General features: G+C 43.3%; 48 protein-coding genes, 1 pseudogene and 1 other annotated feature. Of the genes and pseudogenes, 38 read left to right on the forward strand and 11 right to left on the reverse strand.

Features of this window, described 5'->3' with window-relative positions; genetic code table 11:
* Positions 1–292 precede the first annotated feature (292 nt).
* The gene (locus HC026_RS07555; RefSeq protein WP_168925387.1) at positions 293–1,963 is read left to right on the forward strand and encodes a glycoside hydrolase family 13 protein; all 1,671 of its coding nucleotides are present in this window, start codon (positions 293–295) and stop codon (positions 1,961–1,963) included.
* 53 nt (positions 1,964–2,016) lie between these two features.
* On the opposite strand, the gene HC026_RS07560 is transcribed toward HC026_RS07555, so the two are convergent.
* Both HC026_RS07560 and HC026_RS07565 read right to left on the reverse strand, forming a co-directional pair.
* Positions 2,017–3,606: an MFS transporter gene (locus tag HC026_RS07560; RefSeq protein WP_408640989.1), complete on the reverse strand. Its 1,590-nt coding sequence runs from the start codon at positions 3,604–3,606 to the stop codon at positions 2,017–2,019.
* Positions 3,569–4,144, reverse strand: a complete 576-nt coding sequence (locus HC026_RS07565; RefSeq protein WP_168925389.1) for a PadR family transcriptional regulator — start codon at positions 4,142–4,144, stop codon at positions 3,569–3,571. The genes HC026_RS07560 and HC026_RS07565 overlap by 38 nt, the downstream gene beginning before the upstream one ends.
* A 289-nt stretch (positions 4,145–4,433) precedes the next feature.
* Here HC026_RS07565 and HC026_RS07570 point away from each other — a divergent pair, with 289 nt between their 5' ends.
* The 3 genes from HC026_RS07570 to HC026_RS07580 all read left to right on the forward strand — a co-directional run bounded on the left by HC026_RS07570 (position 4,434) and on the right by HC026_RS07580 (position 7,153).
* Positions 4,434–5,060, forward strand: a complete 627-nt coding sequence (locus HC026_RS07570; protein WP_168925390.1) for an NADPH-dependent FMN reductase — start codon at positions 4,434–4,436, stop codon at positions 5,058–5,060.
* Positions 5,060–6,532 (forward strand): NAD(P)H-dependent oxidoreductase, encoded by a 1,473-nt coding sequence (locus HC026_RS07575; RefSeq protein WP_168925391.1) that lies wholly within the window; start codon positions 5,060–5,062, stop codon positions 6,530–6,532. The genes HC026_RS07570 and HC026_RS07575 overlap by 1 nt, the downstream gene beginning before the upstream one ends.
* A 150-nt stretch (positions 6,533–6,682) precedes the next feature.
* On the forward strand, positions 6,683–7,153 hold the full coding sequence (locus tag HC026_RS07580; RefSeq protein WP_168925392.1) for a glutathione peroxidase: 471 nt from the start codon (positions 6,683–6,685) through the stop codon (positions 7,151–7,153).
* A 61-nt stretch (positions 7,154–7,214) separates the two neighbouring features.
* On the opposite strand, the gene HC026_RS07585 is transcribed toward HC026_RS07580, so the two are convergent.
* The 4 genes from HC026_RS07585 to HC026_RS07600 all read right to left on the reverse strand — a co-directional run bounded on the left by HC026_RS07585 (position 7,215) and on the right by HC026_RS07600 (position 9,835).
* Positions 7,215–8,015 carry an alpha/beta hydrolase gene (locus HC026_RS07585; RefSeq protein WP_168925393.1) on the reverse strand — a complete coding sequence of 267 codons (801 nt, stop codon included), beginning with the start codon at positions 8,013–8,015 and terminating at the stop codon, positions 7,215–7,217.
* 83 nt (positions 8,016–8,098) lie between these two features.
* A complete protein-coding gene (locus tag HC026_RS07590) occupies positions 8,099–8,587 on the reverse strand; it encodes a hypothetical protein (protein WP_168925394.1) in 489 nt (162 codons plus the stop codon).
* A 109-nt stretch (positions 8,588–8,696) separates the two neighbouring features.
* Positions 8,697–9,272 carry an LOG family protein gene (locus tag HC026_RS07595; RefSeq protein ID WP_168925395.1) on the reverse strand — a complete coding sequence of 192 codons (576 nt, stop codon included), beginning with the start codon at positions 9,270–9,272 and terminating at the stop codon, positions 8,697–8,699.
* 68 nt (positions 9,273–9,340) lie between these two features.
* Complete coding sequence (locus HC026_RS07600; protein WP_168925396.1) at positions 9,341–9,835, reverse strand: methylated-DNA--[protein]-cysteine S-methyltransferase; 495 nt, start codon at positions 9,833–9,835, stop codon at positions 9,341–9,343.
* A 167-nt stretch (positions 9,836–10,002) separates the two neighbouring features.
* Between HC026_RS07600 and HC026_RS07605 the strand changes: the two genes are divergently transcribed.
* The 11 genes from HC026_RS07605 to HC026_RS07655 all read left to right on the forward strand — a co-directional run bounded on the left by HC026_RS07605 (position 10,003) and on the right by HC026_RS07655 (position 24,161).
* Positions 10,003–11,145, forward strand: coding sequence for an exonuclease SbcCD subunit D (locus HC026_RS07605; RefSeq protein WP_168925397.1), 1,143 nt, complete (start codon positions 10,003–10,005; stop codon positions 11,143–11,145).
* On the forward strand, positions 11,142–14,240 hold the full coding sequence (locus HC026_RS07610; RefSeq protein ID WP_168925398.1) for an AAA family ATPase: 3,099 nt from the start codon (positions 11,142–11,144) through the stop codon (positions 14,238–14,240). Before HC026_RS07605 ends, HC026_RS07610 begins: the two co-directional genes overlap by 4 nt.
* Before the next feature lie 101 nt (positions 14,241–14,341).
* Positions 14,342–15,133 carry a type I methionyl aminopeptidase gene (map, locus tag HC026_RS07615; protein ID WP_168925399.1) on the forward strand — a complete coding sequence of 264 codons (792 nt, stop codon included), beginning with the start codon at positions 14,342–14,344 and terminating at the stop codon, positions 15,131–15,133.
* Positions 15,134–15,220: 87 nt separating this feature from the next.
* On the forward strand, positions 15,221–17,209 hold the full coding sequence (locus tag HC026_RS07620) for a cation:proton antiporter (RefSeq protein ID WP_168925400.1): 1,989 nt from the start codon (positions 15,221–15,223) through the stop codon (positions 17,207–17,209).
* A gap of 195 nt (positions 17,210–17,404) precedes the next feature.
* The gene (locus HC026_RS07625; protein WP_168925401.1) at positions 17,405–17,797 is read left to right on the forward strand and encodes a hypothetical protein; all 393 of its coding nucleotides are present in this window, start codon (positions 17,405–17,407) and stop codon (positions 17,795–17,797) included.
* A 422-nt stretch (positions 17,798–18,219) separates the two neighbouring features.
* Entirely contained in the window at positions 18,220–19,530 is a 1,311-nt protein-coding gene (locus HC026_RS07630; protein WP_168925445.1) for an NEAT domain-containing protein, read from the forward strand.
* A 101-nt stretch (positions 19,531–19,631) separates the two neighbouring features.
* Positions 19,632–20,465: an NEAT domain-containing protein gene (locus tag HC026_RS07635; RefSeq protein ID WP_211089448.1), complete on the forward strand. Its 834-nt coding sequence runs from the start codon at positions 19,632–19,634 to the stop codon at positions 20,463–20,465.
* A gap of 12 nt (positions 20,466–20,477) precedes the next feature.
* A complete protein-coding gene (isdE, locus tag HC026_RS07640; RefSeq protein ID WP_168925402.1) occupies positions 20,478–21,365 on the forward strand; it encodes a heme ABC transporter substrate-binding protein IsdE in 888 nt (295 codons plus the stop codon).
* Between the two features lies 1 nt (position 21,366).
* On the forward strand, positions 21,367–22,329 hold the full coding sequence (locus HC026_RS07645) for a FecCD family ABC transporter permease (RefSeq protein ID WP_168925403.1): 963 nt from the start codon (positions 21,367–21,369) through the stop codon (positions 22,327–22,329).
* Complete coding sequence (locus HC026_RS07650; RefSeq protein WP_168925404.1) at positions 22,310–23,071, forward strand: ABC transporter ATP-binding protein; 762 nt, start codon at positions 22,310–22,312, stop codon at positions 23,069–23,071. The genes HC026_RS07645 and HC026_RS07650 overlap by 20 nt, the downstream gene beginning before the upstream one ends.
* 136 nt (positions 23,072–23,207) lie before the next feature.
* Positions 23,208–24,161 carry a DMT family transporter gene (locus tag HC026_RS07655; RefSeq protein WP_168925405.1) on the forward strand — a complete coding sequence of 318 codons (954 nt, stop codon included), beginning with the start codon at positions 23,208–23,210 and terminating at the stop codon, positions 24,159–24,161.
* A gap of 42 nt (positions 24,162–24,203) precedes the next feature.
* Here HC026_RS07655 and HC026_RS07660 read toward each other — a convergent pair whose 3' ends face one another.
* Positions 24,204–25,631: an APC family permease gene (locus HC026_RS07660; RefSeq protein ID WP_168925406.1), complete on the reverse strand. Its 1,428-nt coding sequence runs from the start codon at positions 25,629–25,631 to the stop codon at positions 24,204–24,206.
* A gap of 464 nt (positions 25,632–26,095) precedes the next feature.
* On the opposite strand from HC026_RS07660, the gene argS reads away from it, so the two are divergent.
* The 7 genes from argS to HC026_RS07695 all read left to right on the forward strand — a co-directional run bounded on the left by argS (position 26,096) and on the right by HC026_RS07695 (position 36,373).
* Positions 26,096–27,787, forward strand: a complete 1,692-nt coding sequence (gene argS / locus HC026_RS07665) for an arginine--tRNA ligase (protein WP_168925407.1) — start codon at positions 26,096–26,098, stop codon at positions 27,785–27,787.
* Between the two features lie 314 nt (positions 27,788–28,101).
* Positions 28,102–28,569 (forward strand): arginine repressor, encoded by a 468-nt coding sequence (gene argR / locus HC026_RS07670; protein ID WP_168925408.1) that lies wholly within the window; start codon positions 28,102–28,104, stop codon positions 28,567–28,569.
* A gap of 141 nt (positions 28,570–28,710) precedes the next feature.
* Positions 28,711–30,831 (forward strand): transglycosylase domain-containing protein, encoded by a 2,121-nt coding sequence (locus tag HC026_RS07675; protein ID WP_168925409.1) that lies wholly within the window; start codon positions 28,711–28,713, stop codon positions 30,829–30,831.
* 243 nt (positions 30,832–31,074) lie between these two features.
* The gene (locus HC026_RS07680) at positions 31,075–31,416 is read left to right on the forward strand and encodes a YlbF family regulator (protein ID WP_168925410.1); all 342 of its coding nucleotides are present in this window, start codon (positions 31,075–31,077) and stop codon (positions 31,414–31,416) included.
* 77 nt (positions 31,417–31,493) lie between these two features.
* On the forward strand, positions 31,494–32,723 hold the full coding sequence (locus HC026_RS07685) for a metallophosphoesterase family protein (protein ID WP_168925411.1): 1,230 nt from the start codon (positions 31,494–31,496) through the stop codon (positions 32,721–32,723).
* Entirely contained in the window at positions 32,704–35,358 is a 2,655-nt protein-coding gene (locus tag HC026_RS07690) for an ATP-binding protein (RefSeq protein WP_168925412.1), read from the forward strand. Before HC026_RS07685 ends, HC026_RS07690 begins: the two co-directional genes overlap by 20 nt.
* A gap of 37 nt (positions 35,359–35,395) precedes the next feature.
* Positions 35,396–36,373, forward strand: coding sequence for a 3'-5' exoribonuclease YhaM family protein (locus HC026_RS07695; RefSeq protein ID WP_168925413.1), 978 nt, complete (start codon positions 35,396–35,398; stop codon positions 36,371–36,373).
* Between the two features lie 59 nt (positions 36,374–36,432).
* Here the strand turns inward: HC026_RS07695 and HC026_RS07700 are convergent, their stop codons facing one another.
* From HC026_RS07700 to HC026_RS07710, 3 genes are all read right to left on the reverse strand, one after another.
* Positions 36,433–37,326 carry a peptidylprolyl isomerase PrsA gene (locus tag HC026_RS07700; protein WP_168925414.1) on the reverse strand — a complete coding sequence of 298 codons (894 nt, stop codon included), beginning with the start codon at positions 37,324–37,326 and terminating at the stop codon, positions 36,433–36,435.
* A 121-nt stretch (positions 37,327–37,447) separates the two neighbouring features.
* A complete protein-coding gene (locus tag HC026_RS07705; RefSeq protein ID WP_168925415.1) occupies positions 37,448–37,774 on the reverse strand; it encodes a hypothetical protein in 327 nt (108 codons plus the stop codon).
* Between the two features lie 14 nt (positions 37,775–37,788).
* Complete coding sequence (locus HC026_RS07710; RefSeq protein WP_168925416.1) at positions 37,789–38,226, reverse strand: HIT family protein; 438 nt, start codon at positions 38,224–38,226, stop codon at positions 37,789–37,791.
* 129 nt (positions 38,227–38,355) lie between these two features.
* Here HC026_RS07710 and HC026_RS07715 point away from each other — a divergent pair, with 129 nt between their 5' ends.
* From HC026_RS07715 to trmB, 3 genes are all read left to right on the forward strand, one after another.
* Entirely contained in the window at positions 38,356–39,093 is a 738-nt protein-coding gene (locus tag HC026_RS07715) for an ABC transporter ATP-binding protein (RefSeq protein ID WP_168925417.1), read from the forward strand.
* Positions 39,086–40,297 carry an ABC transporter permease gene (locus HC026_RS07720; RefSeq protein WP_168925418.1) on the forward strand — a complete coding sequence of 404 codons (1,212 nt, stop codon included), beginning with the start codon at positions 39,086–39,088 and terminating at the stop codon, positions 40,295–40,297. The genes HC026_RS07715 and HC026_RS07720 overlap by 8 nt, the downstream gene beginning before the upstream one ends.
* 107 nt (positions 40,298–40,404) lie before the next feature.
* Positions 40,405–41,040, forward strand: a complete 636-nt coding sequence (gene trmB / locus HC026_RS07725; protein WP_168925419.1) for a tRNA (guanosine(46)-N7)-methyltransferase TrmB — start codon at positions 40,405–40,407, stop codon at positions 41,038–41,040.
* 85 nt (positions 41,041–41,125) lie between these two features.
* Here trmB and HC026_RS07730 read toward each other — a convergent pair whose 3' ends face one another.
* A complete protein-coding gene (locus tag HC026_RS07730) occupies positions 41,126–41,452 on the reverse strand; it encodes a hypothetical protein (protein ID WP_168925420.1) in 327 nt (108 codons plus the stop codon).
* A 130-nt stretch (positions 41,453–41,582) separates the two neighbouring features.
* Between HC026_RS07730 and HC026_RS07735 the strand changes: the two genes are divergently transcribed.
* The 13 genes and pseudogenes from HC026_RS07735 (at position 41,583) to infC (ending at position 57,670) form a co-directional block, all read left to right on the forward strand.
* On the forward strand, positions 41,583–41,900 hold the full coding sequence (locus tag HC026_RS07735) for a thioredoxin family protein (protein WP_168925421.1): 318 nt from the start codon (positions 41,583–41,585) through the stop codon (positions 41,898–41,900).
* A gap of 26 nt (positions 41,901–41,926) precedes the next feature.
* Positions 41,927–42,562 (forward strand): YtpR family tRNA-binding protein, encoded by a 636-nt coding sequence (gene ytpR, locus HC026_RS07740; RefSeq protein WP_168925422.1) that lies wholly within the window; start codon positions 41,927–41,929, stop codon positions 42,560–42,562.
* A gap of 100 nt (positions 42,563–42,662) precedes the next feature.
* Positions 42,663–45,104 (forward strand): DNA translocase FtsK, encoded by a 2,442-nt coding sequence (locus tag HC026_RS07745; RefSeq protein ID WP_168925423.1) that lies wholly within the window; start codon positions 42,663–42,665, stop codon positions 45,102–45,104.
* Between the two features lie 150 nt (positions 45,105–45,254).
* Entirely contained in the window at positions 45,255–46,586 is a 1,332-nt protein-coding gene (murC, locus tag HC026_RS07750; protein ID WP_168925424.1) for a UDP-N-acetylmuramate--L-alanine ligase, read from the forward strand.
* A 119-nt stretch (positions 46,587–46,705) separates the two neighbouring features.
* Positions 46,706–47,410: a Bax inhibitor-1/YccA family protein gene (locus HC026_RS07755; protein WP_168925425.1), complete on the forward strand. Its 705-nt coding sequence runs from the start codon at positions 46,706–46,708 to the stop codon at positions 47,408–47,410.
* 176 nt (positions 47,411–47,586) lie between these two features.
* On the forward strand, positions 47,587–50,247 hold the full coding sequence (polA, locus tag HC026_RS07760) for a DNA polymerase I (RefSeq protein WP_168925426.1): 2,661 nt from the start codon (positions 47,587–47,589) through the stop codon (positions 50,245–50,247).
* A gap of 21 nt (positions 50,248–50,268) precedes the next feature.
* Positions 50,269–51,078, forward strand: a pseudogene (gene mutM, locus HC026_RS12820) (DNA-formamidopyrimidine glycosylase); the annotation flags it as partial.
* A gap of 36 nt (positions 51,079–51,114) precedes the next feature.
* Complete coding sequence (gene coaE / locus HC026_RS12825) at positions 51,115–51,744, forward strand: dephospho-CoA kinase (protein ID WP_168925447.1); 630 nt, start codon at positions 51,115–51,117, stop codon at positions 51,742–51,744.
* 30 nt (positions 51,745–51,774) lie between these two features.
* Positions 51,775–52,263, forward strand: a complete 489-nt coding sequence (gene nrdR / locus HC026_RS07775; RefSeq protein ID WP_168925427.1) for a transcriptional regulator NrdR — start codon at positions 51,775–51,777, stop codon at positions 52,261–52,263.
* Between the two features lie 14 nt (positions 52,264–52,277).
* Entirely contained in the window at positions 52,278–53,639 is a 1,362-nt protein-coding gene (locus tag HC026_RS07780; protein ID WP_168925428.1) for a replication initiation and membrane attachment family protein, read from the forward strand.
* Between the two features lies 1 nt (position 53,640).
* Positions 53,641–54,567 carry a primosomal protein DnaI gene (dnaI, locus tag HC026_RS07785; protein WP_168925429.1) on the forward strand — a complete coding sequence of 309 codons (927 nt, stop codon included), beginning with the start codon at positions 53,641–53,643 and terminating at the stop codon, positions 54,565–54,567.
* Positions 54,568–54,925: 358 nt separating this feature from the next.
* A complete protein-coding gene (thrS, locus tag HC026_RS07790) occupies positions 54,926–56,863 on the forward strand; it encodes a threonine--tRNA ligase (RefSeq protein ID WP_168925430.1) in 1,938 nt (645 codons plus the stop codon).
* Positions 56,864–56,977: 114 nt separating this feature from the next.
* Positions 56,978–57,108 (forward strand) — a sequence feature (ribosomal protein L20 leader region).
* A 58-nt stretch (positions 57,109–57,166) separates the two neighbouring features.
* Entirely contained in the window at positions 57,167–57,670 is a 504-nt protein-coding gene (infC, locus tag HC026_RS07795; RefSeq protein WP_168925448.1) for a translation initiation factor IF-3, read from the forward strand.
* Position 57,671 lies beyond the last annotated feature (1 nt).

A 57,671-nucleotide genomic window follows, 5' to 3' on the forward strand; every position in this document is an offset into this window, starting at 1 on the left:
TTTCTCTTTTCTTTGGTCGGAACGGTGAACACGAAATAGTGTGGTGTCCTATTTGCGTATTCAAATATAAATAATGGTATAGAAAAAGGAGTTGAGAGGTAAGTTGCCTATCAACTCCAAATATCGTAGCACCAGATTTCCTTGTCTCTTGTCTAAGGAAATCTGACTTTTCTTTCTTTCATTTTCACGAATGTTTACAAGTGCAATCCCTGCGTGTTAGCATATTAAATGTAAACGTTTACCTTAAAATGAATATGCAGTCAGATAACTGAGACAATCAGGAGGAACTGAATTGACCAATAATTGGTGGCAAAATGCCGTAATATATCAAATATATCCACAAAGTTTTCAAGATAGTAACGGTGATGGGATTGGGGACCTTCATGGGATTATCAAAAGGCTGCCTTACCTGAAGAGATTAGGAGTGGATGTGCTCTGGTTAAATCCTATTTATCAATCCCCTTTACAAGATAATGGTTATGATATCGCCGATTATAAAAAGATTCTGCCCGAATATGGCACGATGTCTGACTTTGATGACTTATTGAGGGCAGTTCATGCTCACGGTTTAAAATTACTGATGGATCTCGTGGTTAACCATACTTCTGATCAACATCAGTGGTTCCAGAAAAGTAAGCAGTCCAAAGATAATCCATATGCCGATTACTACATGTGGCATGATCCAGTTGATGGGCATGAGCCAAATAACTGGCACGCAGCTTTTGGTGGTAGTGCTTGGACGTATGTGCCGGAACGTGGTCAGTACTATTTACATTTATTTGCACCTGGTCAGCCAGATCTTAACTGGGAGAACCCAAAGGTAAGAGAATCAGTTTGGGATATCATGCGATTCTGGCTGGATAAGGGAATCGATGGGTTCAGAATGGATGTCATCAATTTGATTTCTAAGCCAGTTGGTTTGCCTGATGCACCAGAACCTGGCACTTATCCGCTAACAGAGGGGTTGGTTGCCGATGGGCCGAAATTAAACGATTACCTTCGAGAAATGAACGAGAAGGTGTTGTCTCACTACGACGTTATGACCGTGGGTGAAATGCCCAGCTCAACGCCAGAGGATGCCATTCATTACACGGGTCTCAACAGCCATGAGTTGAACATGGTCTTCCAGTTCGAACACGTTGGCTTGGAACCAAATCATGATAAACGGCTTGGTAAGTGGAATGATCAGCCGGTTAAACTACCCGAGTTGAAGCACGCCTTATCACGTTGGCAAAAGGCCTTGGATGGTAAGGGTTGGAACAGTTTGTACTGGAATAACCACGATCAGCCAAGGGCGGTTTCAAGATTTGCTAACGATGAACCTCAGTATCGCATTCGCGCAGCCAAAATGCTGGGAACTACGCTTCACATGATGCAGGGAACCCCCTTTGTCTTTGAGGGTGAAGAATTGGGGATGGCTAATGTCCATTACACGGCGATCAATCAGTATGAAGACCTGGAGTCCATAAATGCCTACCGTGAATTGGTTACCGAGCAAAAATTGGTTGACGGTCCTACAATGTTGAAGTATTTGGCGAATATGTCACGCGATAACGCACGGACGCCAATGCCATGGAATGATGGTCAAAACGCTGGGTTCTCAGACGTTAAGCCTTGGTTCGCATTGAATCCAACATATCCTGAAATTAATGCTGAGACCGAAGTAGGCGATAAGCATTCAGTTTTTTATCACTATCAGAAGTTGATCCAACTCCGGCATGACTCCGATTTGATCAAGTTTGGAACTTTCGATGAGATTGATCCTGAGGATGCTCAAGTATTTGCCTATCGTCGACACTATCAGGGGAAGACGCTGTTAGTCATGAGCAATTTTACTGCCGACACTGTCAACCGTAATTATGATCAGGAAAAAGCTGATAAGTTAGTGATCAGTGATTATGATGACGATAAGGGGACGTTCTTACGCCCATATGAGAGCAAGGTTTATTTGTTTAATGATTAAGCTTCAAAAAACCTGATTATCAGCAGGGCGCTGGTAATCAGGTTTTTTAGAAACTAATTTTCATCCTTTACGGTAATTTCGGCCGATTTAGGATTGCGTTGTAAGAGAAGGGCAGCAGCAACGCCACCGATAACCACGATAATGGCGGAACCAATGGCTACTGCGGTCATACCATTATCGTATGCCTTCATGACGATCCGCTGAAAGTCTTGTGCGAAAGGCGCGTGGCTGATTCTGGTTGAAAAGGCAATGCCATGGCCAGAAAATGGTCCAGCGTCGAACAGTGCTTTTTTAAGGCCACTCAACGCTTGAGCGGGCATCTGAATCGAGGAAAGGTGACCATTCAAATAATTTTCGTACTGGTTATCCTGAATCAGTCCCAAACCAACCACACCGACAGTTGTGCCTAATTGCCGAAACACATTTAATAGTCCAGAAGCCATGCCCATTTCGTTTGCCTGAATACCTTCCATGCCGGCTGTATTCAGTAATGGATTAACCATTCCGTTGGTGATCCCCATGAGGACCATGCCGGGCCAGAGATCAACAAAGCTGACGGATGGACTAATTGCACGCGCCATTAACCAGAAACCGACGCCACCAATCAAGAGGCTGATGCTGATCATCCATTTTTTAGAATAGCGGGCGCTGAGGATACCGACGATTGGTCCTAGAATCAGTGACCAAACGCTAATGGTTAATTGACGAATCCCGGTTTGGGTTGCTGAATAACCAATGTAGTTCTGCATCAGCGCGGTTAAGAAGGTGTTGTAAGCGTAGATGCCAGATCCTAACGCGAAAGCAACAACCACAACGCCAATAAAATGGGGCTTTTTAAACATTTTCAGGTTAACCATTGGGTCTTTGATTTTGGCTTCAACCACAATGAAAATGATCATGATGATGAGGCCACCGATTAGCCAGCTGCTTACGCGACCGTCTGTCCAGTTCCAGTGTGTATGACCTTCCTTAACAATCAAGCCGTAAATAATGGCAAATAAGCCGAGTGCTGATAGTAGCATACCGAGCAAATCCACTTTTTGGTTTTTTCCGTAACTTGGTGTTTCTTTCACGTAGACGACGGTCAAAATGACCGCGATAATACCAAAGGGGACGTTGACGTAAAAGATTGCTGGCCAGCTGAAACGTTCAACCAAGTAACCGCCGATTAACGGGCCCGAAGCTGAGGAGACACCAATGATTGATCCCAGAATTCCAAGGGCCAAACCGCGATCCTTGCCTGCGAAGTTGGAAGCGACCAAGGCCATTGATAATGACATCATTCCAGCACCGCCAATGGCCTGCACGCCACGGCCAATATCTAAAATCAATAGGCCGGATGCCATTCCATTGACTGCTGAAGCTAACACAAATAAAATCAAGGAACCTAAGAAAATTTTCTTTCTACCATACATGTCACCCAGTTTTGACATGATCATCAAAGTGACTGCATAGACCAAGGTGTAGGCGTTTAAAACCCACTGTAAATCGGTGAAAGTCGTACTGAAATCTCGCACCATGGTTGGTAATGCGACGTTGACGACAGTCACATCAAGTAACCCCATAAAGACGCCGAGGCCCATAGCTGCCAAGGCAATCCATTGTTTAATACTCGTTTTTTGCTTCATTGTGTTGCTCCTTATTCTGAATTTCATCTAAGTATTGTCCCACCCAAGCTTGCTTGGCTTCGCAGATAGTCATACTGAGCTCGATGGATTGAATACCAGCGTGAATGGCTTCCTTATTTGAAGTGTCTTGTGTTAATAGTTGTAAGAGGTGTTGATGAATTTCGTTATAGATGTTGAGATCTTCTCGAACTTTATCGGCGTAGTCTTGTAAGATCTGCTTTTGCTGCGTGGCATCAACTGCAAACAAGCCGCGGAATTTAAACCGGTAAATTGATTCGTTTCGCGCATTGTTATCTGGAACTGGCTGTGCCATTTGCTGGTAAAAATGAGTTTTACCAACCTCAGTAATCTGAGCCAATCGCTTATTGCGAGGATCATTAGGCTCTTCAATAAAGATAATGTCACCGTTAGCTTCCAACTTAGATAGTAATGGGTACATCACACCGTTAGAAATTTTCCGACGGGGTACCAGTGCACTTCCAAGGACGTCCCGAAGTTTATAGCCGGACATGTTACGGGACATGAGCATGCCAAGAACAAGTAATTCGTACATAATTGCCTCCAATAGGTCAAAGCGACTTATCGAGTATAGGTCGTTTCGACTGGTAATGCAAGGCAAACTTTTGTTAATAAATGATTATTCTAAAAATATATATTGTTTTTATAATAGAGAGAATTTTTTGATTAAAATATGGCACGATTCGTGTTACTATATAAGTTAGGTAAAGGTCTAAGTTTTTATGTATATTGTTTCACAAATGGTCTCTAGCGTTCACTAACACGACTTACTTTTACTTGCTCAATGAATCCTGTCGAGACCGTTAGAAAGGGTGAATAAACAGATGAAAAAGTTTGTGGCACTTGTCGGTACTAATACCGTAAAATCTACTAACCGTAAGTTACTTCAATATATGAAAAAGCGGTATGCAGATGACGCCGAGATTGAAGTTGTTGAACTGAAGGGCTTACCAATTTTTAAAAAAACTAAGGAAGTCTTTATTCCACAACAAGCACGAGACATTGCTGAAAAAATCGATGCTGCTGATGGTGTTATTATTGGCACACCAGAATATGATCATTCGATTCCAGCTTTGTTATCCAGCGCACTTGCTTGGTTGTCTTATGGCATCCATCCGCTGATGGATAAGCCCGTGATGATTGTTGGTACCTCTTATGGCACTCTTGGTGCTTCTCGAGCACAAGCTCAGTTGCGTCAAATCCTGGATTCTCCAGAATTAAAGGCCACTGTTTTACCAAGTTCCGAATTTCTGTTGGGGCATTCTTTGCAAGCCTTTGATGAAAATGGTGATTTGAAGTCAGCTACTGAATCACAAAAACTAGATGGTTTGTTTGATGACTTCCTGGAATTTATCGATTTAACCGAACAACTTGATAATTCGAAGAAGCTACACGAGCAACAAGCTGCCAGCTTTACTTGGGACAATGGTACAACGGGAGATGATGAATAATGGTTAAATTAGTTGGAATTGCCGGCTCAATCGGTGAACAATCATATAATCGGATGCTATTGGAATTTATTCGTGATCACTTTAAAAAAACGGTAGACGTTGAGATTTTAGATATCAACGATGTGCCCGTCTTTAACGAAGATGAAGATCACAATGATAACCCAGTCGTTCATGAATTGGCACGCAAGATTGCGGGAGCCAATGGTGTTATTTTAGCAACCCCAGAACATAATCATACGGTTCCGGCCGCAATGAAAAACGTGATCGAATGGTTATCTAACAATGTTCACCCCTTAGACGGTAAAGCAGTTTGGATCGTCGGTGCTTCTTATCATACTCAAGGTTCTTCACGTGCCCAGTTGCATTTAAAGCAAATCTTGGAATCACCAGGTGTGAACGCCTACGTTATGCCTGGCAACGAGTTTTTGCTGAGTAACGCCAAAGAAGCTTTTGCTGCTGATGGAAGTCTTAAAGACGCCAGAACAGTTGGCTTCCTTGAAATAGTTATGAAGAAGTTCTTAACGTTTATGAAGGTGATTGAAATGTTGGATGCACCAGATCCAAAGAGTGCTCACGAAGAAGATATGGATTCAAAGCATCCGGTAAATACTACCGTTCCAGATGTTGATATGACAGATCCCGAGTGGGTTGAAAAGGCTGCTGAAAAGATGCACGCAGCTAGTGGTGGCGATTACGTTAAACTGGATCGTGGTCTGTTAACCGTCGATCAGTTGAACTACTTCTTGAACTCGATGGCGGGTGAGTTAACGTTTGCTGACGATAATAACCAGTTTATTTACTACAACAAGACCGCTGATGCTGCCCACATGCTTGCGCCACGAACTCCTGATCAAGTTGGTGATCCACTAAGTGCTGTGCATCCTGATCGTGTTATCGAGCACGTTAAGCAAGTGCTGTATGCACTGCGGACAGGCGAGAGTGACGTGGTTTCCATGCCAGCTCAAACCGGCCCCAACCAACATGTGATGCATTACTACCGGGCAATGCGTGATGAAAACCGTCGTTACCGTGGTGTGAATGAATTGGTGATTGATATTATGCCAATCCTGAAGTACTATCTGGCAGCAACTGGTCAAAAATTAGTCAAGGATCCTGATGCCGTACCAATGTCTCCAATCACTGGCCTTGACGCGGTTACCGGTGCTTCTGCTCATTCTGACCCAACCAAGACGGATGCAACTAGTGGTGCTTCAGGATCTAAATCAGTTGAGAAACCAGCTGAAAAGCCAGCTACGGATGCTACTAGTGGTGCTTCTGAGTCAGGTAATGAAGCAACGGTGGCGCCTGCAGCAGCAGAACCGATTGACACAGATGCTTTAACCGGTGCTTCTGAAGAACCTGCAACGGGTTATTCCGCAACAGAGGATGACGCTCCTGCAAAACAACCAGCGCCAACACCAGAACCAGAATCAACAGATACTGATGCAACAACTGGAGCTTCAGAAAGCTAATCGTCATTTTCTAAATTGAAATCAATAAGTGCCGGCGTGACAGTCATTTTGACTGTTACGCCGGCTCTTTTAAGCCCTTCAGTATTTGCAAATATAGCCTGAAAGCGGTATATTGATTGTACACAATTGATTTGAAAAGGAGGCTTTTAAATGAGCAGTATTTATGATTTTCAAGAGACAGAGATGAACGGTAAGCCAATCAATTTGGCCGATTATAGCGGTAAAGTTTTGATGATCGTTAATACCGCTAGCAAGTGCGGATTAGCGCCTCAACTAGAGGGAATCGAAAAGCTCTACAAACAATACCATGAACAGGGCTTTGAAGTGCTAGGTTTGCCTTCCAATCAATTTCATCAGGAACTGGATTCTAATGAAGAGACCGAAGCATATTGTCAAATGCACTACGGCGTGACGTTCCCAATGACTAAGCAAGTTCGTGTCAATGGCGATGATGAAGACCCCTTATTTACGTACTTGAAAGATACGGCTGGCCATGGTCGAATCAAGTGGAACTTTACTAAGTTTCTAATTGGCCGCGACGGACAACTGATTGACCGTTACGCGCCAGTCACTAAACCAGAAAAAATTGAACCCGATATTGTTGAAGCATTAGCAAAATAAGTTACCGACATTGAATAAGACCTGGAAGCTAGCAACTATGACTAGTTTCCAGGCCTTTTGATTACTGCATATCAACGTGTTCCACCAAAACGTGGCGTTTCAAAAAGTCCACGGTTTCATTAAAGACATCATCTAGGTAACCTTTAGCATGGCGGGTACCGGGAACCATGTTTAGCTCGAAGGGAACACCGGCCTCGGTTAGTGCATTTGCCATCGTCAAAATCCCACTCGTTGGCACGAATTCGTTTAAAGAGTTTGCCAGATACATTGGTCCAGTCTGACTATTTACCCGATGTACTGGAGTGGCTGCCGTGAGTTCGTCGGTTCGTTGATCAAAATAGTTCATGACAAACCATTTGTAGAAGGCGTCGTTTGCACCATTTTGATTAATCGTCGCACTAGCTTGCTGATTGAAGCCACTTGTATCACCTTCAGCAGCGACCACGTCTTGATGTTCAGCTAGCCAATCATCAATATCTAAAATACCGGAGAGAGATACGGCCGGAATACCATATTTAATTGCCATTTCCACCGACATGTTACCGCCAGCGGATGAACCAACGACACCAATTGGCATTTGGTTGTACTCGCTTCTGGAAATCCATTCCATCAGTGAATCCATATCAGACAAGGGCTCTGGATAGTAAACATCAGGCGTCATCCGGTAGTTTGGTACGAGTACCATGTAACCCAGGTCGGCAAGACGAGTTGCCCAATCCTCATCTTTGGCTTTATCACCACGGAACCAGCCACCACCATGAATATCAATAATGAGGCCTAAAAACGGCTGTGTACCATCATGGTAAGCATCCAAAGTTAAGTGCCGATTTTTATCATACGTAATGTCATGTTTAACTTGCATCTTTACCCACCTCCAAAGTTTAATTTCACGGCGAGTATGGCAAAAATATCAGACAAAATCAAGCAATTGGCTTTAATCGCATATCAAGGTTGGAGATGGTAAATAACGATGGCAGCTGCGTAACCTAATAGGATGACATGACTGGTAATGGTGAAACGTGTGGCCATCGACATCAGGTGATGGTAATGGGCATTGAGTTCTGTGAGTGTTGCTGAAGTCTTGATCAGTTCTGAATGTTGTTGAAAAAGCGTGTCATATTTTGAACTCAGTGACTCATATTTCAGATCACGTAGCCAAAAAATCCAAGAGATACAAAAGGCACCGAATAATAAACTAAAGAAAAGTTGTTCTGCAGGAGCTGCGATGACTTCTTTGAGTGTAACGGACGTATAATTGATCGATGCGAGTGGCTGAACGCTTGCTGCACCGATTGTGGCTGCTAAGAAAAGAATGAGGCAGACTAATTGGGAACCAGTTGCTCTGACGTGATATTTAGCTTGCTTATCTAACGAAATGAGTTCCTGAGAAACGTCCGATTGCACCTGCGTATAGTAACGCACATTGGAAAGCATGGCAGACAACCCCTCTCTTTAGTTCCATATTTTTTATGTCATTATAACCAAAACGTCTAAATTTTTGAAACAAAAAGGCTTGCCGATACTCGATTGACAAGCGCTACAATTAATTCTGATAATTTGTTCTGATTGTTGGTGGTGTGTAGTCAGCCATGAACTGAAAAATTTCGGGAAGGTTATCTGCAAATAATAATTTGCTACGGTGTTCAGGGGTTAGAAATTGTTGTTGGACCATTTGGTTGAAGAATGAAACTAACGGATCGTAATAATGATTGACATTATAAAAAGCACACGGATTCGGATTGTCACCAATTCTTGCCCAAGAATAGGCTTCTACGATTTCTTCCAGAGTTCCTGGACCACCGGGGAGGGCAATACAGCCGTCAGCCATATCAAGCATCTGTTGTTTGCGAAGTGACATGTTATCAACGACGGTTAAATCGGTGATATTAGTCGCCGCGGCACCACGATCAACTAGGTTCTTCGGCATCACACCATGAGCTTTACCACCAGCATCAATGACAGTGTCAGCGAGTATCCCCATTAGACCGACGTTACCACCACCATAAACTAATTCTAAAGAATGTTCAGCCAGGTATTGGCCTAACTCAGTTGCTGATTGACGATAAACGGGTGAATGACCCAGATTAGCGCCACAATAAACAGCTATTTTTTTAAGCATGCACAACTACCTCCTAAAGCCTGTTAATAAGGATTATGTATATAACATTGTATAATACAATCATCGGTTTAATGACGTTCAAAGGCGAGCAACCGACGTTTACGTTCTACGCCGCCAGCATAGCCTGTCAAACTGCCATCAGTACCAATGACGCGATGGCAAGGAATAATGATGCTGATTGGATTGTGGCCGACAGCGCCACCGACTGCTCTTGCCGACCCAGTTTGATGACCGTTTATGACAGTCAAACGGTCGGTAATTTGTTGATAAGTCATTGTTTCACCGTACGGAATTGTGGTGAGTACCTGATAGACTTGCTGACGGAAAGGGGTAGTTTGCGGTGCTAGTCTTAAACTATTAATCGCTGGTTGATGGCCACTGAAATAGTCGTCTAGCCAACGAGCTGTTTTTTGAAGTAGCGGTGAAGTGCCAGAAGCAATTGTTGATAAATCGTATTTTGCCCCTTGATGCGCTTGATCTGAATACCAAACGCCGAGTAAAGCACTTGAGTCTGCCAATAAGATGAGTTGGCCAAGTGGTGATGAGTAAGTAGTTTTAAGCATGTGACCAAGTCCTTTCTGTTTTAGCTTGAAGATTAAGCTAATTCATGTCACTTGGCAAGTCAAAGTGGTTTTAAGATTAATCGAAAATATGTTCGCCTTTACTCTTCCGCAAGTGCCGTTAATTTGCTAAAATATAAATTAACTTAGATGAACGGGGACCTTCGAATATGAAATTACTACATACTGCGGATTGGCACATTGGGCGGCGTTTGCACGGCTTTGATTTAACGGCTGAACAGCAAAACGCTTATGCCCAAATAGAACAGATCGCACAAGAAGAACAGGTTGATGGCATGATTATTGCGGGGGACTTATATGATCGTCGATTGCCAGCGGAAACTTCGGTTGCAATGGTGGATAGCATGTTGCAGCAATTGAATTTAACTGATCAGATTCCGATTTATGCGATCTCTGGTAATCATGACAGTGCCACTAGACTTGCAACGGGCACGCCCTGGTTTAAAGCCACTCACCTGTATCTTCATACTGATTTAAGTCAGGCCTTTCAGCCAGTGGAATTAAGCGATACGCAACTTTTCTTATGTCCTTACTTTGAGCCATTTGACGCACAGCAATATTTCAGTGATGATTCGTTGCAACACTTGGATCAAGCTTTTGAACGTGTGGTGGTGGAAATGAAGCAGCATTTTGATCCGACGAAAAAGCACGTTCTAGTCGCACATTTTTTTGCTGCCGGTAGTTCGACCACGGATTCGGAAACTAATCTGACCGTTGGCGGATTGGCAGCTGTTCCGACCGATTTACTGACGGACTTTGACTATGTGGCGCTGGGACATTTGCACGGTAAAGAGGCTTTGCAGTCTCCAACAATTCGTTATAGTGGCTCGCCGGTTAAGTTTTCTTTGTCCGAAGCCAATCAGGAAAAAGGAGTCTGGATCGTTGATACTGCATATGATCCAGTTCGTTTGACGTTTAAGCCGATTACGCCCATCCATGACGTTCAACAGGTGACAAGTAGCTTCGCTGAATTAATGAACCCTGACGACAATGATACGGTTGATCATGAGGACTATGTCGGCATTACTTTAACGGATAAGCAACCAATTCCCAATGTCATGGCTCGGCTGCGTGACGTTTTTCCGAGGATAGTGACTTTAGGGCGCACGGATGGTTTTGAAACCCAAGTTCGCTACCACGGTGAATCTAGCAAACAAATTCGGCAGAAGTCGCCAATGGATCTACTTGATGATTTTTATGAAAAAGTGGCTAAGGAGTCATTGAGTCCACAACAGGAAAAATGGGCAAAAGCGGCTCTTAAGGTAGCGCGAGAAGAAGGGAATCAAGCATGAAACCATTAACACTCAAGATGACCAATTTTGGTCCGTATGAAAAGCAAACCATTGATTTCACCCAGTTAGCCGACGCTTCAATCTTTTTGATTGCTGGTCCCACTGGTAGTGGTAAAACGACTCTTTTTGATGCCATGACCTTCGCGTTGTACGGTGAAAGTGCTAGTGATGATCGTGATCCTGCGGCCTTACGATCGGATTTTGCGCGGGGCGATGAGCCGACCGAAGTGACCTTAAAATTTGAGCATAAAGGCTTGGAGTATGCCGTCACAAGGCAACCCAAACAGGTTTTGTCAAAGAAACGGGGTACTGGTACGCGTGAGTACCCCAGCAGCGGTAAGTTAGTGATTTATAAAAATGGCACGAAGACCAACGAAATCACCCGAATGCAAGAAATTAACCTGACACTCACCGATATTTTGCAGATCAGTCGGAAACAGTTTGTTCAAATTGTTTTGCTACCGCAGGGAGAATTCAGACGCTTTTTGGTTTCGGATAGCAGTGCTAAGGAAGCCATTTTGAGAAAGGTGTTTGGCACGCAATTATTTCAACGCTGGGCAACGGCATTGAAACAACAATTAAACCAGCAGCGTGAAAAAATTAAATCGGCTCAGTCGGTAATTGATAGCGGGTTAAAGCGGGTTCGTTGGACGCAGCCGAATGGCGAACATGATCTGTCTCACCTGAAGGAACAGTATCAAACTGATCTGGATGAATTAAGGTCGTCCAAGCAAAATCTAAAGACAGTACAGCAACAAGTTAACCAGTTGAGTCATCAAATCGAAACTGATCAGCGGATGAATCAAAATATTGAAATCTTAAACCAGAAACTGCAGGAACAAGCAAAACTCGAAGCAGAGCAACCTCAAATTGAACAACAGCAACAACGGCTAGTGACTTTAAATTGGGTGAGCGAACAAACGCCCAATTATGACCGACAGCAGGAACTTGTTAAACAAATCAAACAGTTAGAACAGAGAAAAGTTACTTTAACTCACAACTTACAAATTCAAACCCAAAACACAACCCAACTAATAGATCAGCAGAAACACTTGGCTGAAATGAAGAAATCAATTGATGAGAATCAAACAGAAGTGACGCTTTTGTCGAAACAACGGCCTTTGTTTGAGCAGGTAAGGCAGTTAACCCAGCAACTGGATCGGCAATCAGCAGATGAATCCAAGCTTGATCTCGAACTGTCCCAAAAGCAGTTAAAGGCAGACCAACTGCAGCAAGATCTCAAGCAGTTCAATGAGCTAATCGCTCAACAACCCGAATTGTTAAAACGGCGCGCGCAGCTAACAAATCTACTGAACACACAAACGATGATAGGTAAACAAGTTAGCAATCTATTGCTTCAACAGACCGAACTTTTCAATCAACGAAAAACTGTTGCCCAGACGCATTCAGTAGTGATTGGACTCGACCAAGAAGTTAGTCAAGCAAGCACAGAGTACGCTGAATTAAGAAATCAGTGGTTGGTTGGCCAAATCAGTTCACTAGCCAACCAATTAAAGCCGGGTACGCCATGTCCGGTTTGTGGCAGTGTTGAACATCCAGCACCAGCAATCACTACAGCAACTAAGGTCATCGATAACGAAACGGTTAAACTTGCTGAGCAGTCATTGCAACAGCTCAAGCAAAAACAAACCAAAGCTCAAAGTGATTTGTCACACTTGCAAGAAACTGTCGAGAAACAACAAACTATTATTGAGGACCAGAAACAAGAACTGTTGGACAAAGTTGATTTACCTTCGGATGTTTCTATTGAAGATTTAGAGGATCATGTTAACCAGCAGAAAGCCAAAATGGATCAACAAGTTAGTGCAATTGATGAGCAACTTGCCAAAATTGATCATGCGGTTGACCAGCAGCAACAGGTAAATGGTCAGATTGAAAACCTACAGGAAATTATTCAAGCTCTGAAAGAACAGTCTCAAAAGGGCAAACTCGCTCAACAAACCATTCAAACTAAATTGGAAGAAGCTCAAAAACAGCTACCCACCCAATTTAAGAATCTCACGGAACTCGACGATTACCTTACGGCACAGCAGAATACGATTTCCAAATACCAGCAGCGAGTGGCTGACAATAATAATGCTTTGCAGAAGAGCAACGAGGCTGTTGCGACCATTCAAGCTAATTTAAGTAACACTGAATCTTCGCTAGAGGAGACCCAAACGACATGCGCACAACTTACAACTAATCTGGAACGTGCGGTGACGAATCAACTTGGTGACAACCAAATGGCCCATTTTGTGGAGCTGATCGGGCAACTTGATGAAATAAATTCGCTCAAACAGACCATTCAGAACTACCAACAAGCCATTACAGCTGCAAAAGCAGATGTTTCCGCGTATCAGCAACTCGTTGGTGATAAGCAACTGGTTGATTTAACAGTGATTCAAACTAAATTGAACGAACGCAATGAAGATCTGAAGACTGTCCAAAGCCAAACCGATGACAAGCAGCAACACGTCAGCGTGAACGGAGATATTTTGACGCAAATCAAGGCTGCTACACAACAAGTTGCGGCCCAGTTAGATGAATTGAATGAACTTCAGTTATTAGTGGAAACAGTTGCGGGTGGGGGTGACAACAAGCTGGGATTGGAACGCTATGTCCTCAGAGCTCAATTAGCCGAAATCCTGATGATTGCAAATGAGCATTTGAAGCAATTAAGCTCTGGTCGGTATTCAATGCAGCTTCATTTGGAAGCAGGCGCCTATCAGAAAAATACCGGATTGGAAATTGATGTTTATGATGACAATGTTGGTCAAGTCAGAAGCGTTCACACACTCTCTGGCGGCGAAAGTTTCATTGCCGCATTGAGTTTAGCACTGGCACTAGGGGAATCCATCCAGAATGAATCAGGTGGAATCAGCATCGATGCGCTATTTATTGATGAAGGTTTTGGCTCACTTGACCAGGAATCCTTATCAACTGCTATGAAGGCCTTGGAGAACGTTGAGTCTAGTAACCGGATGATTGGCATCATTAGTCATGTGACATTGTTGCAAGAAACTATCCCCTACCAAATTCAAGTGCAGCCTATGGGTCAGGGTAAATCAATTGCTAAAATTGTGCTGCCATAGGTATGTAGCTGAAATAAGCGTATAATTTTTTATCATCTAACACAGAAATGACAGTATCGTTATTGCGAGTCAAAGAATTTATTAAATAAGGGAGTTTGATCATGATTACAATAAAATCACCACGGGAAATTTCGCAGATGAAAGCTTCCGGTGCGGTTTTGGCCGGTGTATTAAACGGGTTGGAGAACATCATCAAACCAGGAATTTCAACCTGGGAGATTGAAAAATTTGCCAATGCTTATATTGAGGCACACGGTGCGACAGCCGAAGAAAAAGGGTTTGAGGGTTATCAATACGCTACTTGTGTGAACGTCAATGATGAAGTCGCACACGCCACCCCAAGAAAGGGATTGATCCTTAAATCCGGTGACGTTGTGGCCGTTGACTTAGTGGTTAATTTGAATGGCTTTTTAAGTGATGCTTGCCGAACTTTCGCTGTGGGCGACATTTCAACTGAAGCTCAACGCCTTATGGATGTTACTAGAGAGGCATTGTACCGTGGAATTGACCAAGCAATCGTCGGTAATCGGCTTGGTGACGTTGGCGCCGCTATTCAATCATATGTGGAAACTGAAAATCACATGGGCGATGTTCGTGAGTTAATTGGTCATGGCATTCAGCCGACCATGCATGAGCAGCCAGATGTTCCTGCCTATGGTGAACCTGGTAAAGGTCTACGTCTTCGAGAAGGCATGACGATTACTATCGAGCCAATGGTTAATTTGGGCACCCGTGAAATTCGGTCAATGGAAACACCGGATGGAACCTGGGAGTATTACGTTACTGCTGATGGTAAACCTTCTGCTCAGTTCGAACATACGTTAGTCATCACAGCAGATGGACCAAAAATTTTAACCTCCCAAGACCCACAAAGGGATGCCAAATACTTATAGTTAAAGGTCATACTGAAACAAAATTTGTGGCAAAACACATTCTCACCGTTATACTTATCATATAAGTTTGAGGGTGAGGGAAAAATCATGGATCAAGTCTTGTTATTAATTATTATTTTAGCCGTTGTCGTGCTCGCCAATATTCTTTCACGACACGTTTCAGCTATTCCGTTACCATTTTTTCTAATTATTTTGGGGTTATTGCTGGCGCTCTTACCAGCGTACGCAGGATTTCATCTAGATCCATCAACGTTTGCTTTTGCTATTATTGCGCCAATGCTATTTAATGAAGCCCAAAACAGTTCTCGATTTTGGATTGGTCGGTCAATCACCAACATTTTGTCATTAGCTGTTGGGCTGGTGGTGGTTACGGTTCTAATCGTTGGAACCAGCATTCATGCCTTATATGCGATTTTACCGTTGAGCTTAAGCTTTGCGCTGGTTGCAATCGTCGCGCCAACGGATGCATCTGCGGTAAACTCAATCTTTGAGGCTAACCCAATTGCAGAGGAACAAGCTGCAACCTTACAACATGAATCGTTATTTAATGATGCAGCCGGTATCGTTATCTTTGACATGGCGCTAGCGGCGTTCATGTCTGGGCAGTTCTCAATCGAAGCTGCGGTGGGGATGTTTGCCTGGGAGTTTTTAGGCGGACTGTTATTTGGTGCCATTATTGGCGTAATGGTTGTAAGTACCCGTTTATTTTTAATTCGGCATAATGATGCCACGCCACTGATTATGGTGTTGATTCAATTGCTGACACCTTTTTTGGTTTACTTATTGGCTGAAAAACTGGAACTGTCTGGAATTTTAGCTGTCGTGGCTGCGGGTATGGTTCAGGGTTCTGAGCGCGATAAGCTGGGCTTAATCTCTTCACGAATGCAATTAGTGACCAGCAATGTGTGGGAAATTCTTAGCGGTGTTCTATCTGGAACGGTTTTTGTCCTACTGGGGCTTTCACTACCAGATGTTATTCGAGCGCTAAATGCTCATGCTAATACTCAGGTTACGATTCCTAAATTACTTTTGTTAGGCCTATTCCTGTATGCACTGAAGGGTGTTTTGAGGTTACTGTGGACGCGTTTCCTGCTTAAGCGGCGGACGAAAACCGATCACATATGGCGTGATAGTTTAGTGATGGCACTCAGTGGTGCCAATGGAACCATCACGCTATCATTGGCATTTTCAATCCCAACGATTGTGAACGGTCATGCCTTTTTACTAAGGGGGCCGCTGATTTTTCTTGCTGCGGTGGTCATTTTGACTAGTTTACTCCTGCCAACTATTTTCGTCCCGCTGCTATTGCCAAATCAGGAAACCACGGAGCCTCGATTCAAGTGGGTACGACGGATGATTCAAGCTGGTATCAGTGAATTGACAAGTGAGAAGGAGTATCCGGCTGAGGCACAAATCGTGATTGATTCACTTCAGCAGCAGTTAATTTTAGATTCAACTCCAAATTTACGAGTGGAAAGACAGATCATGCGTCAAACACACCAAGTCGAAAGCCAAAAAATCCGGGAAATGTACGACGCCGGTCAGATCACAAAAGATGAAATGACGTACTACAATAAATTCTTGGAGCTGAATCATTTTTCTTCCGATGAGAAAGTTTGGAAGAACGTTTGGCTACGGGTCCGGTTTAGTTTACACATTGGTACACTCTATAAGGATCTCCACCGGGCGCAAGAGGCATTTCTAACTGCACCAGTTGCCCTAGAAGAGGTTTACTGGCGCGAACAGTTCGAAAAGCATGGCGAAGATATCTTACCGATCGAAGAGGCTGGATTTAATGCAGTGATGGACTATTTGAAACAAAATAGCGGTGCAAACGGGGTTGAAACAAATCTCGTTCGTCGCTTTTATCGGACTCGCCATCGTCGAATTCGCGGCGGAGACGTCAACCCTGACATGGTTTATCAGCTGTTCATGCGAGCATTTCATGCTGAGTATGAGCTCATACAGCGCACCATCGCGAAGGGGGATATTTCAGCCGATTTAGCAGAGAAATTACAACAACGAATTTCCTTTGATGAGATTACTTATATTCAAAATAGCGAATCATATCGATAAATATTACTTGATATTTTAGTGTGAAATTAGTAACATAATAGGTGTAAGTCAGCAGTAGGCATATCATCTGGGGGATCGGTTAACACGTGTCTAATATTTTTCTGTCGGGGCGATGTACGCGCATCTGCAGATGATACTGGCACTCAATGTATTTAATTGTTGGTCTCTCAGATACTGCTGATAGGAGATGTTTTTATGATTGCATATACGTTGAAGATTCGAAACAAGGTGACAACCAGGGATATCGTGGTCACATATCGGGCGACCATTGATGGTGAGCAGAAGGATTTAACGACTGGTTCGATGAAGTTCAACTTAGAAACGGCCAACGTTAATTACCTAACTAACAGTCAGTTTGTGTTAGGCATTGTGGAAACCGTCATTTTACGGTTGAATGAGGAATGTAAATTAGACCGTATCGAAGTCGATCAATCTGCTAACCGACTTCAATTACAAGTGCCAAAATTAACCGAATTCAGATCGTACATTCAGTCTCACCAGCTGCTTAGTCATGTGGCGCAATCATGCGTGGCTAACGGTCATCAAGCAATCAACGTTTCAATCTCTACTCCATTTAAACTCGGATAATCAAGTCAAGCTCACTTTGGTGGGCTTTTTTTATTGGTATTTTCCGTTACCAATTGGAACAACTAAAGACTGTCGTTATTCTTGAATCGTGAATGAAGGCAAGGATGAATAAATCAATTTACAATATTTGTTTGTGAAATAATGAGAGCAATTTGAAACGTTATTTTACAAACAATTGGGCATAAGTGCGTGTTATCAGCTGATAAATAAAATTTAAGTTATCGCTAGATTAGTGAAAAAGTCTACTTATTTACGATATTTTGTTTTCTTAATGGGTAGTTTCGAGTTATAATTTTCTTTAATAAGGCACTTTATACAATTTCTAATTTATTTTAAGCCTACTTAATTTGGGGAGGGAAAACTTAATAGCACAGTACTAGTTTTTGCAATTAACATATTATTTTCATTATGGAGGAATTATCATGAAGACAAAGTGGTTTAAGGGATTAATCAGGGGCGTATTCTTAGTTATTTTTACACTGTTGAGTGTAAGCGCTTTTGGTGGAAGTAGTGTTCAAGCATCCACGTATAAAGATGGCTCATATTCAGTTCCAGTGAAAGCTTTGAAGACTGGTACAACGGATCCATCAGTTTCTCAGCAATTCTTTGCGCCAGATGCTACTGCGGTGGTAAAGGATGATACTGCTACTGTCACCATGAAGTTACAAGGTGCAGGAGCCAGTTTCTTAACCGATGCTACTGTTAATGGGCAATCAGCATTGAACTCCGATAAAACAGCTTTGACCTTTACCGTTCCAGTTGGTAAAGATTCAACTACGGCATCGTTTGATATTGCCGTTGGTGCAGGGATGCATGAAGCATGTGACTTTGCCTTTGACTGGTCGAGTGTGGCCAAAGCAGATGATGCTTCGTCTGTAGATACCTCGTCGTCTTCAATAGATAGTGGTTCCTCCAGCGATACATCAAAGGGTTCTACAAATACTTCGACCAGCACATCAACAAGTACTACCTCATCCAATTCTTCAAGTAGTGTTTCCCAAGGCAATGGCAGCTTTGTTTACGGTCCTAGTGTAAATGTAAATGGCTCAAATAACACAATTACAATCAATAACGGCCTAGGGAGTACTACTGGAACCGTTGATCCTAACACCAACAAGTTGAATTACTCTGTTCTACAGGCAGATGGGAAATCCATTTCTGAAGCCAACCAGTACTATACCCACGTTGCTGACGTTGCCAAGCAATCTGATGGCACGTACAAGATTACAATGCACGTTCAGTACGGTAAAAACTCTGGCATGACGGCAAAGGGCTTCGTTCCTCTGACAGTTAATGGTCAGAAGGTTGCGGATGTTACTTATGGTTCAGATGCCAACAATTACACTTGCAGCTTCACTTTTACGACACCAACCTTGGATGCCTTAACTAAGGCACCTGTAAAAGGTACCATCCACGTAACGGTAGGTTTAGTTAACATCAGCTCTGATTTTGATGTTTATTACAAATTCAGTGCTGCTTCAACGGGAACTGCCGGAAGTTCTACAAGCACCACAAGCACTAATAATTCAAATGGTGGCATGACTGGTACTGCCGCTGGTGAAACTACTGGGACTGGCACCACGCCAACCACTAAAGCTGATGCTTCTGCTCAACAGTCATCTGCGAAGTTACCACAAACCAATGAAATGCAAAATATTACAGCTGCAGTTGCCGGACTAATCAGCTTGATTTTAGTTATTGCAACAGTCATCGTAAGAAGAAAACAAGCTTAATTGATGTTAGTTAGAGGCCACTCACTTGTCATACACTGAGGTGGCCTCTCTGACTTTATTAGTGGGATAGTGTTTTAAATCATAGGAAGTAGGGGGAAATTATGAAACAAATTAAATGGCTATTCGGTATATTGGCGCTAGCTACTCTAGGATTGGGGTTAACCGCGGGTAGCACTACAGCTCAAGCAAAATCAATTAATTATCAAGCATTAAAGTATCACACGAATCAAACTTCCATGGCTAGTGGTTACTTTGTTAAGCCAGCTAGTGTAAAGGTGTCGCACCACAAGTACGTCGTCACCATGCATATTCGCACCGCTAAGAAATTATCATCCTTTCCAGTCAAGGTGTTATCAGTAAATGGTGGGGCAGCCAAAAACGTGCGTCGCGTAAAGGACCATGCTGGCAACTCCAACCTTTATTATTCATTTACAACGACTAATTTAAAGAAAAAGATCAATGCTAAATTGGCAATTAATGTTCCAAAAGTGTATAAAGCTACTCATTTGATCTCATTCAAATTCAGTACTAACGGGTTACCAAGTTTAAAAGGTAATGCGGCTGCCACTGCCGCTACAGCAAAAGTGACTGGTGCCACTGCCACCAATTCTAAGAAGCAGTCAGCTGATAACTCGAAAGCGGGTAATCAGTCAACAAAGAACGGTGTTGATCAGCTGAACCATCACAAAAAGGATGGTAAAAAGAGCAATACGAGTTCACAACCAGCTGCTAAAGGTTCATCGGCATCGTCCGCTTCCAGCCGAGCCGCTAGCGAAAGGGCTGCAAGTGAACCGTCCAGCACTAAAACTGCAGCTGCCGATAAAAAAGATCATAGTCATTCGTCATCGCGCCTACCAGTACTGATTGGTGGCGTGGTAGTGATTATTGCCGTGGTTCTTGGTGGTAGCCTGGTTGTCATGAAGAAAAAGGGATAGGGGGCGCCATCATTGAAATCGCCAAGACGAACAGCTTTGATCGTCATTATTGTGTTATTGGTTGTTGGTATCGTTGGCGGCGTATTTGCTAACCATCAGTTGGCGAAAAAACGGCATCAACAACGGCTTGTTGCCACCACGTATGCGGTGGTACAAATTGCTGACAAGTTAAAATTACCTCTGGTTGGTGTGCCAACTACCGCTAATAAGATGCCCGCAAGATATAAAAACGTCACTAAAGTCGGCAATCCCATGAACCCCAGTGCCGAGAAGATTGCTTCACTCAAGCCAACAGCGGTCTACAGTGTGACCACTTTAAAAGATCAGTTTGGCAAATCATTTAAACAGCAGCATATCAAACCTTACTTTTTAAACCTTCAGTCAGTCAGCGACTTGCAACAGACTGTCAATGAGATGGGCAAGCAGTACGACCGCAAAGCTGAGGCTAAGCTCGCTAATCAAGAAATTAATCAGGCCATTACTAAAGCCCAAAAAAGAGCTGGCAGCCACCAAAAGCCACGGGTACTTGTTCTCATGGGGTTGCCCGGAGCTGGTTATATGATTGCAACAAATCATTCATACGTCGGCGATTTGGTCAGAATAGCTGGTGGCAAGAACGTTTTTACCTCAAAAGATCAGGAGTACATTCAACCTAGCGACGAGGCTATTCAAAAGACGCATCCTCAGGTGATTTTGAGACTTGAGCATGCAATGCCAACGATGGTCACACAGCAATTTAATAGTGAATTTAAGTCCCAATCATTCTGGCGGCAAACACCAGCAGTTCGGTCAAAACGGGTTTACGATTTACAGGAACCAGATTTTGATGCCACGGCTAATATGCACGCGGCTAAGGCGCTTGGTGAAGTATCAAAATGGTTGTATCCAGGGAGTAAATAACATGATGAAGGAACGCATGGCCTACCTCATTATCTGTATGGCATTGATCTTAACGGCGATGCTTGCCTTGATGTTAGGCACTCAATTTTATTCGTTATCACAGTTATGGCAAGCATTGACTGGAAGCCAATCGGCAATCCTTTCGACTGTGTTAAATTTTCGTTTACCGCGAATCATTGCTGCAATGATAGCTGGTGGTATGCTGGCATCGGCCGGAGCCGTCAGCCAATCAGTTTTTCGCAACCGGTTAGCCGATCCGACTATTTTAGGGGTGACCAGTGCTGGTGAACTTTTCATGTTGGTCGGGAGTTTGATTTTGCCAGCTTTTGCGTTACAAAAACAGTTGCTGGCGCTGATTGGTGGCTTGGTTGCATTTGCCTTATTAGCCAATCGTAAAACGTTGCGCCAACCTTATCAGCTGATTATCGTTGGGGTAGCGTTAAATCTCACCTTTATGGCACTGACACAGTTATTTACGAAAGGAATCAACGTCAGTAGCGCGCTAGGTTTTAACGGCATTACTTGGTCATCGGTCTACAGTTTGTTAATCACCGGCTTTATTGGATTGGTGGCGGTGCTATTGATGGCGCCTTGGGCCAATGACTTGAAGTTGCCTGATGAACAGCTATCCTCAGTTGGCCTTCCCGTAAGTGCTATGCGGTTGGGTTTGCTGGCGCTGGTTGTTTATTTATCGGCGGATGTGACTGCCGCAGTGGGCACGATTCCATTCATCGGGATCATTATTCCTAACATTGCGAGATATTTTGTTGGGCATGATTATCAAACTATATTGCCATTTTCCATGTTAAGTGGCGCCTGGCTGCTATTGTTAGTCGATACCATTGGCCGGATTGCCGTGTTACCCAGTGAAATTTCAGCGGCTACGATTATGGCTGTTATTGGCGGTCCGTTCCTTATTATTTTGATCCAAAGAGGGGGATTCCATGGAATTAAAGCACGTTAATTATGGTTACCCGGGATCAGAAAATTTAATTACCGACTTCACCGCCACCGTACCAACAGGCAAAATACTCTCAATTATTGGTCAAAATGGCGCTGGCAAATCGACTTTATTAAAATTACTCATGGGCGCTATTTCACCTTCATCAGGTAGTGTTGAGATGGATGGACACGCTATTTCGACGTTATCTAGTCGTCAGCGTGCGGCTAAAATTGCACTGGTGACTCAGCAGCACCAGGTTTACGATGAAATGACTGTAAAAGAAGTTGTTAAAACTGGACGGCTCCCCTTTCACTCATTACTAACAACGATATCAGATGAAGAGGTACGTCCGTTCTTAGAAACCGTCAATCTAGCGGATGCTAAGGACCGGTTGCTCACGTCTTTATCGGGTGGCCAGCAACAACGAGTTTGGCTTGCCACAGCATTAGCGCAAGAGCCACAATACTTATTTCTTGACGAACCTACCACTTATTTGGATATTCGCTATCAGCATGACTTGATGACGTTGATTCAACAACTGAATACTGAAAGACATATAACCATCGTGATGGTTTTGCATGATATAAATCAGGCATTGAAAATCAGTGATGAGGTTTGGCTGATTAAAGCTGGTCAGTTGATTCAAGCAGGGTTAGCGGAAACCGTTTTGAATGAACAACTGCTGAGCAATGCTTTTGAATTGCCCATCAAAATCGTGAATATTGAAAAGTATGGTCCATATGTGATTCAATTGACTTCCTAAAAAGCGGTGCAAACCGCTTTTTTAATGACATCCACGGAACACTTCCTGGCAAATGAGTGAGATAGTCTCTAAGTAAAGTTAGTTGACTTCAACGGGTAAAGCGGACATACTACGCGCATTAATTGGGGGTGATGAAATGATTGCAATATTGATTGGATTGGTAATTGGAATTGGCTTACCAATGCAAACCAGTATTAATTCACGCTTAAGGTCAGCACTTGGATCACCATTTTTGGCCTCGTTAGTTTCGTTTGGAATTGGCACTATTTTTTTGGCTGTGATGACCTTAATCGATCACCGCTCATTGCTGGTCAGTGGTTCATTCATCGGCCAGCAGCCATTTTGGTTGTGGCTGGGCGGACTATTAGGTGTCATCTACTTGACCGGCAATATCATTCTATTTCCTAAGTTAGGTAGCGTTCAAACTGTTATCTTTCCTGTATTAGGGCAGATTTTGGCAGGACTATTGATTGATGATTTCGGTCTATTTTATTCCCCAATCAGCCAGTTAACGGTTGTCCGCGGCCTGGGTGCGCTCTTAGTACTTGCTGGGGTGACAGTTACCGTGGCTGGTAATAGTTGGGTAGAACGCATTACCGGTCAAGCGGGGTTAGAAACGGTAGAAGATGAAGAGCCCAAGGCAAGTCACCTGATGCTCTGGCGCTTGTTTGGTGTTTTGGCAGGGATGCTGAGTGCGACACAGACTGCTGTGAACGGGCATCTTGGTGAAGTGCTAGGATCAAAGATTCAGGCCGCTTACGTGTCATTTTTGGTGGGTACTTTGTCTTTGATCGTTATTGTTTTGGTATTACGCCCGTCGCTGAGTTTTCAACATGGTAACGGCAAGACGCCGTGGTGGATGTGGATCGGTGGTTTGCTAGGCGCACTATTTGTTTTAGGTAACGTGTACCTGGTACCAATTATCGGAACCGGTTTTGCAGTTATCATTGTGCTGATTGGCCTTATGATTGGTAGTTTACTCATTGACCAGTTCGGCTGGCTGTCTTCGGAGAAAAATCCAGTCACATTACTACAACTAGGCGGATTATTGATCATGGTTGTTGGGGTTATGATTATTCGATTACTATAGAAAAACTACCTGGAAAAATCATTTTCCAGGTCGTTTTTGATTTTATTGTTCTGAGTGATATCGATTACGTACCACGCTGTGCCGATACCCATACGTGAAGTAGAAGAACAGCCCAATAGCTAGCCAAATGAAGAAGGCAATCCAAGTGAAGGCCTTTAGTTCCAGCATTAAAGTCACACACAGGATGAATGACACAATGGGTAGAATGGGATAGAAAGGTACCCGGAAGGCTGAATCTAATTCGTTAAATTCAGGGTTCCGACGTAGAAAGACGATCCCAATGGAAACCATTGCAAAAGCAAAGAGCGTTCCGATATTAACCAATTGCGTAATCTTATCGATGGGAATCACGCATGCAAAGAAACTGCCAAGAATTCCGAATAACCATGTATTAGTCACCGGGACGTGGGTTTTAGGACTCAGCCGGCTAAAGGCTCGTGGTAACAAGCCATCCCGACTAATTGCGAATACTAGACGAGTGCCACCGTATAAGAACACCATGAGTACGGTGGTCATTCCAATCACTGCCCCAAGGGACACGATACCAGATACCCAATTTTGATGGATAAAGTGGAGGGCGTACGCCACGGGATCAGCAACTTCCAGGTGAGTGTATTTAACCATACCCACCAACACGAGTGAAAGGGCGATGTAAAGAATTGTTGCGATGAGTAGTGAGCCAATAATGCCCAGTGGCACGTTTTTCTGTGGATTTTTCACTTCTTCGGCTGCAGTGGACACGGCATCAAACCCAATATAGGCGTAAAACGCAACGGCTGCCCCGGAAACAATTCCTTTCATACCGAATGGCAAGAAGGGATGGTAATTTTCTGGTCGAATATAGAAAACACCCACCACGATGAACAGGATGATCACGATAATCTTCAAGATGACCATGATGGCATTAATCTGAGCGGATTCACGAACACCGCCAATCAGTAGGAATGAAAGTAGCATAATGATGATGAAGGCGGGTAAATCGAAAATGGCATGCGGCATCCCTGCTGTTCCATAAGCTGCTCGGAGTGCCTCTGGCAAGTACCAGTTGAAACCAGCTAAGATATTTTGAAAATAGGATGACCAACTTGCTGCAACCGCTGAAACGGAGAATAAGTATTCGGAAACAAGCGCCCAGCCTAAGATCCAGGCAATGAATTCTCCAAAAACAGCATATATGTATGTATACGCGCTACCAGCTAGTGGAATGGTCGATGAAAATTCGGAGTAGCATAACGCCGCTAGTGAACAAACAATGGCCGCTACAACGAACGATAGGAAGGCACCGGGACCGGCGTACTTGGCCGCAATAATCCCAGGCGTAATGAAAATCCCGGCACCAACGATTGCACCAACTCCCATGGTGATTAAACTAAAAGCAGTTAGCGACTTCTCCAAACCGGTTTTCTTATAAAGATCGGTTTTGATGTCCTTGCGTAAAAAAAGCGTGGAAGTCTTATTCTTCTGACTCATCTCTAAACTCCTTTCATCAAATGAATAAAATATTAAAAGATGAATATAATATCCTATTATACATCAAATTCTAATAAAAAGAGAATTTAAATGAGAAATGATTAATAAAGCTGATGGGGTTCACGTTGAAAACATGGATTTACCTTGTACTTTACAACCAGATGTTATAGAATGCTACAAGTGAGGTTACCACGGTGACCAATTCGATAATAAAAGAAGAGTAGTCAGGGAACTGGTTAAAAGCGAGTTCGGGGTGATGGAAGCCGAATAGCTAGTCTGACGAAGCGCGCTTTTTAGAATGACAATTTCATATGTTGAGTGGATAGTAATATCAACAAGAGTGGTACCGCGGGTAGTCTCGTCTCTTACAATTTTTAATTGTGGGAGAGAGGCTTTTTTTATGCCCTGACATCACATAGTCGAACAATCATAGTCAGAATCTAAATATGCGAGGAGTTAATTTTATGGATTACAAACAATTTGTTGCCGATACGTTGGCACCAGCTTTAACCGATGTGCTTTCAGTAGAAGATATTTATCAAAAGATTGAACGTCCTAAGGATACCAGTAAGGGTGATTATGCTTTCCCTGCTTTTACCTTAGCTAAGACCTTTAAAAAGGCACCTCAGCAAATCGCAGCTGATTTAGTTGAGCAAATTGATACAAGCAAATTTGAAAAGGTTGAAGTTGCTGGGCCTTATTTGAATTTCTTCCTTGATAAAGCAGCTTTCAGCGCACAAATTTTGGGTGAAGTATTAACGCAAGGCGCTGATTACGGTCAGAACCAAGCCGGAAATAATGGTAACGTGCCAATTGATATGTCATCGCCTAACATCGCAAAGCCAATCTCAATGGGTCATTTACGTTCAACCGTAATTGGTAATTCAATCGCTGAAATTTTGAAGAAGAACGGTTATAACCCAATCAAAGACAATCACTTGGGTGACTGGGGAACTCAATTTGGTAAGTTGATTACCGCTTATCTGAAGTGGGGTAACGAAGAAGACGTTAAGAAAGATCCAATTACAAACTTAGTTAAATACTACGTTAAGTTCCATAAAGAAGACGTGGAACATCCCGAACTAGATGACGAAGCCCGTGAGTGGTTCAAGAAACTTGAAGATGGTGACGAGCAAGCGCATCAATTATGGGCATGGTTCCGCGATGAGTCATTGAAAGCTTTCAACGCCATCTATGATAAGTTAGGCGTCAAATTTGATACCTACAATGGTGAAGCCTTCTATAATGATAAAATGCAGGCTGTCATTGATGAACTGAAGGATAAGGGCTTATTGCAAGAGTCTCAAGGCGCCCAAGTGGTAGATTTGAGCAAGTATGACTTAAATCCAGCATTGATCTTAAAGAGTGATGGGGCTTCGTTATACATTACTCGTGATATTGCTACGGCCATTTATCGTGAAAATACTTACCATCCCGCAATGAACCTTTATGTAGTGGGTTCTGAACAGATGTACTACTTCAAACAACTGAAGGCAGTATTAACTGAAATGGGCTTACCATCCGCCAAAAATCTCCATCACATTCCGTTTGGACTGATTACGGTTGATGGTAAGAAATTATCAACTCGTTCAGGACGAATTATCTTATTGGATGCTGTGTTGGATGATGCGATTGCCATGGCGCAGAAACAAATTGCTGAAAAGAATCCTGATTTACCTAACAAAGACCAAGTTGCTAAGCAGGTTGGTGTTGGAGCGATTATTTTTGGTGATTTAAAGAATGAACGGATGAACAGTATTGATTTCAACCTTGAAGAACAATTGAAGTTTGAAGGTGAAACTGGTCCATACGTTCAGTACGCCCACGCACGTGCCGAAAGTATTTTACGGAAGGCCAGCGACGTCACTGTTCCAACCGACGGCGCCAAGATTTCTGATCCTGAAGCTTGGGAAACGGTCAAGGCTTTAGCAGATTTCCCTGACATCGTCGTTGAAGCATTGAAGGAATTTGAACCTTCAGACGTTGCCAAATATGCCATTCGATTAGCTAAGTCATTCAACAAATACTATGCTCACTCGAAAATTTTGGCCGATGATGCCGAAAAGCCAGCTCGCCTGGCCTTAGTTAAGAGTGTGTCAACGGTGCTGAAGGAATCGCTACGGTTACTTGGTGTTCAAGCACCAGACGAAATGTAATCTATTGATCTTATCCAGTGCAGCCGGCTTAATTGTCGGCTGCATTTTTGATTTTCAAAGTTGGATCGTAACATTAAAATAATATTAATTTATCTAACTGAATTCTGGGGATGAATCCAGAGAATTCCTGCATTAATATTAGTTAATGACTGAACTGAGTTGGCATTATCAACCGAATTTTTAATTGACAAGGACTAATTTATATTCCGATTTATACTAACTTTGAATACTTATTTAAAATCTTGCTTTCTTTTCGTTTTTCATTTTGTTATAATAATCACAGTATTATTACAGTTGAAGGGGGCAGCATTAGGATGAAAAAGAGTATTCGTCAAGCACGGATTGAACAATTGATCAATCAGTATCCGATTGGTACACAAGAAGACCTAATGCGTCATCTAAATGAAATTGGGATTAAGGCGACGCAAGCAACAATCTCCCGTGATATTCGGGAAATGCAGGTTGTCAAAGCCCAGGATGGCCATGGACACTTGCGTTATACAATTTTTAAACCCGGCAATAAATCTGAAGAGGAGCATCTTCGCGAGACCATTAACGAAGTTGTCATTGGCCTAACACGGATCGAATTTATGAACGTTATCAAGACTTTGCCAAGTAATGGTAACTTGTTGGCTGCAATCTTAGATGATTTAAAGTTGCCCGAGGTTGTGGGGACGCTTGCGGGCCATGATACGATTTTAGTGATTAGTCCAAATGCCGAAGTTGCGCAGCAGTTGAACGATGAAATTGCTGAAAATATGAATCCCGATATTGTTCACTAGCACGTCGTATATACGAAACTGATAACACGCCATTTTCGGCGTGTTTTTTAAGCTCCGTTAAAATTTCGCGCCTTTTTCAGCCAGCTCTATATAATATGATAGAATTAAAAGTGCAAATCTTTTACTTGTTGAGGAAAACGAATGAATAATAAACGGGGAAATCAATCAAAACAGGGATTCAGAGCGATGATATCACCGTATTATCAACGGTTTAAACACCATCTTGGTAAATTCTGGCATCGTTATCAACTCACTCGCTGGATCATCGCTATCGTATTAGCAATGATTTTTGTGGTGAGTGCGACACTTACTTTTCAGGCAAAGACGGCCAACGTTGGTAATTTGAAGGCTCAGCTGGAAAAAACGACTTATATTTATGATAAAAGCAATCACAGAGCAGGTTCATTGTATGCACAAAAGGGGACCTATGTCCCACTAAGTAAAATTTCTCCAAACGTACAAAAAGCTGTCATATCAACCGAAGACCGCAATTTCTACCACGAACACGGCTTTTCAGTGAAGGGGATTGCACGGGCTTTCTATCTGTTAGCCAAAAATAAGCTGCTGCATCATGATTATATCAGTGGTGGTGGGAGTACATTGACGCAACAACTGGTTAAGAATGCCTTTTTGACGCAGGAGCAAACCATGACGCGAAAATTAAAAGAAATCTTTCTCGCCATTGAAGTTGAAAACGTCTACTCTAAGCAAGATATTTTGTCTATGTATCTGAACAACGCCTACTTTGGTAACGGTGTCTGGGGCGTTCAAGATGCTGCACACAAGTATTTTGGTACCGATGCCGCTAATTTGACCGTGCCACAATCGGCCGTCATAGCCGGAATGTTGACGTCGCCTAGCGGTTTCAATCCGATCGATCATCCACAGGCTTCAAAAGACCGTCGCAACGTGGTGCTGGGATTGATGGCGCAAACGGGTGCCATTACCAAGTCCCAGGCTGCTAGCTACCAGCAAACGCCGCTTACAACCATGGATACTTATCAGTATAAGGATTCCTACAAGTATCCGTACTATTTCGACGCGGTAATCGATGAAGCTGTTTCGAAGTATGGGCTGACCGAATCAGATATTATGAATCACGGTTATAAAATCTATACTTATTTGGATCAGAACTACCAGTCACGTTTGCAGGAAAACTTTAAGAATGATTACCTGTTTCCTCAAAATTCCACTGATGGCACAAAGGTTCAGGCCGCCTCGGTGGCTGTTGATCCGAATAATGGCGGGGTCATGGCTGTGGTTGGTGGCCGCGGTAAGCACGTCTTCCGTGGGTATAATCGAGCGACGCAGGTTAAACGTCAGCCCGGATCTACCATTAAGCCGTTGGCAGTCTATACACCAGCCCTCGAAAATGGTTATTTCTACGATTCGGAACTGCAAAATAAGAAAACTTCATATGGTAGCAACCACTACACACCTAAGAATTATAACAATGTTTATACGGGACGGATGCCAATGTATCAAGCACTCGCAAACAGTGTGAATGCGCCGGCAGTCTGGTTGTTAAACAAGATTGGTGTTAATAAGGGGTACGAATCCGTTAAGAAATTTGGGATTCCGGTTACTAAGTCAGACAAAAACTTGGCACTAGCACTTGGCGGTCTGAACAAAGGGGTTTCCCCTCAGGAGTTGGCCGGTGCATACACAGCCTTTGCCAATAACGGTACGCGAACAGACACTCACTATATTCGTAAAATTGTGGATGCTTCTGGTAATGTGATTGTTGATAATCCAAAAGTATCAACGCACAATGTGATGTCGCCAAAGGTCGCAAAGCAAATGACCAGCATGATGCTTGGGGTCTTTAATAACGGAACCGGTGTTGATGCCAAGCCATATGGCTACTCTGTTGCAGGTAAAACTGGGAGCACTGAAGCTGATGATACTGGTGACGGTGATGCAACCCGTGACAAGTGGATCGTTGGGTATACCCCAGACGTTGTGCTGACCACCTGGGAAGGTTTCGATAATACCAATAAGAATCATCATCTGGAAAACCTTAGCGGAACGGGCGTAGGACCACTGTTTAAGACCGAAATGGAAGAGATCTTACCCTACACGAAGCAAACGCAATTTGATACGCAGGATGCCTCAACGCTAGCAAAGGCTTCGAAGTCGTCAAATAACTTCTGGGATAATGTCCAGCAAGGAGCCGGCAGTGTGGGTGATCAAATCCAACAGGGCGCTGATAATGCGGTCAACACTGTCAAAAAATGGTGGCAGGGCGCGTTTGGTGAATAGAGTGTGAAGTAAGGCGTTTAGAGACCGGAGTATAGTGAAGTCCCACCATAAACCCCTGAACTGTGGGGTTTGTGGTGGGACTTTACTATATGCAGGTCGTGGCCGCACGCAACACGTCTAATCGAGGTTCATTCACGAACTCGTGATGAACTTAACAGCTGCATTTAGGCACCATTGCTTTCTTTCCCCGTCTATCATTTCATGATACAATATGGAAGTATCGAAGACAGGAGGATGCTTTTTATGGCAGACATTTTACAAACCGCTGGTGAGTTACGCGAAGAGTTAGCAAGCTCCGACGAATTCACGGCTTTACAAAGTTCTTACAACACAATGAAGGCTGATGCTGAGGCTTATGACTTGTTCAAACAATTTCAGGGCTTACAGTTAAAGTTACAGCAAAAACAAATGCAAGGCCAACAACCTGATGAAGACGAAATGAAACAGGCTCAGGATCTTGCTGGTAAAGTGCGAGATAAGGACGCCATTAAAGATTTGATGGAAAAAGAAAAAGACGTCAACCAATTATTAGCTAAGTTAAATAACGAGATTACAAAACCTATTCAAGCCCTTTACGAAAACTAAGACAATCGGCTGGTTATTGGTGAAATAGATTAAAAACGTCGAAGAACTTTCTTCGGCGTTTTTTAGGAGTTGAGATTGTGAAATTTATTCACGCGGCGGATTTACATTTAGATAGTCCATTTAAAGGGCTGCAACGATTACCTAAAGCGTTATGGCAGCAAATCCATGAAGCACCATTTGGAGCGACTAAAAAAATGGTGAGTGATGCCATTGAACAAAAAGTGGACTTCGTATTACTGGTCGGTGATTTATTTGACCGTGAAACTCAGAGTGTTCAAGCACAAATCTTTTTGAATGAGCAGCTGCAGCGGCTGGTAGATGCCAATATTGCGATTTTTGTGTCCTTCGGTAATCATGATTATCTGGCCTCCGATCAGCAGTTTAATTTACCTGATGGCGTGACCGTTTTTGACCATGAGGTTAGTACTAAGTCATTCATGACAGCTGACCATACTCGAGTAGCTGTTAGTGGATTCAGTTATTCTGATCGTTGGCTTGAACAAGATGTTGTCCCCCAATTTCCGGAACGTGGGTCGGCTGATTTTCAGATTGGCATGTTGCATGGTGCTGTTAAGCAGGGGACAATCAATCATTACGCGCCATTTACTCTAAGTGAACTTACTGCGACAAACTATGATTATTGGGCTCTGGGTCATATACATAAACCCAATGTTTTAGCTGAACAGCCGCCAATTGTATACTCAGGTACTATTCAGGGACGACATAAGCTGGAATCTGGTGAGCACGGTTATCAGCTGGTTACCGCAGAGGGACGGCAGCTACAACGGCAGTTCGTGCCCGCTGATCAGGTTCGCTGGTCATCATTATCCTTAACAGTCGAATCGGCAACCACTGATGACAGTTTAATTGAGGCTGTTAAGGATGCGTTGACACAATTGCACCCGGATGTTTTTGAACTAGTGACGTTAAATATCTCTGGTATTGAAAAGCTATCTGCTGGTATGCTGAGCCGTTTGAACGATGGCACTTGGCTGGAAAGATTTGATCAGACCCAAAAGAAGGTCTACCGGCAACTTCGCGCATGGATCTATGAAGTTAGTGTGCAGCCTACTGACCATCCCGTACAATACGCTAAGCTGGATGGCAGCTATTGGCAGGAGGCGCAACAGACGGTTTTTACAACTGATAATGTGGAGATGACGGCAGGCAAATTAATGCAGTATCCATTCCTTGCTGATCATCTAAGTGATTCGCAGACTACGGCTAATTTAACTGATCGAGCAAAGAATGAGCTGCTTGCTCAATCGCGTTTGGAGGAAGAAAACGATGCAGATCAAGACGATTAAAATATACGGGTTCGGTAAGTTTCACGATACCACTTTTGACCTGTCAAATCGTTTTTCACTTTTATACGGGGAAAATGAAGCTGGTAAATCAACTCTTGTAGCGTTTATCACCAGTATGCTATTTGGCTTTGAGACCGCAAAACACCGCTATGCGATGTATCAACCTAAGCAAGGGTCGCAGTATGGTGGTGAGCTCTATTTTGCACACGAGAATAATGAGTATTGGCTTAAACGGATAGAAGGTACACACGGTGGCGAGGTGACCTTCAAAAATCTGACCACTGATACTGTTTTGACTAAGGATGAACTTACAAAGTTGCTGCAGCCTTTAAATAAAGCACTATTCTACCAAATATTTTGTTTTGGTGAACGCGAACTACAGGCTATCTTTGATTTAAACCGCTTTGATTTAGTCAAACGGATACAACGGATTGGTGCGATTGGAAGTGAAGATTGGATTGGCTTAACGCAACAACTGACGGCTGAAGCCGGTGAGCTATACAAGCCAAGAGGCCGAGTTCAACCCTTAGTGCGATTATTACGGGAGTATGATCAACTCACTGATAAAATTGCGACTACTAAGATGCAGTTTCAAGAGTATCAAAAGCTGCAAATCAATATACAAGCGACAGCAAAAACGTTAGCTGAAGTTCAAGGACAATTAAAACAGTTAACGATTCAGGCTAACCAGTATCAGCGATTAATCTCGCTATATCCACAGTATCAGCAACTAAAGACTGTAGTACCCAGACAATCCGTTACACCCATTAGTACAGAAGATTGGCAACGGGTAACTCAGATAGATACAGCCATTAAACAGTTGAAAACAGATCTTGACACTCAGGGAGAAATGGTTAAAAAGCAGCAAGCGGCCAGCGTTGCGAGTGAAGCCCAGCAATTTTATATCAACCATCAGCAGCAGATTGAGCAATTAGCTGCCCAACTGCAGACGATGGAAGAACTGCAGCAACGCCAGCAGCAAAGTGACAAACAATTAGGGATAATTAAGCAACAGTTGGCGGCGTTAAATCAGCGATATGGCACTTCGCTCAATCAATTGAAACAGCTGACAGCCAGCGAGCAACAGCAACTTAAAACGCTGTTCGATCAGCAGCAACACTTGAGTATTCAACGAGATTCCCGGGCTGACCAGCGTGCTGAACATCAACGAGAGTTTGAGAAATTGCGACAACAAGCCGACAGCGAGACATCTTCTGGGATGGATCTTAAGTGGTTAATAGCCGGCGTGGGGATTGTACTCGTGTTTTTATTTGCTTTTACAGGACTAATCCGGACACTCGGAGGCATCGCCGGTATGCTGGTTGCGGGTTACGGCATTTTCAAGCCAATTATTTCTGGCAATCAGCAATCGACTATCGATTCACAAATGGCCTTGCTGTCGTCACAACTGGACCAAGATCGCCAGCAGGTAGCTGATCTAGATCAGCAGTTGGTTGATGCCGATGCAAAGGTGACCCAGTTTGGTACAGCGCATCATTTACAAGGCTTCGCACCAGAGCAGTGGTTGGATTTGCAAACGGATATTGGCAATTATCAATTGGCAATTGGTCAGCAACTCAAACTTGAGGAACAGCAGCATCAAATTAATCAAAATATCCGGGCCTATTTAGTCCAATGGCAATTTGCCGGCGAAGTCATTAGTCTGGGTGGCGACTATGCCTACCAATTGCAGCAGATCACGCAGTTCTTATCTGAACGTGGCGATGAGAGTCAAAAGCTGCATTGGGCAAACGAGACTTTAACGGCCAGCACACAACGTCGAGCAACCCTTCAAGAGCGGTTAAGTCAGCAAAAGGGTGAGCTGAAACAACGGCTTGATCAGTATCACACCGCCACGATGGCTGAGTTCCAGCAGCGCTATCAAGAAGATCAGATAACTGTTCAGCGAGATCAACAAGCTGATGTGTTAAACGCACAATTGTCGCCTGCAGATCGACAGATACTGGCTCAATCTGACTCACTGAAATCTCTAGAAAAGGTGAACCAGGAAATCCAAACTCGCTACAGTGAGGCACAACAGCGCCAGGCTGAACTATTAGACCAGTCTAGCCAGCAGCAATATCAACAACACCAGTTAGCGTCCAGTGATAAGTATCAGAACTTACTGCAGCAACAAGCAGATCTGCAAACTGAAATTATTGAATTAACGGATGACTGGCTGACGAAAAAATTGTTGATTAACTGGATCGATCAGACACTAATTAATGCCTCTCAAGGGCGCCAGCCACAAATTATTAAGGTGGCTGAACAATTCTTTCACGAATTAACTGGTCATCGCTATCAGCAAATCATTTTTACCGACCAAACGGTTCAAGTGACGCGCGCAGATGATTTAACGTTCGACGTAGGTGAATTATCCAGCGGGACAGCAGAACAGCTCTACGTCGCCTTACGGTTTGCCTTCACCAAAGTGATGGCTGATGTTATTGCAATGCCAATCATCATTGATGACGCCTTCGTCAACTTCGATCGGCCACGGACTAAAGCGGCAATTCAGATGCTAAAAGAATTAGCAGGAACAACCCAGATTATCTATTTGACAGCCAATCATGACAATTTGGAATTGGTGGATGATCATGATGTCTATTATCTGAGTGGTGGAAAGTCGGATTAAAAAAATGTAGAATTAATTTAAATGAGGGGGACTAACTATGGCAGAAAAACAATTAATGGCTTACACAGTTGGTGAACAGATGAACGTGATGGCACTCTTAAAAGGTGTGAACGTTCGGGTGGCCAAAAATGGTAAACAGTATCTGGACTTAACCTTTGAAGATCAGTCTGGTGAGATCACCGGTAAGTTTTGGGATGCCAGTGCTGCTGATATTGAGCGTTATAAAGCTGGCCGGGTCGTTCGGCTAGCTGGTAAGCGTGAGAATTATCAGGGTTCCCCACAAGTTCGAATTGGTTCAATACGGTTGGCCAATGCTGATGAACCCCACGATCCCAGTGAATTTGTCGTCCATGCGCCGATGAAAGCCAGCGAAATGGAAGATGAATTGAATCAGGTGGTTTTTGAAATCACCAATCAAGTTTGGAATCGGATTGTTCGATACTTGATTGCAAAGCATCGAGATGCATTTTTCTCGTATCCGGCTGCTAAGCATAACCACCATGCTTTTGAGGGTGGGCTTGCTTTTCATACATTATCAATTTTACGATTGGCCCACAGTGTAGTTAAACAGTATGCATCAATTAATGCACCGTTATTGTACGCCGGCGCAATTTTACACGATTTAGGTAAAGTGATTGAGTTATCCGGTCCGGTTTCTACACAATACACGGTAGAAGGGAACTTGCTAGGTCATATCAGCATTGTTGATGGTGAAATTGTGTCGGCTTGTAACGAGTTAAAATTTGATTTGAATAATGAAAATGTGGTTTTACTCAGGCACATGATTTTGTCACATCACGGTTTGTTAGAATATGGTTCACCGGTGCGACCACGATTGTTAGAAGCTGAAGTGTTACATCAACTTGATGAACTGGATGCTTCCATCATGATGATGACTAATGCCGTAGAAAATACGACGCCTGGTGAATTCGGTGAGCGGTTGTTCGCAATGGATGGCCGGTCATTCTATCGTCCCAATGAACCGTTGATTGACGGTCATGACGAACAAAAATAGCTCATCAAAAAGGATCGGCCAACTTGGTCGATCCTTTTTGATAAGCTATTTGAGATAGATTACTTTGAGCTAGACTTTGATGAGCTGCTTGAAGTCAAGTAGTCAGCAAGGACATTTTGTAATTGACTATCCTTAATTGAAACATTACCCTTTTTGAGGACTTTAGAAACGACGCTCTTTAAGGTTGCGCTGTCGTTCATCCGCTTGTCATAAATCTGACTCTTTAATTCAGATTCATGTTGCTTGTAAGTTCCCTTACCTGGGTTGCTGTCCATCTTGATGACGTGGTAGCCATAAGAAGTCTTAACAGGTGTCTTCGTGTACTGGTTGGTCTTCAGCTTGAAGGCGGCCTTCTTGAAGGTTGAATCAAGTTGAGTATCAGTGTTGTCAAATGGATCTAACTTACCGCCCTTGTTCTTAGTGGCGCTATCAGTAGAGTACTTCTTAGCCAGTGAGGCAAAGCTCTTACCCTGTTTCAATTGCTTGATAACATTTTCAGCAGTTGACTTCTTAGCGACTAAGATGTGAGAAACCGTAACCTTTGGCTGGTAACTCTTAAATTGTTTCTGGAGTTGAGCATCGGTAACCTTTGTGTCAGCCTTAACAGCTTCCTTCAAAAGTAAGTTACTGCGAATCTGAGTCTTTAATTGAGAAGCAGTCATACCGCTTTGTTGAAGAACGGAGTTGAATGATGAACCATATTGCTTCTTGTAATTGTTGTACTCTTTGGTAACATCTGCATCCTTAACCTTGCTACCAAATTGTTTTTCAAGAACCTTGTTCAAGATCATCTGCTGTAAGACTTGCTTACCGCTAGAAGTGTTCTTCAAGCTGCTGTAAAACTGACTTTCAGTAATCTTACCGCCTGAAGTAGTGGCAACAGTTTTGCTACCACACGCTGCAAGAGTCAAACTTAACATGACACCTGCAAGAGCAACGAGCCATTTTTTCATATCCAAAAACACATCCATTTCTTTAGATTAGTTTCATCCCCGTTGGGACATCCTACTTAATATAACATAAACTGAAAACAATTTTCAGTTGTAAAGGGAACTTAATAAAAATTGAATACTTCTATTCTTTTGACTGAGCCGCTTCGAAATTAGCCACCCGATCATTAATTGCATCCAAATGAGGCTGAATTTTGAATTGAAATTGATCAACGGCCTTTTCGATTCCGTTAATTGCAGGCTGTGCTTTCTCAATTTCAGTTTGCAAGTTGGCCAGTCTTGATTTAACCATGGCAGTCTGATGACTCACATCAGTCAAAGCTGCCTTCCGTGCATGAACATGGTCAATCGTTTCTTGAACGAAATCTATTGGTGACTGGCGTTTTTGATACAGATGAACAGCTAGTGAAGCGCCGGCCGTAAGTAATACGCTGGTTAAGAACCGTTTCATATTAACACCTCAACTTAAAATTGTGACTTAATGGATTCTTGAATGTCCGTATAAGCTTTTTCATCATATTTGCTGGAGTTATCTTTGAAAGTCATTCCAAAATCATCGTGGTCAGTATAACGAGGTACCAGGTGAATATGTGAATGGAAGACGGACTGATAGGCCACTTTTCCGTTATTGTTCAAAATGTTGAGACCCTTGATTTCTGGGTTAGATTCTTTGACGGCTCTAGCAATCATTGGAATCTTGCTGAACACAGTGGCTGCCAAATCAGCATCGTAGGCAAAAATATCAGGAACATGAGTTTTGGGAACAACTAACGTATGACCAGGGGTACCTTGAGAAATATCCAAAAAGGCTTTAACGTCATCGTCTTCATAAACGGTGTAGCTTGGAATTTCACCCTTAATAATTTTGCAGAAAATACAGTTATCATCATAGTTATGAACCATGTTAATTCCTCCTTCAAAAAATCTAAAAGTTAGTTTAAGTATACCGCAATATTCCGGAATTCCATACTACGAGGCGTATGATATAATGAAAACAATTGACCAAAATTACAGAGAAACGAAGGGATGTTCATGACGCTTCAGGTGACGAAAGTCGTCGGCGGCTATTCGCAGATACCAGTTTTAAAAGAAGTGACCTTTGATGTTCAAGATGGTGAACTAGTGGGCCTAATTGGACTGAACGGTGCGGGTAAATCGACCACAATCAACCACATTATTGGACTGCTGACGCCTTTCAAGGGTGAGATTAAGATTAACGGTGTTACCTTAAACGAAGATAAAAACGCTTATAAAAAGCAAATTGCCTATATTCCAGAAACACCAATTTTATATCAAGAATTAACTCTGAAAGAACACTTGGAAATGACCATGATGGCTTATAGCTTGGATCACGATAAGGCCTGGAAGAAAGCCAATCATTTGCTGAATATTTTCCGGTTGGACAATAAGTTAGACTGGTTCCCGGCTAACTTCTCCAAGGGGATGAAGCAAAAAGTGATGATCGTGTGTGCCTTCATTACGGAGGCACCGCTATTTATCATTGACGAACCATTCCTAGGCCTGGATCCCTTAGCGGTTCATGATTTGTTAAATCTGATTGACGAACAAAAAGCCAAGGGTGCCAGTGTGCTGATGTCGACTCACGTGCTGGATACTGCTGAAAAATACTGTGACCGCTTCGTGTTACTGCACGATGGGACGGTTAAAACGGAAGGGACACTGCCAGAGTTACGCAAGGCTTTGCCGGATGCGGGTGAATCCTTAGACGACATCTACATGTCGATGACGAGGGCTGATCAGCATGAATAATTTATATCGACAACGTTTGTCCAGTCATTTAAAAGAAATGTTCAAGTACCTGCGGCTAGTATTCAACGACCACTTTGTCTTTGCCTTGCTGATTTTTATTGGCGGTTTGGGATACGCTTATTCCAACGGGTTGAAGGAACTGCAGCCGAACCTCTGGTGGGCGAAGCCGGTGATTGTAATCGTGTTATTACTCGTTTTGCAAATTGGCCGGTTCGCCACACTATATCAGGATGCCGACGTGGTTTTCCTGCTGCCAAAAGAGGCGGAAGTTCGTCAGTATCTCAAGGGTGCCCGCGCGTATAGCGAAAGTTTAGCTGTGGTCTATGAACTGTTTGGCATGTTTGTCTTGCTGCCGTTCATTCAAGTGACGGATGCCATGTCTGTCTTTGATCTAGCGTTGATTGCGGTTGCTCAGCTGCTGCTGAAAGATAGTCTGTTCAGTCTGGCAATCATCAGACGGTTTCAGGTCAAGTCAGTTTGGCTGAAAGCCTCTTCCTGGTTTAAATGGGTGGTACCGCTGGTAATTTTACTCGCTGGCGTTTACGGCATGCCGATTATTGGCGCTGTATTGGCATTGGCTCTGTCGATTGGTTTGCGAGTGGCCGACCGCCGTTACGACGCGGCACCCTTTGACTGGTGGCAAGCGATTACGCTGGAAAATAACCGGATGATGGGTGTTTACCGTTTCTTTAACTTGTTTACTAACGTGCCAATGCTTAAAGGGGCGGCTAAACGGCGCCGTTATTTGGATTGGTTGTTGAACATCGTCAAGATCGCACCCAAGAATACCTACCTCTATCTTTATAGTCGCGGCATCGTCCGCAGCGGCGAATTTAGCGGCTTGTATTCCCGATTAACGATTCTGGGAATGATTCTGCTGTATTTCGTACGCGGAACGTGGCTGCCAGTAGCGTTAGCTGCGTTATTCCTCTATCTGATCGGTTTCCAGCTGATTCCGTTTTACTGGCAGTTTGACGATATTGTTTTCACCCATCTGTATCCGATTGGCGAAAAACAGCGCGTCAACAGCTTCAGACGGCTCATGTTTTCACTCACCGGTATTACCGCAGTTCTGTTTTTGATCATGGTTTTCGTGGCTAATCAAAACTGGCAGGTTGCTCTGATTGCTTTAGTTGTTGAACTCGTAGAAGTGGTTTTGATGGTGCAGTATTATTTACCACTGCGCTTGAGAAAGAAGAAGTAGTAAAAACCAGTTGACGCAACTGGATTGATTGCCTAAAATGAACAGTAATCTTAAACGGCGGGCTTGACTCAAGTTCGTCGTTTTATCATGGAAATCGGAGGACCAACATGCGCGTACGTAAAAAGCCGTGGGCAGCGAAATACATTAAGGATCATTCAGATTTGATTGTGACCGACCCCGAATCACAGTTAGGTCACTGGCAAGAACGTTTTCCAAGTCAACAACCCATTCAAATCGAAATTGGTATTGGTAAGGGTCAATTTATTATTGAAATGGCCCGGCAAAATCCTGGAATCAACTTCTTAGGAATCGAAATTCAGGAGTCAGTGATTGCTACCGCGTTACGTAAATTAGTTGAAAGCGAGTTGCCAAATGTGCAGTTGGTAGAAACTGACGGTGCGTTTGTGGATACTTTATTTGCTGAAAATGAAATTGATAAGCTATTCTTGAATTTCTCAGATCCATGGCCAAAGAAACGGCATGCTAAGCGGCGGTTAACTTCACCCAATTTTTTGACGCATTATCAAAAAGTGCTAAAAAAAGAGGGCCTTATTCAGTTTAAAACCGATAACCGTGGTTTGTTTGAGTATTCGCTGATGAGTTTTAATAACTTCGGAATGACCTTCGATGAAGTCTGGCTGGATCTGCATAACAGTGAAGGCAACGAGGGTAATGTTCAAACTGAATACGAGGAAAAGTTCAGCGCGAAGGGGCCAATTTATAAGTTAGTGGCGCATTTTTAATACAAACAAAAAAGTCCTCCGCAAAATTGCGAGGGGACAATTATTCAAGTTTGAATTGAATCAATAGCTTCGAAGATATTCAGGATTAAAGGCGTTCCATCTTTAAAATGCTACCAGTTCTGGCGTCTGCGATGAACTTATAAGTCACTAACCGGTTGTCTTCCATTCTTGAGAGGCCGCCAGAGTACACCATCGTATGAATAGCAAACTGTGCGTGTTGGTGTGGATGTTCGTCAATCCAAGCACCTTCAATTGTTGATTCTTTTCGAAACGCTTGCTTGACACTATTTAATATGGCATTTGAAGTCATATACTGATGGGTAAACATTGTTCTGCCCATTAGAAAACCAAAGATAATACTGATGACCGATAATAGACTCAGATGTTGATAATCTTTCACATTAAGTTCCATACGCGTTTTCCTCCTACGCTATTTAACAATATGGTAGCTCAAATTTCACTTGGATACCACATTAATGTACTTTTTCTGAAAACAGGGTATAATCAATTTACTGAATAATAGTAAGCAAGGAGCGATTATGATGGAAAAATTACCAAAAATGACAAAAGACCAATTACTGGAAAAGATTAAGGACGGTCGATACATGCTGTTCTTCTCAGCAACCTGGTGCCCTGATTGTGCTTTTATTAAGCCGTCAATGCCAGCTATCGAAGCAGAGTATCCTGACTTCAAATTTCTCAGTGTTGATCGTGATGAAAATATCGATCTCGCAGTCGACTTAAACGTGTTAGGCATTCCAAGCTTTATTGCGTATAATAATGGTGAAGAGATCGGTCGCTTCGTAAACAAAGACCGTAAAACAAAACAGCAAGTAGAAGAATTCGTTAACTCATTGTAATTTTCCTGCTTTTGAAAGGATGCTCCATGTTAATTTCTAGTTATAATCAAGCGGCACTTGGCGATGTCATGATTATCTATGTAGCGCCAGATGTTAAAGAACAGTCAGTTATTACTAAGGGTAATTTCACCCGGATTTTTGATCCAGAGACTGATACGACACTGGGATATAATGTTGCTCACGTTTCGGATATCTTAGGACCAATCGACCAGAATGGCCAGGTGTTCTTATCAGAGGAACAAGTTGAAAAGCTGAACGAAGCATTGACGACAGTTGGGTTCAGTCCTGAACTACAGGCAGATTTAACCCCTAAGTTCATTGTGGGTTACGTTGAATCTGCTGAACCGCACCCGGATTCCAACCATTTGTTAGTGACGAAGACTCGGGTGCAAGATGGTAAAACGCTGCAAATCGTTTCTGGTTCACCGAATATGCAGGCTGATATCAAAGTGGTTGTTGCCGAAGTGGGTGCAATGATGCCGGATGGGTTGATTATTTGGCCTGGTAAATTGCGTGGCGTTGAAAGTGATGGTATGATTTCATCAGGAAGAGAATTAAAGATTCCTGGGGCACCCGATCGGCCGGGCGCGTTGATTTTACCTGATGATTACGAAGTTGGAACGCCATTTGACTTTAACAAGGCACAGACTTTATTCAGTTAGATGAACGACGTGAAAAAAGGGGCCGATGCTCCTTTTTTATTTTGCCCCAAGCCGTTAAAAGACATTAAAACTAACTTGAAAATTGAATGGATGACTAAATATGAATCACTATGATGGACCAGCGTTTTATCGTAAGTACCGTCGACCAGACAAAACGGCGAAGCAATCTGCTTCGTCTCGGCTGAGAGTTCCTGGTGAACAGCTAAAGCAAACTGATGACGAACCGGCAATTTTTCAGCGCAATGAGCCACAACGCAGGGAGCTTATTCAGCGCGAGGAAAGACGGCAAGCAGAAAAGCGACCTGAAACGCCGCCAAAAAAAGCCAAGCCAATTAAGAATGACTGGAAGCCTGCTGCCCCTTTTCGACCAACAAAGGTTCCGAAACAACTCAAAGGAAGCGTGATTCCGCAATCAACAATCAATTACACCGCGATCATTAAGCAGTATTTTCAAAAAGATGATCGTGATGTGATGTTATTTGATGACGGCTCGTATTCACCTGCGGAATCTTTGGAGGTTGAAACGCCTAAGCAGCCGGTTAAACCAGCTATTGAAAAGACGGATGATCAGGCAGAGATCACACAGGCAGATGTTGAACAACCAAGTCAAGCTCTGCCGCAAACTCCTGAGAAATCTAGTAATGAAGAACGGATTGCTGCAATTCAGAAGCGAATTGATCATATTCAGGCTCGAAAGGCAGAAACAGAAGATAAGTTCGGTGACTCAGCTAACTTCGCACACGGAACAGCTGAACCACGGCAATCTGCAATCCCAGTAGAAAATACCGCAGCGGTTGCATCTGTTGATGAAGAACCTTTTCCCGTTAAAGAACCCCAATCTGATGTTTCAGTGAGTGATTCCGATACTGAACCAAATAAGTTGGACGAAACGGTTACTGCTGAAGCACCGAGTTCAACACATTCTGAAGAACAATCCGAATCGATTGAGGCTCCGGCTGCTGAATCAGAATCAAAGAACGAACCAGAACACGGCTTAGGCCATTCCTTAGGTGACATTCTTGAAGAAGAAAATACTAGTTCGCAGATGAATAAGTTAGCCTTGTTCCAAGATAAGCCGACCGTTACGCCTGTGAGTGAAGTCAGCCAAGATGATCGTGGCTATCACTTCCCAGCAACTTCGTTATTAACACCACCAGTTTTGAATGATGAAAACGCGCTGGACGAGTGGATCGAGCATCAAGGGGAGGTCTTAGACGAAACTCTGCAGGCCTTCCACGTGGACGCACACGTTGTCGACTGGACGGTTGGACCGACCGTGACGCAGTTCCAGGTTCATTTATCGCTCGGTGTAAAAGTAAATAAAATTACCAATTTAACGGACGATTTGAAACTGGCATTAGCGGCCAAAGATATTCGAATTGAAGCACCAATTCCTGGGAAGACCACCGTTGGTATTGAAATTCCCAACCCCAAGACGCGACCAGTGATGTTATCAGAAGTTCTGGAATCTAAGGCATTCAAAGATAGTACTTCACCGTTAACGGTGGCGCTTGGTGTTGACCTGTTTGGTCAGCCACGGGTCACTGATTTACGTAAGATGCCACATGGTTTGATTGCTGGGGCAACCGGTTCCGGTAAATCAGTCTTTATTAACAGTTTGCTGATTTCGTTGCTGTACAAAGCAACTCCAGCCCAACTGAGGTTATTACTGATTGACCCTAAGGCGGTTGAATTGGCACCGTATGATGGGTTGCCACATTTGTTGGCGCCCGTTATTTCTGATCCTCAAGCGGCTGCTGCAGCGTTGAAGTGGGCGGTAAAAGAAATGGATGACCGTTATGATCGCTTAGCAGCAGCCGGTGTCAGAAACATCGAGCAGTATAATGACCGGGCAGAGTTAACTGGGGATTACGCGCAAAAATTACCATACATCGTCATTGTGATTGATGAATTAGCTGATTTGATGATGATGGCTTCTAGTGAAGTACAGGATTACATCGTCAGAATCACTCAGAAAGCACGGGCAGCCGGTATTCACTTATTAATTGCAACGCAACGACCAAGTGTGGATATCGTTACTGGGACCATTAAAAATAATATTCCAACCCGAGTGGCCTTCATGGTATCCTCACAAGTGGATTCACGAACGATTATTGATACTTCTGGTGCTGAGCGATTACTTGGGAAGGGAGATATGTTGTTCCTAGGTAATGGCGCCTCACAGCCAGTCCGGCTTCAAGGGACTTACGTTGATAAGGAAGTTGATCGTGTAACCGATTTTGTGCGGACACAAGGCAAACCGCACTATGCATTTGATCCGGATGGGTTACTGGAAAAGCAGCAAGTCCAAGAGAGTCAAGACGAATTGATGCCAGAAGTACTGGATTACATTGTACAAGAAAAAACGGTTTCGACGTCTAAGCTGCAGCGGGTCTTTTCAATCGGCTACAATCGTGCAGCTAATCTCATTGATACCCTCGAAAACAAGCAGTATATTTCTGGTCAAAACGGTTCGAAACCGCGAGATGTTTTTTTGACTGAAAAACAACTGGCAGAAATGAGGGCGCCGCGAACAGATTAAAAGGTGAAAGCCACTCACGTTACGGTGCACAAAATGCACTGTTCAATAACTGTCCGCTCTGCTAAAATATTGATATGGACCAATGATGGTCGATTAACCGGCAATAGTCGGCCTAAATTAAATCATTGAAACGATGAAAAGAGGATTTTGATGGACAACACAACCACGTATTATTTTGTTGGAATCAAAGGATCAGGGATGAGCTCACTTGCGCTCATTCTTCACGACAAAGGCTTTAAAGTAGCTGGGTCAGATATTACACAGTACACGTTTACGCAACGCGGACTGGAACAGGCTAAGATTCCTGTGTACCCATTTGGGGAAGAAAATATTCACGATGGCTTAACGGTCATTGCTGGGAATTCCTTCACGGATGATCATCCAGAAATTAAAAAAGCCCGAGATTTGGGCTTGCCGGTTTATCGCTATCACGAATTCCTGGGTAAGCTAATCGAAGGTTATACCAGCATCGGCGTTGCCGGTGCACATGGTAAGACCAGTACAACCGGCTTGCTCTCTCACGTGTTGTCCGGAATTGCACCAACCAGTTACTTGATTGGTGACGGGACTGGAAAGGGGACACCCAACGCCCGTTTCTTTGTTTACGAAGCAGATGAATACCGACGTCACTTCTTAGCAACTAAACCCGATTATGCAATTATGACTAACATTGATTTTGATCATCCTGACTATTATAAGGATATCAACGATGTATTCAGCGCCTTTCAGACTTTCGCTAATCAAGTGTCCAAGGGGATCTTTGCTTGGGGTGATGACGAAAATCTTCGCCGCCTAAAGTCTGACGTACCGATTTATTATTATGGTACTGGCGACCAGGATGATTTCCAGGCTCGTAACATTAAACGCACAACTAAGGGTTCACAGTTTGATGTTTACTATCACGATGAATTTTTAGGTAACTATCACGTACCGCTGTTTGGTGAACACAACGTTTTAAACAGCCTGGCAGTCATTGCTGTGGCTTACTTTGAGGACGTTGATTTAAATGCTATTAAAGATGAACTATTAAGCTTTAAGGGTGTTAAGCGTCGATTTGCTGAACGAAAAGTGGCTGACATGACCATCATTGATGATTATGCTCACCATCCATCAGAAATTCGTGCAACTCTTGACGCTGCTCGTCAAAAGTATCCTGATAAAAAAGTAATTGCCGTCTTCCAGCCGCATACGTTTACTCGGGTGATTGCGTTGATGGACGACTTTGCCAAAGCATTAAATAATGCTGATGTGGTATACCTGACCGATATTTTCAGTTCTGCACGTGAATCTAACGGTAAGGTTTCCAGTGCAGATCTCGCTAAGAAGATCAATAAGGGTGGCGAAATCCTGAAGTTGGATAATATGTCACCATTACTCGATTATCATGACGCGGTTGTTGTCTTCATGGGTGCTGGAGACGTTCAGAAGTATGAACGCGCGTATGAAGAATTATTGAGTCATTTATCTTTAAAAGATAACTAATGATTAATATTTTCTAAAAGATAAATCATTCAAGACCGAAGTGACTTCTTTTCATTGCTTTTTCCACTAAGGTTGTTAGAATATATCCTTAATGAGGGATATAAAAAGGAGGAACCTTGATGAACAATTACGATGAACAGCCACGGCGTGTGATCAATGCGGATGTTGGCCTAAACAAGTTTTTAACAAAAATGTATGGTTGGATGGCACTTGCTGTATTGTTATCTGCCTTTGCAGCATTTTACGTTTCCACCACACCAGCTTTGATGTCACTTTTTACGGGTTCGTACCGGATTGTCCCGTTGATTGTATGGTTTGTCTTTCCGTTCTTAGTTAGTGGTCAGGCAATGAAGCGACCGGCAATAAGTTTTGTGCTCTTGATGTTTTACGGTTTGTTAACCGGGGGCATCATGTCGATGTACGCCTTAGTTTACACGGGTACGACCATGGTGAGTGCTTTTGTATCCAGTGCATCGATTTTCATCGCAATGGCCGTTTACGGTGTCGCAACTAAACGTGATCTATCACGGGTTGGCGCACAAGCAACGGCTGCGTTGATTGCGCTGATTGTCGCTTTCCTAATTAATATCTGGTTGAAGAGTTCCATGATTGCCTTCGTCTTCTCGATTATTGGTGTGGTTATTTTTACCGCTTTGACTGCTTCAGATAGCCAAAAGATGAAGCGCCTTTACTTGCAAAGCGACGGCTCTGCTACAACTGGTACCGGGTTAGCCATCATTGGTGCAATGCAACTCTACCTTGACTTCGTGAACTTGTTTATCTTGTTACTTCAAGTTTTCGGTGGTTTTGGTGATCGTGATTAATATTAAAATATTGAACAGCCATTCAATCAGTGATGATGTGGATGGCTGTTTTTCTGTGTCCATTTTGAAACCTAAATTTAACCTGGGTGCTTGCTTCAATATACCGTCAAACTGATTTTTAATTGTTCAATTTCTCTGTTAAACTAGAGGTATGACAAATTGCGGAGGCTTTATTAATGACTGAATCAAAACGATTGTTACTTATCGATGGCAACAGTGTGGCTTTCCGGGCATTTTTCGCACTGTATACTGCATTGAATAGTATGACGAATGCGGATGGTTTGCATACTAATGCGATTTTTGGTTTTAACCGGATGCTAGATATTATGTTAGACGAGGTCAAACCAACTGATGCGTTGGTGGCCTTTGATGCGGGGAAGGTGACCTTTCGAACTGAGAAATTTGCAGATTATAAAGGCGGTCGTTCCAAGACCCCACCAGAACTTTCCGAACAGATGCCAGTGATTCGTCAATTGCTTGAAGCACGCGGTATTAAATCGTACGAATTAAAGAACTATGAAGCTGATGATATTATTGGCACCATGGCGAAACAGGCCGAAGCCGCCGATTATCAAACGACCATTTTTACTGGGGATCGTGATTTAACTCAGCTGACTTCCGAAAAGACCCGGGTCGCAGTGTCAAAAAAAGGGGTTACTGAGGTTGAAACATATACTCCTGAACACGTGAAAGAAAAGTTAGGCGTACGACCTGACCAGATTATTGAAATTAAAGGGCTTCAAGGAGATAACTCTGACAACTACCCAGGGGTTGCCGGTGTCGGTCCTAAGACTGCAGTTTCCTTGATTCAGCAGTATGGCACCATTGACGGCGTATACGAGAACATTGATAAAATAACTGCCAAGAAAATGAAAGAACATTTGATTGAAGATAAAGATTCTGCCTTTCAATCACGAAATTTAGCCACTATTCGACGAGATGCGCCAATTGAAATTAAGTTGAGTGACCTGGCTTACAAAGGCGACCAGCGGGACGAGTTGGTTAAGTTTTATCAGGAAATGAATTTCCAATCATTTTTAAATAAGATGAATGCTGATTCCGATGATGGCGATGTACTAGGGTTAAAACCAGTTAAGTTTACGGTATTAACCGCTGATAATCTGAATGAATTAGCCCAGCTTAAGGATCACGTATCATTTTATTTGGAGATGCCTGAAGAAAACTACCACACTTCAACTTTTGCCGGCTTTGTGATTGGTGAAGCTGATAAGTGGTTTGTTAGCCGCGACGTAGAATTGTTAAAGCAGTCACCGCTAAAAGACTTGTTGACCAATGATAAAGTTCAAAAAGATTTATTTGATGCGAAACGGACTTACGTTGGTTTGAACCGCTTAGATATCCATCTCGCACACGTTGATTTTGACTTATTACTGGCTTCATATCTGTTAGATACCAATGAAAATAGTAACGATCTGGGTCGATTGGCTTTCCAACATGGCTATCATCAGATTCAGTCTGATGAAGAAGTGTACGGTAAGGGTGCCAAGCGTGCTATTCCAGAAGATGACCAAATCTTTTTTGAACACTTAACTCGAAAAGGAATCACGATTGAATCGTTAAAGAAATCATTATTTAAACAATTGGACGAAAACGAACAGACTGAACTCTATCGTGATCTGGAACTGCCAATGGCATTCGTACTGGCACACATGGAGATCGCTGGGATAACGGTGGATACTGACCGTTTATCAGCTATGCAAAGTGAGTTTACTGAATTGCTAGCTCAGACCCAGCAGACCATTTTCCAGGAGGCTGGCGAGGAGTTTAACATTGGCTCACCCAAGCAGTTGCAACACATTCTGTTTGAAAAGCTAGGGTTAACACCACTTAAGAAAACCAAAACGGGCTATTCGACTTCGGTTGACGTCTTGGAAAAGTTAGCTGCCGAAGCACCAATCGTTGAGAATATTTTGAAGTACCGTCAGATTTCTAAGATTCAATCGACCTACGTTGAAGGATTGTTGAAAGTCGTTCATAGCACTGACCAGAAAGTGCATACCCGATACTTGCAGACCCTAACCCAAACGGGGCGTCTGTCGTCAGTGGATCCTAATCTGCAAAACATTCCCATCAGAACTGAAGAAGGTCGCCGAATCCGGCAGGCCTTCATTCCAAGTCACAAGGGCTGGCAGATATTCTCGTCTGACTATTCACAAATTGAATTACGAGTATTAGCTCATATTACTCACGATAAGAACCTCCAGGAAGCCTTCAGAGAGGGCGAAGATATTCATGCTTCGACCGCTCGCCGAATCTTTCGTTTGGGGCCAGATGCCGAAGTTGATCCTAACATGCGGCGTCAAGCTAAAGCGGTGAACTTTGGTATCGTTTACGGAATCAGTGATTTTGGTCTGTCGCAAAACATCGGCATTACTCGAAAGCAGGCGCGTCAATTTATCGACACCTACTTCGAGGAATACCCCGGTGTTAAGCAGTATATGACCGATATCGTGGCTTCCGCTAAAGATAAGGGCTATGTTGAAACCATTGCGCATCGTCGCCGGTATTTACCAGACATTAACGCGCGCAACTTTAATCAGCGTTCGTTTGCTGAACGGACGGCCATGAATACGCCAATCCAAGGCAGTGCTGCCGATATTATCAAGATTGCGATGATTAAAATGGAGGATGCGATTAAAGACCTGCAGGCAACGATGTTACTGCAAGTACACGATGAACTGATCTTTGAGGCACCTGCTGAAGAGATCCCAACATTGGAAAAATTAGTGCCAAGTGTGATGGACTCAGCCGTTAAGCTGGAAATTCCGCTGAAAGTGGAATCCCACTACGGCAACACCTGGTACGAAGCAAAGTAATGATGCAAGGAGGCTCTCCGGATGCCTGAATTACCCGAAGTGGAAACGGTACGCCGCGGTTTAACGCGATTAGTTGGTAACGCGAAAATTACGTCCGTAGACGTCTATTACGAAAAAATGGTCTCACCAGAGGCCAATCAATTTAAAAAAATGCTCGCTGGCAAAACGATTGAACGGATTGACCGGCGAGGTAAATATCTCTTATTCAGATTCAATGACGACCTCACCATGGTGTCGCATTTGCGGATGGAGGGAAAGTATGACGTTCAGCCAGCTGGCAACCCCGTCACCAAGCACACCCACGTCGTTTTTCATCTCGATGACGAGCGTGATTTACGGTATACTGATACCCGGAAGTTTGGGCGGATGCACTTACTGAAGACCGGTGAAGAAAGTAAACTTATTTCTGGCTTAAAAAAAATGGGACCAGAGCCGACTGCAAAGACACTTACCGTTGATTACATGAAAACCATTTTCGGTAAGAGTAAGAAGGCGATTAAGCCGTTCTTATTAGATCAAAGCAATATTGCGGGTTTAGGAAACATTTACGTAGATGAAACGCTGTGGTTGAGCCGGATTCACCCTGAACAGCCTGTTAACAGCATTCCTGACTTTCAGATTCGTCAACTCCGTGAGAACATTATTGCGGAAATTAAGCGTGCAATCGATGGTCATGGGACCACTGTCCATTCTTTTTCAACTGCTTATGGTGAAGCAGGAGAGTTTCAAAATCATTTGATGGTGTACGGTCGCAAAGGTGAACCCTGTTTTCGGTGTGATACCCCCATTGAAAAAACGAAAGTGGCACAACGGGGAACCCATTTTTGCCCCGATTGTCAGGTCTTGCGTGAAAACCCAGGTGAAACGATGGTTCTTGGTCTCACTGGTGGTATTGCTACTGGTAAGTCAACCGTGAGTGACCTGTTCAAAGGATTTAATATTCCAATTATCGATGCCGACTTAGTTGCTCGTGAAGTCGTGGAACCGGGAACCAAGGGATTAAAACAAATTCAAAGCACTTTTGGCTGGCAAATGATTCAGCCAGATGGTACTTTAGACCGTCATGCTTTGGGTACCCTGGTATTCAGCCAACCGGAAGCATTGGCACAGTTGAATGACATCACTGGTCCGCTGATCAAAAAAGCGGTCATTCGTAAATTACAAGGTTACCGAAGACGGAAGGCGCCATTGGTGATTTACGATGCACCCACTTTATTTGAAGCTCGCGGTGCTTCTGGAGTCAACGAAATTATGGTTGTCACTTTACCAGCTGAACTGCAACTGGAACGGTTAATGGCCCGTGATCAGTTATCTCAAGATGAGGCATTGGAGCGGATCAACGCACAATTACCGTTGGCAGAAAAGGCTAAACGAGCCGATATTGTCATTGATAATAGTCAGACAGTTGATAAAACGAAAGCCCAAGTGGTAAGATGGCTGAATGAAGCCGGATTCGGCTCATTAATAACAACAAAAGCTAATCAAGTTAAAAAGTAAAATGTTTGAGGAAAAATAAGAGGTGAGACTATGCACTGTCCACACTGCCATCATAATGGCTCACGGGTTGTTGACAGCCGACCAACGGATGAAGGCCGTGTTATTCGACGCCGCCGTGAATGTGAAAATTGTGGCTTTCGGTTTACAACGTTTGAACGGATCGAAGCCACACCACTATTGGTGATCAAGAAAAACGGTACTCGTGAAGAGTTTAATCGTGAAAAGATTCTCCGAGGCATTATCCGTTCAGCAGAGAAACGACCAGTTGGTATGGATGTCATGACTAAACTGGTTGACGAAGTTGAAAATGAAGTCCGTTCATTGGGCGAAAATGAAGTTTCTAGTCAGCTGATCGGTGAATATGTCATGAAGCGCTTGGCAGATATTGATGAAATTTCCTATATTCGTTTCGCCAGTGTTTACCGTCAGTTTAAGGATATGAGTGTCTTCCTGGAAGAGCTCAAAGACGTCATGAACAAGGATAAGAAAAAAGGGACCACCTCTGATAAAAAGAAATGAAACGGGGCTTAATCATGGCGGAGTCAACACAACCACTCTTGCCCAAAACGTCTGTTGCAATCATAGCAACAACCCAATTGCAGGATGAACGTAGAAGAGTATTGGATTTACTCTACCAACCGATTTTAGGCGTTGCAGCATACAGCCTTGCAACGGTCATGTGGCAGCAGGTGTCGTTAACGGCTGATCTGAAAGTCGAAGTGACTCATACTGACTTATTGGCATTACTCAATATCAGTATGTCGACACTCGAGGACTCTCGTTTGCGACTAGAAGGTGCAGGTCTGTTACGCACGTTTAAGAATCAGCCAGATCGATTGCCTGAATTGATTTATGAACTTCAGCAACCCGTAAGCGGTGAGATGTTTTTTAAGGATGATTTGTTGAGTCTTCTATTGTTGGAAGTAGTGGGTGAGCGTCAGTTTGATCGATTGAGGCAAGCCTTTTTGCCGCGGCACCTTCAGCGGGAGAAGTGGCATGAAATTTCCAAGTCGTTTCTTGACGTTTTTTCGCTAGATAACCGGTTGATTGCGTCGCCACCAAGGTTGATTGAAGACACTAAAGTTGCTTTTGATCAGGAGACTGAAGTTGCTGAACATGAGCAGCCCACGGCACCGGACTTTGATTTTAGTTTGTTGTCCGAGTTACTGAAACGTTCGTACATTGACCTTAATGATTTACGACAATACCGGCAGTTGATTATTAACGAACATTTGTTGTACGGTATTGATGAAACTGAAATGGCGCGCTATCTGGGCGATGCCACCAATCTAGCAACAAATAAGCTGGATGCCAATCAATTTAAACGAGCGGTTGCCGCAGCTTACCAATCTGAAACTCAACCGGTGGTGGCTGAACAAAAAGCGGTTGTCGCTAAGAAAAACAGTGAAAGTCAGGAAGAAACGGCTTTAGTTGCTGCAGCTAAGCAATATGATCCGATGGCTTTTTTGGCACAGATTAGGCAGCAACAGGGTGGCTACGTGGCTAACGGTGAACAGCGAATTGTTGAACAAATCGCAAGTAAACAGATTTTCTCCAATTCGGTGATCAATATGCTGATTTACGAGGTGTTGATTGATTTGAATAATTCAACAATCACTCAGCGCCTGACAGATACCATTGCTAACCGTTGGGCGCAAGATGGCGTTAAGACACCTGAAGACGCATTGGCAAGCATTCGTAAATTCAAAGCCGAGCGCGCAAAGCCCAAGTCTTCACGCAGACGGTCGGGTACCAAGAACATCAAGGAAACTTTGCCTGATTGGGCCAAGAATGATTACCAGCCAAAGGCGAAAAAAGCGCTCACGCAATCAGATCAGGCAGCGTTTAATGAGCAATTGAATAAACTTAAAAAATTGAGAGATGGAGGTGATTAGTATGGAAAATATCAGTGAGTCTATGAAACGCTATATGGACCAACATCAACTCAATGCTAATTACCAAAAATTAATGAACAGTGTCTACCAAGACACTGATGTTCAAGCGTTTTTGAAGGCTCATGAGGATGACCTAGATGCTGAACAGATTGATCGTTCGTCGGCCAAATTGTACGAATATGTCAATGAGCGTAATAAATTAGCTGCTGGCGAAACGACATTTGCGCCCGGATATGAACCAAAGCTTGTCTTGAATGATCATTTGGTGGAAGTGTCATATCAACCAACAGACGCCCAAAAAGCGAAGTTAAAGCAGGCTGCTTTGAAGCGAAGAGTTAATGCTATCATGATGCCAAAACTGATTAAAAATGCAACATTTGACCACTTTATTAATGATCCCGATCGAGCACAAGCATTACAGGCTGCCGTTGCTTTCATTGAGGCTTATTCGAAGGACTCAAAGCATTTTCATCAGGGATTATACCTGTATGGCAGTTTTGGTGTGGGCAAGACTTATCTGCTTGGCGCGATTGCTAACCAATTAGCTGATATGGGTGTTAAAACGACTCTGGTTCACTTTCCAAGCTTCGCGGTAGAAATGAAGAATGCCATTGCCAATAACCAAGTGGCTGGCCGATTGGATGATGTTAAACAGTCTCAAATTTTGATGATCGATGATATTGGTGCTGATGCTATGTCGGCGTGGGTTCGTGATGATATCTTGGGTGTTATTTTGGAATATCGCATGCAAAACGAATTGCCGACGTTTTTCTCGTCTAATTTCTCCATGCAGCAGTTAGAAACTGAGCACTTGGCAGAGACACAAAAAGGCGACGTTGAGCCTTTGAAGGCCAAACGTTTAATGGAGCGAGTGAGATTTTTAGCTCAGGAAATCGAAATGATCGGTGAAAATCGCCGACAAAAATAGAGTTGACACTTATTTTTTAAAGTGGTTTAATGTGAATTGTAATCAAATTCAAAGAAATTTAAATGTTTGAAAGACATGATTTAGTTGGGTTCTCCAAGAGAGAAGCACCACTTCTGGAAGTGCTTTGTGAGCGATTCTAAGTTACCACTTTCTCGAATGTGCGGTGGACAATATCGCATCGGTTGTTCCGTTATCGCTGAATGAAGGTTTGGTTCGCAGTTTGAATCAGATGAATTTCGGGTGGAACCGCGTAGAGACGTCCCGGTATGTACAGTAATGTGCATGCCGGGATTTTTTAGTTTCACGAGTTCGGTGGCTTTCAGCATTTAAAAAATGTAAACACGAGGAGAAGAGTAGAATGGCAGATATTACGGTTGAATTTCCAGACGGCAAGAAGAAACAATTTGATGCCGAAGCAACGACCAAGGACGTTGCACAGTCCATTGCTATTAGTTTAGCTAAAAAGGCTGTTGCTGGTAAGTTAGACGGCAAGTTAATTGATTTGAACGCACCTTTGAAGCATGACGGTAAGATTGAAATCGTCACTAAGGACAGCGAAGATGGTTTGGCTGTTTTGCGTCAGTCCGTTGCCTTATTGACAAAGGTTGCTTTGAAGGAGACTTTCCCATCAATTCAATTTGGTGAAGAAGTCGGTGATGCTGATGGTTTTTACGTTGATACTGATAAGGAAGACGGTCAGGTTAGTGTTGACTCGTTACCTGCAATCAGTGACAAAGTTCAGGCGTTCATTGATCAAAAATTGGCCATCAAGCACAGTCGTTTAAGCAAGGCGGATGCCCTGAAGAAGCTTGAAGGTACTTCATACGAAGCTAAACTTGTTGAAGATAGCGATGATGAAGAATTTCCATTTTACGAAATTGATGGTGTTCAGGTCTTAGCGAGTGGTGTTAGTTTCGCTAATACGGGCGACATTAAGTTCTTCCGTCTGTTATCAGTTGCTGGTGCTTACTTTGAAGGTAAGTCATCTAACCCAATGTTACAACGAATCTATGGGACCGCATTTTACAAGCAAGCCGACCTTGATGCTGACTTGCAAGCTCGTCAAGAAGCGCGTGAACATGATCACCGTGTCATTGGTAACGATCTAGACTTATTCTTCGTTGATCCTAAAGCTGGTGCTGGTCTGCCATACTGGATGCCAAATGGTGCTACGATTCGGCGGACGGTTGAACGTTACATCATTGACAAGGAAGTTGCCGATGGTTACAAGCACGTTTACACCCCAGTGTTAGCTAACCTTGACCTTTACAAGACTTCTGGTCACTGGGCTCACTACCGTGAAGACATGTTCCCACCAATGGATATGGGTGATGGCGAAATGCTTGAATTACGGCCAATGAACTGCCCAAGTCATATTCAAATTTACAACCATCACATTCGCTCATACCGTGAATTACCATTACGGATCGCTGAACTAGGGATGATGCACCGTTACGAAAAATCAGGTGCCTTATCAGGTTTACAACGGGTTCGTGAAATGACTCTGAACGATGGTCACACTTTTGTTGCTTTGGACCAAGTTCAAGACGAATTCAAGAAGATTTTACGGTTGATCATGGACGTCTACAAAGACTTCAACATCAACGACTACAGTTTCCGTCTTTCATATCGTGATCCTGAGAATACTGAAAAGTACTTCGATGATGATGAAATGTGGAACCGTAGCCAGACCATGTTAAAGGGTGCCATGGATGACCTTGGTCTTGACTACTACGAAGCTGAAGGTGAAGCTGCCTTCTATGGCCCTAAGCTGGATATTCAAACTAAGACGGCTTTAGGTAACGATGAAACTATGTCAACCATTCAATTGGACTTCATGCTGCCAGACCGCTTCGATTTGAAGTATGTTGGTGCTGATGGTGAAGATCATCGTCCAGTTATGATTCACCGTGGGATCGTTGGGACTATGGAACGATTCATTGCATACCTCACTGAAATCTATAAGGGTGCTTTCCCAACTTGGTTGGCTCCAAAGCAAGTTAAGATTATTCCAGTTAGCGATGATAAGCACGGCGAATACGCTGAGAGTTTGAACAAACAGTTGTTAGCAGCTGGCGTTCGTGCCGAAGTTGATCACCGTGGTGAAAAGATGAACTACTTGATTCGTGATGCTCAGACTCACAAGATTCCATACACCTTAGTTGTTGGGGATCAAGAAATGGCTGACAAGGCTGTTAGTGTTCGTAAGTATGGTGAACAAAACAGCGAGTCAATGAGTGCTGACGATTTCGAAAAAGAAGTTTTAAAGGATATTGCTAATTACAGTAATAACTAAATTATTAAAAGCTGCTTGACACACGAATTAAATAGGATATACTTATTATTCGTGAGCTTAAAGCCAAGTGATTTGACTAATATCCTGTGTCATGGTATATTGGTTAAGTTGAAAAAATGTAAGTAGAAGCACCCGCTTCTCGCCTTGTGGTTAACGCTGCCTGGCTGATACGTAAATAAACTAAACCTGAGAATGGTTTGGGTATTTAACGGGTGCGCATAGCGTACCCGTTATTTGTTTGGGTAGGACTTACGTTTCATTGTTTTCAAAATCACTCGGAGGTGAATGACCATAGCAAACGATATGATGGTTAACGAAGGAATCCGTGCTCGAGAAGTTCGGTTGATCGGTAATAACGGCGAACAATTGGGCATCAAGAGTAAGCGGGACGCGCTTCAACTGGCTGAAGATGCAGATTTGGATCTTGTCTTAGTGGCTGCGAAAGCTAAGCCACCGGTAGCCCGGATCATGGATTACGGGAAGTACCGTTTCGAGATGCAAAAGAAGCAACGTGAGGCTCGTAAGAAGCAAAAGGTCGTTAGCGTGAAGGAAGTTCGCTTAAGTCCATCAATTGATACGAACGATTTTAACACTAAGCTGAAGAACGCTAAGAAGTTCTTGGCAAAGGGCGAAAAAGTTCGTGTCTCAATTCGATTCAAAGGTCGTGCCATTACCCATAAAGATATTGGTCGTCAAGTTTTGAACCGGATGGCTGAAGAAACAAGCGATGTTGCAACCGTTGAACAACGCCCAAAGATGGACGGACGGAGCATGTTTTTGATGCTTGCACCAAAAAAAGAAGACTAGT

This window comes from Secundilactobacillus angelensis (assembly GCF_012641075.1).
GTDB classification, from domain to species: domain Bacteria; phylum Bacillota; class Bacilli; order Lactobacillales; family Lactobacillaceae; genus Secundilactobacillus; species Secundilactobacillus angelensis.

Coding starts and splice junctions, on each gene's coding strand:
- coaE (WP_168925447.1), top strand. CDS start 51,115: ATGGTTCTTGGTCTCACTGGTGGTATTGCTACTGGTAAGTCAACCGTG.
- HC026_RS07660 (WP_168925406.1), bottom strand. CDS start 25,631: ATGAGTCAGAAGAATAAGACTTCCACGCTTTTTTTACGCAAGGACATC.
- murC (WP_168925424.1), top strand. CDS start 45,255: ATGGACAACACAACCACGTATTATTTTGTTGGAATCAAAGGATCAGGG.
- HC026_RS07570 (WP_168925390.1), top strand. CDS start 4,434: ATGAAAAAGTTTGTGGCACTTGTCGGTACTAATACCGTAAAATCTACT.
- HC026_RS07635 (WP_211089448.1), top strand. CDS start 19,632: ATGAAACAAATTAAATGGCTATTCGGTATATTGGCGCTAGCTACTCTA.
- HC026_RS07780 (WP_168925428.1), top strand. CDS start 52,278: ATGGCGGAGTCAACACAACCACTCTTGCCCAAAACGTCTGTTGCAATC.
- map (WP_168925399.1), top strand. CDS start 14,342: ATGATTACAATAAAATCACCACGGGAAATTTCGCAGATGAAAGCTTCC.
- HC026_RS07600 (WP_168925396.1), bottom strand. CDS start 9,835: ATGCTTAAAACTACTTACTCATCACCACTTGGCCAACTCATCTTATTG.
- nrdR (WP_168925427.1), top strand. CDS start 51,775: ATGCACTGTCCACACTGCCATCATAATGGCTCACGGGTTGTTGACAGC.
- HC026_RS07630 (WP_168925445.1), top strand. CDS start 18,220: ATGAAGACAAAGTGGTTTAAGGGATTAATCAGGGGCGTATTCTTAGTT.
- HC026_RS07645 (WP_168925403.1), top strand. CDS start 21,367: ATGATGAAGGAACGCATGGCCTACCTCATTATCTGTATGGCATTGATC.
- HC026_RS07690 (WP_168925412.1), top strand. CDS start 32,704: ATGCAGATCAAGACGATTAAAATATACGGGTTCGGTAAGTTTCACGAT.
- HC026_RS07730 (WP_168925420.1), bottom strand. CDS start 41,452: ATGGAACTTAATGTGAAAGATTATCAACATCTGAGTCTATTATCGGTC.
- HC026_RS07700 (WP_168925414.1), bottom strand. CDS start 37,326: ATGAAAAAATGGCTCGTTGCTCTTGCAGGTGTCATGTTAAGTTTGACT.
- HC026_RS07610 (WP_168925398.1), top strand. CDS start 11,142: ATGAAACCATTAACACTCAAGATGACCAATTTTGGTCCGTATGAAAAG.
- trmB (WP_168925419.1), top strand. CDS start 40,405: ATGCGCGTACGTAAAAAGCCGTGGGCAGCGAAATACATTAAGGATCAT.
- HC026_RS07675 (WP_168925409.1), top strand. CDS start 28,711: ATGAATAATAAACGGGGAAATCAATCAAAACAGGGATTCAGAGCGATG.
- HC026_RS07620 (WP_168925400.1), top strand. CDS start 15,221: ATGGATCAAGTCTTGTTATTAATTATTATTTTAGCCGTTGTCGTGCTC.
- infC (WP_168925448.1), top strand. CDS start 57,167: ATGATGGTTAACGAAGGAATCCGTGCTCGAGAAGTTCGGTTGATCGGT.
- HC026_RS07695 (WP_168925413.1), top strand. CDS start 35,396: ATGGCAGAAAAACAATTAATGGCTTACACAGTTGGTGAACAGATGAAC.
- thrS (WP_168925430.1), top strand. CDS start 54,926: ATGGCAGATATTACGGTTGAATTTCCAGACGGCAAGAAGAAACAATTT.
- HC026_RS07625 (WP_168925401.1), top strand. CDS start 17,405: ATGATTGCATATACGTTGAAGATTCGAAACAAGGTGACAACCAGGGAT.
- HC026_RS07580 (WP_168925392.1), top strand. CDS start 6,683: ATGAGCAGTATTTATGATTTTCAAGAGACAGAGATGAACGGTAAGCCA.
- HC026_RS07705 (WP_168925415.1), bottom strand. CDS start 37,774: ATGAAACGGTTCTTAACCAGCGTATTACTTACGGCCGGCGCTTCACTA.
- argR (WP_168925408.1), top strand. CDS start 28,102: ATGAAAAAGAGTATTCGTCAAGCACGGATTGAACAATTGATCAATCAG.
- HC026_RS07680 (WP_168925410.1), top strand. CDS start 31,075: ATGGCAGACATTTTACAAACCGCTGGTGAGTTACGCGAAGAGTTAGCA.
- HC026_RS07755 (WP_168925425.1), top strand. CDS start 46,706: ATGAACAATTACGATGAACAGCCACGGCGTGTGATCAATGCGGATGTT.
- dnaI (WP_168925429.1), top strand. CDS start 53,641: ATGGAAAATATCAGTGAGTCTATGAAACGCTATATGGACCAACATCAA.
- HC026_RS07720 (WP_168925418.1), top strand. CDS start 39,086: ATGAATAATTTATATCGACAACGTTTGTCCAGTCATTTAAAAGAAATG.
- HC026_RS07595 (WP_168925395.1), bottom strand. CDS start 9,272: ATGCTTAAAAAAATAGCTGTTTATTGTGGCGCTAATCTGGGTCATTCA.
- HC026_RS07655 (WP_168925405.1), top strand. CDS start 23,208: ATGATTGCAATATTGATTGGATTGGTAATTGGAATTGGCTTACCAATG.
- HC026_RS07715 (WP_168925417.1), top strand. CDS start 38,356: ATGACGCTTCAGGTGACGAAAGTCGTCGGCGGCTATTCGCAGATACCA.
- HC026_RS07575 (WP_168925391.1), top strand. CDS start 5,060: ATGGTTAAATTAGTTGGAATTGCCGGCTCAATCGGTGAACAATCATAT.
- argS (WP_168925407.1), top strand. CDS start 26,096: ATGGATTACAAACAATTTGTTGCCGATACGTTGGCACCAGCTTTAACC.
- HC026_RS07605 (WP_168925397.1), top strand. CDS start 10,003: ATGAAATTACTACATACTGCGGATTGGCACATTGGGCGGCGTTTGCAC.
- HC026_RS07745 (WP_168925423.1), top strand. CDS start 42,663: ATGAATCACTATGATGGACCAGCGTTTTATCGTAAGTACCGTCGACCA.
- polA (WP_168925426.1), top strand. CDS start 47,587: ATGACTGAATCAAAACGATTGTTACTTATCGATGGCAACAGTGTGGCT.
- HC026_RS07735 (WP_168925421.1), top strand. CDS start 41,583: ATGGAAAAATTACCAAAAATGACAAAAGACCAATTACTGGAAAAGATT.
- HC026_RS07565 (WP_168925389.1), bottom strand. CDS start 4,144: ATGTACGAATTACTTGTTCTTGGCATGCTCATGTCCCGTAACATGTCC.
- ytpR (WP_168925422.1), top strand. CDS start 41,927: ATGTTAATTTCTAGTTATAATCAAGCGGCACTTGGCGATGTCATGATT.
- HC026_RS07650 (WP_168925404.1), top strand. CDS start 22,310: ATGGAATTAAAGCACGTTAATTATGGTTACCCGGGATCAGAAAATTTA.
- HC026_RS07710 (WP_168925416.1), bottom strand. CDS start 38,226: ATGGTTCATAACTATGATGATAACTGTATTTTCTGCAAAATTATTAAG.
- HC026_RS07585 (WP_168925393.1), bottom strand. CDS start 8,015: ATGCAAGTTAAACATGACATTACGTATGATAAAAATCGGCACTTAACT.
- HC026_RS07590 (WP_168925394.1), bottom strand. CDS start 8,587: ATGCTTTCCAATGTGCGTTACTATACGCAGGTGCAATCGGACGTTTCT.